General features: G+C 57.3%; 57 protein-coding genes and 1 riboswitch (1 of these 58 only partly in view). Of the genes, 40 read left to right on the plus strand and 17 right to left on the minus strand.

All coding sequences use genetic code 11. The features are described from left to right. Both AC2FH2_RS14850 and ilvA read left to right on the plus strand, forming a co-directional pair. A protein-coding gene (locus AC2FH2_RS14850; RefSeq protein WP_281973390.1) for a hypothetical protein crosses the window boundary here: on the plus strand, window positions 1-394 show its 3' portion. It extends 332 nt beyond the left edge of the window; only the last 394 of its 726 coding nucleotides appear in the window; its start codon lies beyond the left edge, outside the window; the stop codon is at window positions 392-394. A gap of 57 nt (window positions 395-451) precedes the next feature. Then, on the plus strand, window positions 452-1,678 hold the full coding sequence (gene ilvA / locus AC2FH2_RS14855; protein WP_496690213.1) for a threonine ammonia-lyase IlvA: 1,227 nt from the start codon (window positions 452-454) through the stop codon (window positions 1,676-1,678). A gap of 125 nt (window positions 1,679-1,803) precedes the next feature. Here ilvA and AC2FH2_RS14860 read toward each other — a convergent pair whose 3' ends face one another. After that, window positions 1,804-2,133 carry an Hpt domain-containing protein gene (locus AC2FH2_RS14860; protein ID WP_496690214.1) on the minus strand — a complete coding sequence of 110 codons (330 nt, stop codon included), beginning with the start codon at window positions 2,131-2,133 and terminating at the stop codon, window positions 1,804-1,806. Window positions 2,134-2,283: 150 nt separating this feature from the next. Between AC2FH2_RS14860 and AC2FH2_RS14865 the strand changes: the two genes are divergently transcribed. Beyond that, window positions 2,284-3,555, plus strand: coding sequence for a PP2C family protein-serine/threonine phosphatase (locus AC2FH2_RS14865; RefSeq protein ID WP_246097238.1), 1,272 nt, complete (start codon window positions 2,284-2,286; stop codon window positions 3,553-3,555). On the opposite strand, the gene AC2FH2_RS14870 is transcribed toward AC2FH2_RS14865, so the two are convergent. Then, window positions 3,552-3,995, minus strand: a complete 444-nt coding sequence (locus AC2FH2_RS14870; protein ID WP_271950593.1) for an NUDIX hydrolase — start codon at window positions 3,993-3,995, stop codon at window positions 3,552-3,554. The two genes, AC2FH2_RS14865 and AC2FH2_RS14870, sit on opposite strands and share 4 nt — an antisense overlap. 76 nt (window positions 3,996-4,071) lie before the next feature. Between AC2FH2_RS14870 and hslO the strand changes: the two genes are divergently transcribed. The 8 genes from hslO (at window position 4,072) to AC2FH2_RS14910 (ending at window position 13,297) form a co-directional block, all read left to right on the plus strand. Further along, window positions 4,072-5,049, plus strand: a complete 978-nt coding sequence (gene hslO / locus AC2FH2_RS14875; RefSeq protein WP_142637378.1) for an Hsp33 family molecular chaperone HslO — start codon at window positions 4,072-4,074, stop codon at window positions 5,047-5,049. Next, on the plus strand, window positions 5,033-5,638 hold the full coding sequence (locus tag AC2FH2_RS14880; RefSeq protein WP_496824147.1) for a CoA pyrophosphatase: 606 nt from the start codon (window positions 5,033-5,035) through the stop codon (window positions 5,636-5,638). Before hslO ends, AC2FH2_RS14880 begins: the two co-directional genes overlap by 17 nt. Next, window positions 5,635-6,789 carry a CCA tRNA nucleotidyltransferase gene (locus tag AC2FH2_RS14885; protein WP_496824149.1) on the plus strand — a complete coding sequence of 385 codons (1,155 nt, stop codon included), beginning with the start codon at window positions 5,635-5,637 and terminating at the stop codon, window positions 6,787-6,789. Before AC2FH2_RS14880 ends, AC2FH2_RS14885 begins: the two co-directional genes overlap by 4 nt. A gap of 190 nt (window positions 6,790-6,979) precedes the next feature. After that, the gene (locus AC2FH2_RS14890; protein ID WP_496824151.1) at window positions 6,980-8,818 is read left to right on the plus strand and encodes an ABC transporter ATP-binding protein; all 1,839 of its coding nucleotides are present in this window, start codon (window positions 6,980-6,982) and stop codon (window positions 8,816-8,818) included. Beyond that, window positions 8,815-10,647, plus strand: a complete 1,833-nt coding sequence (locus tag AC2FH2_RS14895) for an ABC transporter ATP-binding protein (RefSeq protein WP_496824153.1) — start codon at window positions 8,815-8,817, stop codon at window positions 10,645-10,647. Before AC2FH2_RS14890 ends, AC2FH2_RS14895 begins: the two co-directional genes overlap by 4 nt. Before the next feature lie 38 nt (window positions 10,648-10,685). Then, the gene (locus AC2FH2_RS14900; protein WP_496824155.1) at window positions 10,686-11,915 is read left to right on the plus strand and encodes a class I SAM-dependent RNA methyltransferase; all 1,230 of its coding nucleotides are present in this window, start codon (window positions 10,686-10,688) and stop codon (window positions 11,913-11,915) included. 20 nt (window positions 11,916-11,935) lie between these two features. Further along, a complete protein-coding gene (locus AC2FH2_RS14905; RefSeq protein WP_142637599.1) occupies window positions 11,936-12,721 on the plus strand; it encodes an ion transporter in 786 nt (261 codons plus the stop codon). A 57-nt stretch (window positions 12,722-12,778) separates the two neighbouring features. After that, complete coding sequence (locus AC2FH2_RS14910) at window positions 12,779-13,297, plus strand: L,D-transpeptidase family protein (protein ID WP_142637369.1); 519 nt, start codon at window positions 12,779-12,781, stop codon at window positions 13,295-13,297. Here AC2FH2_RS14910 and AC2FH2_RS14915 read toward each other — a convergent pair. The 7 genes from AC2FH2_RS14915 to cysQ all read right to left on the minus strand — a co-directional run bounded on the left by AC2FH2_RS14915 (window position 13,281) and on the right by cysQ (window position 21,246). Further along, window positions 13,281-14,726, minus strand: coding sequence for a nodulation protein NodH (locus AC2FH2_RS14915; RefSeq protein ID WP_496824157.1), 1,446 nt, complete (start codon window positions 14,724-14,726; stop codon window positions 13,281-13,283). The two genes, AC2FH2_RS14910 and AC2FH2_RS14915, sit on opposite strands and share 17 nt — an antisense overlap. A gap of 6 nt (window positions 14,727-14,732) precedes the next feature. Beyond that, window positions 14,733-16,433, minus strand: coding sequence for a DUF5927 domain-containing protein (locus tag AC2FH2_RS14920; protein WP_496824159.1), 1,701 nt, complete (start codon window positions 16,431-16,433; stop codon window positions 14,733-14,735). After that, the gene (locus AC2FH2_RS14925; protein ID WP_496690221.1) at window positions 16,430-17,416 is read right to left on the minus strand and encodes a glycosyltransferase family 2 protein; all 987 of its coding nucleotides are present in this window, start codon (window positions 17,414-17,416) and stop codon (window positions 16,430-16,432) included. The genes AC2FH2_RS14920 and AC2FH2_RS14925 overlap by 4 nt, the downstream gene beginning before the upstream one ends. Before the next feature lie 146 nt (window positions 17,417-17,562). Next, a complete protein-coding gene (locus AC2FH2_RS14930; protein ID WP_496824161.1) occupies window positions 17,563-18,657 on the minus strand; it encodes a glycosyltransferase family 2 protein in 1,095 nt (364 codons plus the stop codon). Beyond that, the gene (gene galE, locus AC2FH2_RS14935) at window positions 18,617-19,600 is read right to left on the minus strand and encodes a UDP-glucose 4-epimerase GalE (protein WP_496824163.1); all 984 of its coding nucleotides are present in this window, start codon (window positions 19,598-19,600) and stop codon (window positions 18,617-18,619) included. Before galE ends, AC2FH2_RS14930 begins: the two co-directional genes overlap by 41 nt. 48 nt (window positions 19,601-19,648) lie before the next feature. Next, a complete protein-coding gene (locus AC2FH2_RS14940) occupies window positions 19,649-20,449 on the minus strand; it encodes a 3-deoxy-manno-octulosonate cytidylyltransferase family protein (protein ID WP_496824165.1) in 801 nt (266 codons plus the stop codon). Then, the gene (gene cysQ / locus AC2FH2_RS14945; RefSeq protein ID WP_496787216.1) at window positions 20,449-21,246 is read right to left on the minus strand and encodes a 3'(2'),5'-bisphosphate nucleotidase CysQ; all 798 of its coding nucleotides are present in this window, start codon (window positions 21,244-21,246) and stop codon (window positions 20,449-20,451) included. The genes AC2FH2_RS14940 and cysQ overlap by 1 nt, the downstream gene beginning before the upstream one ends. Before the next feature lie 122 nt (window positions 21,247-21,368). Here cysQ and AC2FH2_RS14950 point away from each other — a divergent pair, with 122 nt between their 5' ends. Next, a complete protein-coding gene (locus AC2FH2_RS14950) occupies window positions 21,369-22,190 on the plus strand; it encodes an ABC transporter permease (RefSeq protein ID WP_142637353.1) in 822 nt (273 codons plus the stop codon). Here the strand turns inward: AC2FH2_RS14950 and AC2FH2_RS14955 are convergent. Further along, window positions 22,187-22,789: an alpha-ketoglutarate-dependent dioxygenase AlkB family protein gene (locus AC2FH2_RS14955; protein ID WP_496692622.1), complete on the minus strand. Its 603-nt coding sequence runs from the start codon at window positions 22,787-22,789 to the stop codon at window positions 22,187-22,189. The genes AC2FH2_RS14950 and AC2FH2_RS14955 overlap by 4 nt on opposite strands. Before the next feature lie 211 nt (window positions 22,790-23,000). Between AC2FH2_RS14955 and dnaK the strand changes: the two genes are divergently transcribed. The 13 genes from dnaK (at window position 23,001) to radC (ending at window position 34,601) form a co-directional block, all read left to right on the plus strand. Beyond that, on the plus strand, window positions 23,001-24,908 hold the full coding sequence (gene dnaK / locus AC2FH2_RS14960) for a molecular chaperone DnaK (RefSeq protein ID WP_271950564.1): 1,908 nt from the start codon (window positions 23,001-23,003) through the stop codon (window positions 24,906-24,908). A 74-nt stretch (window positions 24,909-24,982) separates the two neighbouring features. Next, window positions 24,983-26,131, plus strand: coding sequence for a molecular chaperone DnaJ (gene dnaJ, locus AC2FH2_RS14965; protein WP_496824168.1), 1,149 nt, complete (start codon window positions 24,983-24,985; stop codon window positions 26,129-26,131). Window positions 26,132-26,296: 165 nt separating this feature from the next. Beyond that, window positions 26,297-26,403, plus strand: a riboswitch (TPP riboswitch). Window positions 26,404-26,450: 47 nt separating this feature from the next. After that, window positions 26,451-27,254, plus strand: a complete 804-nt coding sequence (thiD, locus tag AC2FH2_RS14970; RefSeq protein WP_496824170.1) for a bifunctional hydroxymethylpyrimidine kinase/phosphomethylpyrimidine kinase — start codon at window positions 26,451-26,453, stop codon at window positions 27,252-27,254. Next, window positions 27,251-28,228, plus strand: coding sequence for an FAD-dependent oxidoreductase (locus tag AC2FH2_RS14975; RefSeq protein ID WP_496824172.1), 978 nt, complete (start codon window positions 27,251-27,253; stop codon window positions 28,226-28,228). The genes thiD and AC2FH2_RS14975 overlap by 4 nt, the downstream gene beginning before the upstream one ends. After that, a complete protein-coding gene (thiS, locus tag AC2FH2_RS14980; RefSeq protein ID WP_142637341.1) occupies window positions 28,212-28,406 on the plus strand; it encodes a sulfur carrier protein ThiS in 195 nt (64 codons plus the stop codon). Before AC2FH2_RS14975 ends, thiS begins: the two co-directional genes overlap by 17 nt. Window positions 28,407-28,408: 2 nt before the next feature. Next, window positions 28,409-29,173 (plus strand): thiazole synthase, encoded by a 765-nt coding sequence (locus AC2FH2_RS14985; protein ID WP_142637339.1) that lies wholly within the window; start codon window positions 28,409-28,411, stop codon window positions 29,171-29,173. Beyond that, on the plus strand, window positions 29,170-29,766 hold the full coding sequence (locus AC2FH2_RS14990; RefSeq protein WP_496713980.1) for a thiamine phosphate synthase: 597 nt from the start codon (window positions 29,170-29,172) through the stop codon (window positions 29,764-29,766). The genes AC2FH2_RS14985 and AC2FH2_RS14990 overlap by 4 nt, the downstream gene beginning before the upstream one ends. Continuing rightward, on the plus strand, window positions 29,763-30,728 hold the full coding sequence (locus AC2FH2_RS14995) for a ThiF family adenylyltransferase (protein WP_496713981.1): 966 nt from the start codon (window positions 29,763-29,765) through the stop codon (window positions 30,726-30,728). Before AC2FH2_RS14990 ends, AC2FH2_RS14995 begins: the two co-directional genes overlap by 4 nt. Window positions 30,729-30,747: 19 nt before the next feature. After that, window positions 30,748-31,683, plus strand: coding sequence for an ABC transporter substrate-binding protein (locus AC2FH2_RS15000; RefSeq protein ID WP_142637333.1), 936 nt, complete (start codon window positions 30,748-30,750; stop codon window positions 31,681-31,683). Continuing rightward, the gene (tenA, locus tag AC2FH2_RS15005) at window positions 31,680-32,354 is read left to right on the plus strand and encodes a thiaminase II (RefSeq protein ID WP_496824175.1); all 675 of its coding nucleotides are present in this window, start codon (window positions 31,680-31,682) and stop codon (window positions 32,352-32,354) included. The genes AC2FH2_RS15000 and tenA overlap by 4 nt, the downstream gene beginning before the upstream one ends. Then, entirely contained in the window at window positions 32,351-33,079 is a 729-nt protein-coding gene (locus AC2FH2_RS15010; RefSeq protein WP_281995836.1) for an ABC transporter ATP-binding protein, read from the plus strand. The genes tenA and AC2FH2_RS15010 overlap by 4 nt, the downstream gene beginning before the upstream one ends. Next, window positions 33,076-33,810 carry an ABC transporter permease gene (locus AC2FH2_RS15015; RefSeq protein WP_271950546.1) on the plus strand — a complete coding sequence of 245 codons (735 nt, stop codon included), beginning with the start codon at window positions 33,076-33,078 and terminating at the stop codon, window positions 33,808-33,810. Before AC2FH2_RS15010 ends, AC2FH2_RS15015 begins: the two co-directional genes overlap by 4 nt. A 35-nt stretch (window positions 33,811-33,845) precedes the next feature. Further along, a complete protein-coding gene (gene radC / locus AC2FH2_RS15020) occupies window positions 33,846-34,601 on the plus strand; it encodes a RadC family protein (protein WP_271950544.1) in 756 nt (251 codons plus the stop codon). 3 nt (window positions 34,602-34,604) lie between these two features. Here radC and AC2FH2_RS15025 read toward each other — a convergent pair whose 3' ends face one another. The 3 genes from AC2FH2_RS15025 to secA all read right to left on the minus strand — a co-directional run bounded on the left by AC2FH2_RS15025 (window position 34,605) and on the right by secA (window position 39,931). Continuing rightward, window positions 34,605-36,161: a phosphate ABC transporter substrate-binding/OmpA family protein gene (locus AC2FH2_RS15025; protein ID WP_496824177.1), complete on the minus strand. Its 1,557-nt coding sequence runs from the start codon at window positions 36,159-36,161 to the stop codon at window positions 34,605-34,607. Window positions 36,162-36,186: 25 nt separating this feature from the next. Further along, window positions 36,187-37,113 carry a hypothetical protein gene (locus AC2FH2_RS15030; protein ID WP_496824179.1) on the minus strand — a complete coding sequence of 309 codons (927 nt, stop codon included), beginning with the start codon at window positions 37,111-37,113 and terminating at the stop codon, window positions 36,187-36,189. Between the two features lie 100 nt (window positions 37,114-37,213). After that, window positions 37,214-39,931, minus strand: coding sequence for a preprotein translocase subunit SecA (secA, locus tag AC2FH2_RS15035; protein WP_496824181.1), 2,718 nt, complete (start codon window positions 39,929-39,931; stop codon window positions 37,214-37,216). 176 nt (window positions 39,932-40,107) lie between these two features. Between secA and AC2FH2_RS15040 the strand changes: the two genes are divergently transcribed. From AC2FH2_RS15040 to AC2FH2_RS15060, 5 genes are all read left to right on the plus strand, one after another. Continuing rightward, window positions 40,108-40,956, plus strand: coding sequence for a peptidylprolyl isomerase (locus AC2FH2_RS15040; protein WP_496824183.1), 849 nt, complete (start codon window positions 40,108-40,110; stop codon window positions 40,954-40,956). A 4-nt stretch (window positions 40,957-40,960) separates the two neighbouring features. Continuing rightward, window positions 40,961-42,187: a bifunctional glutamate N-acetyltransferase/amino-acid acetyltransferase ArgJ gene (gene argJ / locus AC2FH2_RS15045; RefSeq protein WP_496690230.1), complete on the plus strand. Its 1,227-nt coding sequence runs from the start codon at window positions 40,961-40,963 to the stop codon at window positions 42,185-42,187. Then, the gene (locus AC2FH2_RS15050; protein ID WP_496824185.1) at window positions 42,184-42,582 is read left to right on the plus strand and encodes a (deoxy)nucleoside triphosphate pyrophosphohydrolase; all 399 of its coding nucleotides are present in this window, start codon (window positions 42,184-42,186) and stop codon (window positions 42,580-42,582) included. The genes argJ and AC2FH2_RS15050 overlap by 4 nt, the downstream gene beginning before the upstream one ends. A gap of 288 nt (window positions 42,583-42,870) precedes the next feature. After that, entirely contained in the window at window positions 42,871-43,317 is a 447-nt protein-coding gene (locus AC2FH2_RS15055) for an Arm DNA-binding domain-containing protein (RefSeq protein WP_496824187.1), read from the plus strand. Window positions 43,318-43,497: 180 nt separating this feature from the next. Next, window positions 43,498-44,058 (plus strand): tyrosine-type recombinase/integrase, encoded by a 561-nt coding sequence (locus AC2FH2_RS15060; RefSeq protein WP_496824189.1) that lies wholly within the window; start codon window positions 43,498-43,500, stop codon window positions 44,056-44,058. A 196-nt stretch (window positions 44,059-44,254) separates the two neighbouring features. Here AC2FH2_RS15060 and AC2FH2_RS15065 read toward each other — a convergent pair whose 3' ends face one another. Further along, window positions 44,255-44,791: an Lrp/AsnC family transcriptional regulator gene (locus tag AC2FH2_RS15065; RefSeq protein WP_282027507.1), complete on the minus strand. Its 537-nt coding sequence runs from the start codon at window positions 44,789-44,791 to the stop codon at window positions 44,255-44,257. Window positions 44,792-45,225: 434 nt separating this feature from the next. Between AC2FH2_RS15065 and AC2FH2_RS15070 the strand changes: the two genes are divergently transcribed. The 5 genes from AC2FH2_RS15070 (at window position 45,226) to AC2FH2_RS15090 (ending at window position 49,740) form a co-directional block, all read left to right on the plus strand. Then, window positions 45,226-46,317: an aromatic ring-hydroxylating oxygenase subunit alpha gene (locus AC2FH2_RS15070; RefSeq protein WP_142637313.1), complete on the plus strand. Its 1,092-nt coding sequence runs from the start codon at window positions 45,226-45,228 to the stop codon at window positions 46,315-46,317. A gap of 19 nt (window positions 46,318-46,336) precedes the next feature. Next, on the plus strand, window positions 46,337-46,771 hold the full coding sequence (gene gloA, locus AC2FH2_RS15075; RefSeq protein WP_085823161.1) for a lactoylglutathione lyase: 435 nt from the start codon (window positions 46,337-46,339) through the stop codon (window positions 46,769-46,771). Between the two features lie 4 nt (window positions 46,772-46,775). Continuing rightward, window positions 46,776-47,174: an AraC family ligand binding domain-containing protein gene (locus AC2FH2_RS15080; RefSeq protein WP_496824192.1), complete on the plus strand. Its 399-nt coding sequence runs from the start codon at window positions 46,776-46,778 to the stop codon at window positions 47,172-47,174. Between the two features lie 103 nt (window positions 47,175-47,277). After that, window positions 47,278-48,717, plus strand: coding sequence for a glutamine synthetase family protein (locus AC2FH2_RS15085; RefSeq protein ID WP_496690235.1), 1,440 nt, complete (start codon window positions 47,278-47,280; stop codon window positions 48,715-48,717). Window positions 48,718-48,726: 9 nt separating this feature from the next. Next, window positions 48,727-49,740: an alpha/beta fold hydrolase gene (locus AC2FH2_RS15090; RefSeq protein WP_496690236.1), complete on the plus strand. Its 1,014-nt coding sequence runs from the start codon at window positions 48,727-48,729 to the stop codon at window positions 49,738-49,740. Window positions 49,741-50,154: 414 nt separating this feature from the next. Here the strand turns inward: AC2FH2_RS15090 and AC2FH2_RS15095 are convergent, their stop codons facing one another. Further along, window positions 50,155-50,742, minus strand: a complete 588-nt coding sequence (locus tag AC2FH2_RS15095) for a TetR/AcrR family transcriptional regulator (protein ID WP_185956695.1) — start codon at window positions 50,740-50,742, stop codon at window positions 50,155-50,157. 87 nt (window positions 50,743-50,829) lie between these two features. Between AC2FH2_RS15095 and AC2FH2_RS15100 the strand changes: the two genes are divergently transcribed. From AC2FH2_RS15100 to AC2FH2_RS15110, 3 genes are read left to right on the plus strand one after another with little or no spacing between them, the layout of a single operon-like run. Beyond that, window positions 50,830-51,936, plus strand: coding sequence for an NmrA family NAD(P)-binding protein (locus AC2FH2_RS15100; protein WP_496824195.1), 1,107 nt, complete (start codon window positions 50,830-50,832; stop codon window positions 51,934-51,936). Window positions 51,937-51,983: 47 nt separating this feature from the next. Then, window positions 51,984-52,556 (plus strand): carbonic anhydrase, encoded by a 573-nt coding sequence (locus tag AC2FH2_RS15105; RefSeq protein WP_496824197.1) that lies wholly within the window; start codon window positions 51,984-51,986, stop codon window positions 52,554-52,556. Window positions 52,557-52,611: 55 nt separating this feature from the next. Continuing rightward, window positions 52,612-53,100: a DUF8737 domain-containing protein gene (locus AC2FH2_RS15110; RefSeq protein WP_142637299.1), complete on the plus strand. Its 489-nt coding sequence runs from the start codon at window positions 52,612-52,614 to the stop codon at window positions 53,098-53,100. A 198-nt stretch (window positions 53,101-53,298) separates the two neighbouring features. Here the strand turns inward: AC2FH2_RS15110 and AC2FH2_RS15115 are convergent, their stop codons facing one another. Next, complete coding sequence (locus AC2FH2_RS15115) at window positions 53,299-54,216, minus strand: LysR substrate-binding domain-containing protein (protein ID WP_271950534.1); 918 nt, start codon at window positions 54,214-54,216, stop codon at window positions 53,299-53,301. 51 nt (window positions 54,217-54,267) lie between these two features. Between AC2FH2_RS15115 and AC2FH2_RS15120 the strand changes: the two genes are divergently transcribed. Then, window positions 54,268-55,182 carry an NAD(P)-dependent oxidoreductase gene (locus AC2FH2_RS15120; protein WP_496824199.1) on the plus strand — a complete coding sequence of 305 codons (915 nt, stop codon included), beginning with the start codon at window positions 54,268-54,270 and terminating at the stop codon, window positions 55,180-55,182. A 138-nt stretch (window positions 55,183-55,320) separates the two neighbouring features. On the opposite strand, the gene AC2FH2_RS15125 is transcribed toward AC2FH2_RS15120, so the two are convergent. Then, complete coding sequence (locus AC2FH2_RS15125; RefSeq protein WP_496824201.1) at window positions 55,321-55,650, minus strand: arsenate reductase family protein; 330 nt, start codon at window positions 55,648-55,650, stop codon at window positions 55,321-55,323. Between the two features lie 310 nt (window positions 55,651-55,960). Between AC2FH2_RS15125 and AC2FH2_RS15130 the strand changes: the two genes are divergently transcribed. Next, window positions 55,961-56,263 carry an SH3 domain-containing protein gene (locus AC2FH2_RS15130; RefSeq protein ID WP_496824203.1) on the plus strand — a complete coding sequence of 101 codons (303 nt, stop codon included), beginning with the start codon at window positions 55,961-55,963 and terminating at the stop codon, window positions 56,261-56,263. Window positions 56,264-56,427 lie beyond the last annotated feature (164 nt).

Raw genomic sequence — 56,427 nt, forward strand, 5'->3', positions numbered from 1 at the left:
GATGGCCATCGCGTTCCTGCCGGCGGGCGCGGTACTTTCAGCGCTGGGCGGTGGAGCATTGTCAGTTGTGTTTGTCATTGTCCTTGTCGTCTTCCTCATCATCGGCTTCTACCGTTTGTCCATAATCCTGCCTGCAGCAGCGATTGGGCAACCGTTGACACTTGGGCAAGCTTGGAACAACACCGCCGGTGCGGGTGGTGCGATCATCGTTCTTTTGCTTGTAAGCTTTGTGTTCCAGGTCGTGGTCCAGTTGGTCTTTACAGCGCTCGCTTTCATCCCGGTTCTGGGTGTTTTGCTCTCACTGTTCTTTGGGGTTCTGGTTTTGCCGCTGATCAATGTCAGTATCTTGACCACCATGTACGGCGTGTTCGTTGAAAAGCGCCAGCTGACCTGAACTCGTACACATATGTATTCCTTGCTCTTTCAGCGATGATGGGGCAGGGAAACCGGCATGAGTGATTTCATGACCCGCGCCCGCGCTGCCGAACAGGCGATGCGCTCTGTGTTTCCGGTGACGCCTCTGCAGCGCAATGCCCATCTGTCTGATCGTTTCGGGGCCGATATCTGGCTGAAACGTGAGGACCTCAGCCCGGTGCGGTCCTACAAGATCCGCGGTGCGTTCAACGCCATGCGCAAACAGCAGGGGCAGAACCTGTTTGTCTGCGCCAGCGCGGGAAATCATGCGCAGGGCGTGGCCTTTATGTGCAAGCACATGGATGTGAAGGGTGTGATCTTCATGCCCGTGACGACGCCGCAGCAGAAAATCCAGAAAACTCGTATCTTCGGCGGCGACAATATCGAGATTCATCTGACCGGCGACTATTTCGATGACACGTTGGCCGCCGCGCAGGCGTGGTGCACCGAACAGGGCGGCCATTTTCTGTCGCCCTTTGACGATGTTGATGTGATCGAGGGGCAAGCCTCGCTCGCGGTTGAGATCGAAACGCAGTTGGGTGGGTTGCCGGACCACATCCTTTTGCCAGTAGGCGGTGGCGGCATGTCTGCGGGCGTGGCTACGTGGTTTGGCGATCGGACCCATTGCCTGTTTGTGGAACCCAAAGGCGGTGCCTGTCTGCACGCGGCAATGGCAGCAGGACATCCGGTGGCATTGGATCAGGTGGACAATTTCGTTGACGGTGCTGCGGTTGGTCGGATCGGTGAAAAACCGTTCGAATTGCTGAAATCCCGTCATCTGTCGGATGCTCTGGTCCTGTCCGAAGACCGAATCTGCACAACCATGATCGAGATGCTGAATGTCGAGGGCATCGTTCTGGAACCCGCCGGGGCCCTCGCGATTGAGGCGCTGAGCGATATTCAGAGTTTTATCCGAGGGAAAACCGTTGTCTGCGTAACCTCTGGCGGCAACTTCGATTTCGAACGTCTGCCCGAGGTCAAGGAACGCGCGCAGCGCTATCTGGGGGTGAAGAAATACTTCATCCTGCGCCTGCCACAGCGCCCTGGCGCATTGAAAGAGTTCCTGAACATCCTTGGCCCCGAGGATGACATTGCGCGGTTTGAATACATGAAGAAATCGGCACGTAACTTCGGCTCGGTTCTGATTGGTATCGAAACCCGCAAGCCCGAAAACTTTGCCCGTCTGTTCGCGCATCTGGATGAAGCCGGGTTCACTTTTACGGATATCACCGAGGACGAGACCCTCGCCCAGTTTGTGATCTGAGCAAATGACCAGACTGCAACGTTGTCCGTCGCGGCGATGGATCAGCTGTGCCTGAAACAGACAATATACAGGGCCGGGTTGTCACCCATCGCTAGTGTACCTGCTTGCTGCCTGTACGGCGCCGCTCAGAGCTCGTTCATTCCTGCCTGAAACTCCGTTGCAGAGGTCTGAAATGTGCCGACTATTTCGGCGATATCGACGGTTGCGGCCTGTCCCTGTGCCGAATGGCGCTCACCATCCTGGCAGAGCCTGGCCAATGTCCTGAATCCCAGACTAAGCGCGCTGCCCTTCAAGGAGTGTAGATTCTGTTCGAAGTCAGACCGATCATCATCGACCTGCAAATGCTCCAGGCCTTGTTGCACCTCATCGAGAAAGATTTCCACTACCTCGTCAAACTCGTCGGCGCCGACCTCGTCCCGCAGCTGTCTGACCCTGGACCAGTCGATCATGGCCATCCTTTCCTTAAAGATAACGACCCGATTATCACTACAGGCCGTTGGTAAATCCGTGGTTAAGATGGATGCATTTACGACCTTCACAGGATGTTAAACAGCCGTGCGCTAGGGTCGTCCCATTCCGCATTATGTGGCAGAGCTGAGGGTCAGGTGGCAGAGGTCAGTCAGGCAGAAACAAAGGCAGAGCTGGATTTTGGTGCGATTCGCAAGGTGCTGGTCGTTGATGACAGTCGTCTGCAACGTCGCATCCTTGTGGCCTCGCTGAAGAAATGGGGCTTTGAGGTGCTCGAGGCCGATAGCGGAGAGGCCGCCATCGAAATCTGTGCTGCCATGTCCCCCGATCTGGTCCTGAGCGACTGGGTCATGCCGGGAATGAGCGGGCTGGAATTCTGTCAGGCATTTCGGGCGCTGGAGAATGACGAATACAGCTATTTCATCCTTCTGACTTCAAAAAGCGAAAAGCAGGAGGTTGCGCGCGGACTGGATGCCGGGGCGGATGATTTTCTGATCAAACCTCTTGAGGCCGATGAATTGCGGGCGCGCATATCTGCGGGCGCGCGGATATTGGATATGCAGCGTGAGCTGTCTGATAAGAACCGAATGATCGAGACCGCGCTCGAAGAACTGAAAGTGGTCCATGATGCGATCGACAAAGACCTGATTCAGGCGCGTAAGATACAGGAATCTCTGGTCCCCGAACTCACGCGTGATTTCGGTAGGTCGCGTATCAGCATGTTGCTGAAACCTTGTGGGCATATCGGTGGCGATCTGGTGGGAATGTTTTCACCGGGGGTCAACCGTGTGGGGTTTTACAGCATCGATGTGTCCGGCCACGGCATCACCTCGGCGATGATGACAGCACGGCTGGGCGGGTATCTGTCCAGCAAACATTTCGATCAGAACGTGGCGATGGAAAAGCGGTTCGATAAATTTTACGCATTGCTACCACCTGATCAGGTGGCAGAGATGCTCAATTCCCGCCTTATGGCCGATGCTGGCGTCGAAGAGTATTTTACCATGGTCTATGCCATTATCGACCTGCGAAACGGACATCTCAAGATGGTGCAAGCAGGGCATCCGCATCCGCTGTTGTTGCGACAGGATGGTGGGACCGAGTATCTGGGGCAAGGTGGTTTGCCCATCGGACTGTTGCCGGATGTCACGTTTCAGCGAACCGATACCTACATGAAGCCCGGTGACAAGCTGTTGCTATATTCAGACGGGTTCACGGAATGCCGGATGGCGGATGGATCCCTGCTGGAAGAAGAGGGGCTGTGCAGAATGGTGACGGATTGTGCCATCGATCTCAGCGGGCCCGAATTTCTGGACGATATGTTCTGGCGGCTGACACAGGCCATGGATCCGGACCAGGGTATGGATGATGACGTATCTGCGGTTTTCTTTGAATACAGCGGGCCTTAAAGCCCCATCAGGTGTCCCGAAGCGAAATGTCGGTCGCCGCTGTTGCCCAGCATCTGCGCGGCATCCGCACTGTCCAGCCAAAGGGCTTCGTGGAATGGCTCTGAAGGTGGACCTATGCGGCGCACAGGGCGGGCTCGATATATCAAACAGACCTTTTCGGCCCACAGGTCATATTCGGGCATGTATGTGAAACGGCGAAAGGCGCCGACCCGCCGCGGGCTGGCAATCAACCAGCCGGTTTCTTCAAAGACTTCGCGATGCAGGGCGGTGATGGGCGATTCGCCCGGGTCAATACCGCCACCCGGCAACTGCAGATCAGGGCCGGGCTCTGTCTGGCAGGTCAGCAACAGATGTCGTCCTCGAGGCAACAATGCGTATACACCCACACGTCGTGTGTATTTGCGCCCCGCTTGTGGGGTTTCACCGAACCGTCTGATCATGTATGGCCCCTTACAACCCGAAATCTTCGACCTATATGCTGGCGGTATGCCAATCTGTGGCGTTTAAGGAAACCCCATGTCTCTTGGAACAAAAATCGCGTGGGACGACACCGTCCTGCCCTTTCAACTTGATATACCGGATATGCGCGGACGTGTGGCGCGGCTGGACGGAGTGTTGGATGGCATTCTGAAACAGCACGACTATCCCGAAAAGGTCGAGGCTTTGGTGGCCGAGATGGCCTTGCTGACTGCTCTGATCGGCCAGACCGTCTCGCTGCGCTGGAAGCTGTCGCTTCAGGTTCAGTCCAAAGGCGCCGTTCGGATGATCGCAACCGATTACTACGCTCCGCAGGCCGAGGGCGAACTGGCCCGCATCCGCGCCTATGCCAGTTTTGACCCGGACCGCCTGACCGATTCCACACCGTTTGATCAGGTGGGTGAAGGCTATTTCGCCATCATGATTGACCAGGGCGAGGGCACGCAGCCTTACCAGGGGATCACACCGCTGGCTGGCGGCTCTCTCAGCGCATGCGCTGAGGCGTATTTCGCACAGTCCGAACAGTTGCCGACGCGGTTTTCACTGAGTTTCGGCAAATCAACTGAACCTGGCGTCGGTGAGCACTGGCGCGCAGGCGGCATCATGCTGCAGCACATGCCCAAAGCGTCACCATTTGTAGCCAATGCAGAGGGTGACGGTCAGATTCTGTCGGCGGATGATCTGGTTGACGGTGAGGAAGGTGAAAATTGGGGGCGCGTCAATATCCTTCTGGATACTGTTGATGACCTTGAACTGATCGGTCCTTCGATTGCGCCAACCGACCTGTTGATCCGGCTGTTTCACGAAGAACAGCCACGTGTTTATGATGCGCAATCGGTTCAGTTCGGCTGCACCTGCTCGGAAGAGCGCGTGCGCCAAAGCCTGTCGATCTATTCGGCGCGCGACATTGAAAAGATGACAACTCCCGAGGGCCAGGTCACCGCCGATTGTCAGTTCTGTGGTGCCCATTACGTATTGGACCCCGTCACCGTTGGCTTCGATGCCGGTGAGGCCTGATCCAACAGAACTGCTGCGGGCGGCCCTGAGCCGCCCCGGCAACGGGTCCAGTGATTTCGATCTGAACCCTGATGCGGTTTTGCCAGCGGGGCGCAAGCTGCGTCCAGCCGGGGTTCTGGTTCCGATTCTTGTGACGGATGAGGCCCCGCGCCTGCTTTTGACTAAGCGCTCATCGGCGCTTAAACACCATCCTGGCCAGATCGCCTTTCCTGGCGGAAAACAGGATGAGACCGATCCGGATGTAACCGCAACCGCCCTGCGGGAAGCACAGGAAGAGATTGGCCTTTCCTCGGATAGGCCTGAAATTCTCGGGCATTTGCCTACCCATGAAACCGTGACATCTTTTGTCGTAACCCCGGTTGTCGCGATCCTACGAGATAGGTTCGACCCAGTTCCTGAGCCGGGTGAGGTTGATGAAGTTTTTTCAGTCCCACTTGCGCATGTTCTAAACCCTGCGAATTATATCGTTGAGTCGCGTCGCTGGCGGGGCCAGCGGCGGTATTATTTCACCGTGCCCTATGGCCCTTATTACATCTGGGGGGCTACGGCCCGGATGTTGCGGGGCTTGGCTGCGCGGGTGAGTGAATGATTAAGCTATCAGAAAGCTGGGTTACAAACCCGGCAACCCAGACAGTCTGCGCCGTTTTGATCGATGCCGGTTTTCAGGCGCTTTTCGTCGGCGGTTGCGTCCGCAACGCGCTTTTGGGGGCGCCGGTCTCGGATCTGGATATTGCCACGGACGCTCCGCCCCAGCAGGTGCTGGATTTGATGCGGGCGGCGGGGTTGAAGGCCATTCCAACTGGGATCGAGCATGGCACGATAACCGTTGTCAGCCAAAGCATCCCGCATGAGATCACGACCTTCCGGCGAGATGTCGAAACCGATGGCCGCCGGGCTGTTGTGGCGTTCTCGGACAATGTTGATGAAGATGCCAGCCGGCGCGATTTCACCATGAACGCGCTGTATGCCCGCCCGGATGGGACGCTTTTGGACCCGCTGAACGGACTGCCCGATCTAAAGGCCCGAAAGGTCCGGTTCATAGGCAACGCCCAGCACCGCATCCGCGAAGACTATCTGCGCTCTTTGCGCTATTTTCGGTTCCACGCCTGGTATGGGGATGCCGAAGCCGGGTTTGATCCCGAAGCCCTGTCGGCCATCGCAACCAATCTGGACGGATTGGCAGGCCTGTCGCGCGAACGGGTTGGGGCCGAGTTTATGAAATTGCTGACCGCGCCTGACCCTGCGCCTTCGGTCGCTGCCATGCGCAGCACGGGCGTTCTGGCACAGATATTGCCGGGTGTTGAGGATCGATCACTTGCCCCGCTGATCGCCTTGGAACAACAGGCTGGTGCAAAGCCCGAGCCGCTCCGGCGGCTTTCCTCCATCGCCACGCCCGAGATTGCCCAGACCCTGCGTCTGAGCAAGGCCCAGACGCAACGCCTGACACGGATGCGGGATGAGGCCGCGGGAACCGCGGGCACTGCCGAGCTTGGGTTCCGTTATGGCGAAGAGGACGGCCTGCACGAAGTTCTGCTGCGTTGTGCTTTGTTGGAACAGCCCTGGTCCGAGGATAAGCGGCAAGCGCTCCGGGACGGGGCAGCAGCGGATTTTCCCGTGCGGGCCGCTGACCTGATCCCTGACTTTACCGGCCCGGCGCTGGGCAAGAAACTGGCCGAGCTTGAGGCGCGCTGGATCGCCTCGGGTTTCACCCTGACGCGCTCCGAGTTGCTGGTCGAGTAAATTGAAGTCTCAAAAGGGGATGACAAGCCGGATCGTTTGTGTTTTCTTGCGCCTGTAACATGAATGGAGGGATGCGAATGTATTACGGGATCTGGTTCGGCTAAAGCCATAACACTTGACCCGTTGGGGTGGTGTTCTGGCGCCATCTTTTTTCGCATGACTTGTTATCTGCTCAATCGGAGCACTCTCTATGTTTCGCTATTTCGAAAATCTCGTCGACCCTTTTGTCGACTACGAAGAAACCGACACGCCGCCGAAACGACTGTGGCCCTTTATGTTGAACTATTCCCGCCCTTTTATGCGGGTGTTCTTATGGGCCGGATTGATTTCGGTCGTGGTGGCCGCGGTTGAGGTCGGTCTGATCTATTATATGGGTCGCGTTGTTGACTTGCTGTCCGCCCCGCCGGACGAAGTTTGGCAGACCCATAGTACGGAACTGATCCTGGTGGCGCTTTTTGTGCTGCTGCTGCGACCCATGCTGCATGTCGTTGACGTGCTGTTGCTGAACAACACGATCCTGCCGAATTTTGGCACTTTGATCCGTTGGCGCGCGCATAAGCACGTGTTGCGGCAATCGGTGGGCTGGTTCGAGAATGATTTTGCAGGCCGCATTGCCAACCGGATCATGCAGACGCCGCCCGCTGCGGGTGAGGCCGTGTTTCAGGTGTTTGATGCGATTTCCTTCTCGCTGGCATACCTGATCGGCGCAGCCATTTTGTTGATGACGGCTGATGCCCGGCTGCTGTTGCCGTTGCTGATCTGGCTCGTGCTGTATGGGTTTCTGGTGCATTGGACGGTGCAGCGGGTGGGACCGGCTTCGAAGGCGGCCTCAGACGCGCGCTCGGCCGTAACGGGCCGGGTTGTGGACAGCTATACCAATATCCATTCCGTAAAGATGTTTGCCCATGGGGCACAGGAACTGGATTATGCGCGCGAAGCGATCGAGGAAACCCGCCGTACCTTTCAGGCTGAGATGCGGATTTTCACCATCATGGATGCGGTTCTGGTTGCATTGAACGGGTTGCTGATCGTTGGTGTGGTGGGCTGGGCGATTGCTCTGTGGATGCAGGGCAGTGCTACGGTCGGTGTGGTCGCGGCGGCCACAGCCCTGACCCTGCGCCTGAACGCGATGACCGGATGGATCATGTGGGCGCTGACCAGTTTTTTCCGCCAGCTTGGTGTCGTTGCCGAAGGTATGGAGACGATCGCTCAGCCGATCGACCTGTTGGATGCGCCGCAGGCCAAACTCCTGCATCTGTCCAACGGCAAGATCGAGGTTCGTGATCTGTCGCATCATTACGGTCGCAAGACCGGCGGGCTGGACCATATCAACCTGACCATCGAGCCGGGCGAAAAGATCGGACTGATCGGACGGTCGGGAGCTGGTAAGTCGACCCTAGTTAAGCTCCTACTTCGGTTCTACGATGTGGAGCAGGGGGCCATTTTGATCGACGATCAGGACATTGCCCGGGTCACTCAGGACAGCTTGCGCATCCATATCGGTATGGTGCAACAGGACAGCGCGTTGCTGCACCGCTCGGTGCGCGACAATATCCTCTATGGCCGCCCCGAGGCTTCCGAAGAGCAGATGATTGCCGCGGCCAAACAGGCCGAGGCGCATGAGTTCATCCTTGACCTGCAGGACCCGAAGGGGCGTACCGGCTATGATGCGCATGTGGGCGAGCGGGGCGTGAAGTTGTCAGGTGGTCAGCGGCAGCGGGTGACGCTGGCGCGGGTGATCCTGAAGGACGCGCCGATCCTGTTGCTGGATGAGGCGACCTCGGCGCTGGATTCCGAGGTCGAAGCATCGATTCAGGAAACGCTCTATGGCATGATGCAGGGCAAATCCGTGATCGCGATTGCCCACCGCCTCAGCACCATTGCCCAAATGGATCGCATCCTGGTGATGGATGGCGGCCGGATCGTCGAGCAGGGCACCCATTCCGAATTGCTGTCACACGGCGGGCTTTACGCCCAGTTCTGGGCACGGCAATCTGGAGGCTTCCTGAACACGGAGGCAGCTGAGTGAAACTTGCCGATCTCATAGATCCGTTCAAACCCACCGAAACGCCCCCGCCGCAAAGGCTGGGGGCGTTCATTCGCTGGTGCCTGTCCGGAGCTTGGCCGATGATCCTTGTCGCCTCCGTGTTTTCGGCCTCTGCCGGGGCGATGGAGGCCGGAACCGCCTGGATGCTGGGTCTGGTGATCGACATGGCAAACGAAAGCGGGCCGGATGGGGTTCTGACGGCGGGCAATCTTTGGATAATTGGAGGGGTCGCCGCATTTTTCATGCTGCTGCGACCGGCGCTGTTTGGTCTTTCGGCCTTTTCCAACAACTATATTGTCATGCCCAATATCCCGCCCCTGGTTCTGGCCAAGCTGAACCGGTGGACTTTGGGTCAGTCTGTGACCTATTTCGACGACGATTTTGCCGGGCGGATCGCTCAGAAACAGATGCAAACTTCGAACGCGATGGCCTCGGTCGTGTCCGAGACGATAAGCGCAATGGTTTTTGCGCTGGCGTCTCTGGCAGGGACTTTGCTTTTGTTAGGATCTATTCATCTGCTGGTCATGCTGCCCTTCGCCGCCTGGTTGGCGGTGTATTTCCTGCTGATCCGCTGGTATTTGCCACGCATCCGGGCACGCTCAGCGGCGCGGGCCGGGGCGCGGGCGATGGTGTCGGGGCAGGTGGTCGACACGATCACCAATATCAAAACCGTCAAGCTGTTCGCCCATTCCGAGTTCGAGGATCAGGCGGCCCGAAACTCGATGGTCGATCTGCGCCACAAGATGCTGGCCTTTGGCAAGCTCTCCGCCAGTTTTAGGTTCATACTGATGGTTCTGGCCGGGGTGTTGCCCGTGCTGCTGCTGGGGGTGACCTTGCTGCTGTGGCGGTCCGGGATGGCCAGCGCTGGTGATATCGTTGCGGCGGGCGCGATGTCCGTGCGAATTTCGCAGATGACAGGCTGGGTCAGTTTCACGCTGATGGGGCTTTATGCCAATGTCGGCGAGATCGAGAATGGCATGAAGACGCTAGCCAAGCGTGACCGGGTCGAGGATGCGGCAGGGGCAGCTAGGCTGAGCGTGCCAGAAGGTCAGATCGAGTTTAACCATGTCAGCTTTGCTTATGGCGGTGACATCGGCGGCGTGACCGACGTGCACATGACCGTACATCCTGGCGAAAAGCTGGGTATCGTCGGGGCATCGGGTGCGGGGAAATCTACGCTCGTTTCGCTTCTACTCAGGCTCTATGAAGGGGAAAACGGCGCAATTCGGATTGATGGGCAGGATGTGTCACAGGTGACGCAGGACAGTCTGCGCAGTCAAATCGGAATGGTCACGCAGGAAACTGCGATGTTCAACCGCTCGGCGCGCGAGAATATCCTATATGGCCGCCCTGATGCCTTGGAAGACGATATGATCGCCGCGGCGCAAAAGGCCGAGGCGCATGAATTTATCCTTGGCCTGCGGGATGCCCATGGTCGCAAGGGCTATGATGCGCATCTGGGCGAGCGCGGCGTCAAACTGAGCGGCGGTCAGCGGCAGCGGATTGCGCTTGCACGCGCCATCCTGAAAAACGCGCCGATTCTGGTGCTGGATGAGGCGACCTCGGCCTTGGATTCCGAGGTCGAAGCCTCGATCCAGACCGCGTTGCATCGGGTGATGCAGGGCAAAACGGTATTGGCGATTGCACATCGGCTGTCGACGCTAAGCGAGATGGACCGGATTGTCGTTCTGGATCAAGGGCAGATCGTTGAAATGGGAAGCCATGACGACTTGCTGGAGCAGGGCGGGCTTTATGCCCGGTTCTGGGATCGCCAATCGGGCGGGTTTATTCAGGCCGCCGCCGCCGAATAAGGGTTTTGTTGTGGGTAAAGCCCAGCTATCAGGCCCTCATGACGCAGCATTACAGCATTTTACGCCTTGGTCATCAGGGCGACGGCATCGCCGCTGGACCGATCTACGCCCCCCGCACCTTGCCGGGGGAGGTGGTCAGCGGGATATTGGTTGGTCAAGTGCTGAGCGACATTCGGGTCGAGACCCCCTCGGACCAGCGGGTCAAAGCACCGTGCCGGCACTACAAAGCCTGCGGCGGATGTCAGCTACAGCATGCCGCGGATAATTTCGTTGCTGATTGGAAGGTTGAGGTCGTGCGCAACGCGCTGGCCGCGCAGGGGCTCGATGCCCCGATGCGGCCGATCCATACCTCGCCGGAACGATCACGGCGACGGGCTACGATTGCGGTTCGACGGACCAAAAAAGGCACTATGGCCGGGTTTCATGGCCGTGCCTCAGACACGATTACCGAAATCTCTGATTGTCATCTGCTTGATCCGGCCCTGATTGCAGCCGTCCCCGTGGCCGAGGCGCTTGCCGTTTTGGGTGGTAGCCGCAAAGGGGCGCTGGCGGTCACGCTGACCCTTTCTGATGGCGGTTTGGATGTCGCCGTCAAAGGCGGCAAACCGCTGGACGGTCCATTGGAACTGGCCCTGGCACAGGCGACCGAGGCACATGGGCTTGCGCGGCTCAGCTGGGATGGCGAGGTGATCGCCTCGCGTCACGCCCCGATTCAACGGTTTGGCGTGGCGGCTGTCGTGCCGCCGCCAGGGGCATTCCTGCAGGCCACGAAGGACGGAGAACAGGCTCTATTACAGGCAGTTCTGCAGGCAACCAAGGGCGCCAAGCGGGTTGTGGACCTGTTTGCGGGTTGCGGGACATTCTCATTGCCACTGGCCGAGGACGCCGAAGTACACGCGGTTGAGGATGAGGCCCTGATGACCACCGCTCTGGATCAAGGCTGGCGTCGCGCGCAAGGTCTGAAACGGGTCACGACCGAGGCGCGCGACCTGTACCGCCGCCCATTGATGCCTGATGAGCTGAAGAACTTTGACGCGGTTGTCCTGGACCCGCCCCGCGCCGGGGCCGAGGCGCAGGTGGCCGAGCTGGCGCAAGCGCTGCCCCCGGTCATCGCCTATGTCTCATGCAACCCCGTGACCTTTGCGCGGGATGCAAAAAACCTGATTAACGCAGGCTATACCCTTGAATGGGTACAGGTGGTGGACCAATTTCGATGGTCGTCACACACGGAACTTGCCGCGCGGTTTGCACTGAACCCCGCATCATGACCAAACAGGAGAGTTTCAGAATGGGGCTTGCCCAGCGCCTGCATGATATCACTGAAAACCCGACCTTCGGTCGGTTCATCACAGGTGTCATCATCTTCAACGCCATCCTGCTCGGCATGGAAACCTCACCGACGCTGATGGAGGCCGCGGGTCCCTTGATCGTGGTGTTGGACAGCCTTTGCCTAACGATTTTCGTGGCCGAGATTGCGATGAAACTGGTCGCCACAGGGCGCCGGTTCTTTACCAATGGTTGGAACCTGTTTGACTTCATCGTTGTTGGCATCGCTCTGATCCCAAGCGCCGGCGGTCTGTCGGTGCTGCGGGCGCTGCGGATCCTACGGGTGTTGCGGGTAATTTCAGTCGCGCCACGGCTGCGTCGGGTGGTCGAGGGTTTCATCTCAGCTTTGCCGGGTATGGCCAGCGTTTTCCTGCTGATGGCGATTCTGTTTTACATCGGCGCGGTAATCTCGACCAAGCTGTTCTCGGGCACATTCCCGGACTGGTTTGGCGATTTGGGCCTGTCGGCCTATACGTTGTTCCAGATCATGACGCTGGAAAGCTGGTCCATGGGCATCGTGCGCCCGGTGATGGAGGTTTATCCCTATGCGTGGGTATTCTTTGTGCCTTTCATCATGGTTACGACATTTGCCGTGGTGAACCTGTTGGTTGGTCTGATTGTGAATTCAATGCAGGATGCCCATCACGCCGAGGATGAGGTGAAAACCGATGCCTATCGTGATGAGGTGCTGGAAAGGCTGGAATCCATCGAACGCCGCTTGCTTGAGCAGTCGAACAGCAAAAAGTGATTTCAGTTTTCTGGATTTCTGGCATAATCACAAAAAAAGCAGAAGCAGGCATTAAACATGGATCGTCGAGCATTTGGAATGGGTGCTGTGGCTACGCTGGGTCTTTCGGCCTGCGCCTCGGCCAACCCCAGATTTTTGGCCTATGATGGCCCCGAGGTGACCTCTATGGTCATCAACAAAAGCGCGCGGAAGCTTTATCTTCTGCACAATGAACATGTCCTCAAGGAATATAAGGTCGATCTTGGCTTTGCCCCCAATGGCACCAAAACAAAACGCGGCGACGGCCGCACGCCAGAGGGCACCTATCTGATCGACCGGCGCAATCCCAAAAGCCGCTATCACCTGTCGCTGGGGATTTCCTATCCGGATTCGAAGGATATCGCAGAGGCCAAGGCTGCGGGCGTTGATCCGGGCGGTGACATTTTCATCCACGGCGAGCCGAAAACCCGGTCCGAGAAAAAGCGTGCCAAGAAGCAATCGGATTGGACGGCAGGGTGCATCGCTGTCAAGAATGAAGAGATCGAAGAGATCTATGCGATGGTGAATCGCGGCACAGTGATTACGCTGCGCCCGTAGCCGGCTTCCAGACGTCAAACCCGAATTGCATATAGTCGCGCTGGTAGGTTTCGGCCGCCAGCGCCTCAAGTTTGGTGTCATAGATATCGCTCAGTGAAAACGGGATATCTGGTCTGGTATTGCCGGGCGCGGGCGGGCTGTCATGACCCAGCCGCCGCGCCAGATCCGGCAGGGCAGTTGCAATTTCTTCCTCGCGCAGGATTAGATCCGGCAGGGCAAAACCGACTACGCCCTCCAACACCTGCGCCTGACTGCACCAAACGCCGTCAACGCGCACAGGGGTTTGTCCCGCCAGGTTTTGCCGCAGGAAGGTCAGAAAAGCCGAGAATGCCTCATAATGCTGCTCGATGGGGTAGTTTTCAGCGCGTAACTGTCCGGGGATCGGAAGCTTGAACCGGTTGCGCAGCATATTGCGGATTTTCAGATAGGCGCCGGGCTCGGTGCTGAGGATATAGGAACAAAAGGCCGAATGTGCGCGTACCAGCGGGTGCCGCACCACGGTGAATTTGCGATGCCCCGGATGATCCTGTAACCACTGGCGGGTCTTTTTGCGGTTTTGATCAGTGATCAGGTCATCCGCACTGATTGAATCAAGCGCAGCCATCCATTGCTTCACAACCCCTTCAATGCCGCTCCGCACGGGCAGATACATTAACGGGGTTTTCGGCGTGGCGACATAGGTCGCAACGGCCGCGCCACGCCGGGGTTCAAAATTCGGAGTTCTGTGCAGGCTGAAACTGTCGATGCGCGACAAGGCCTGTTCGGTCTCATCAGGGTTTGTCACCTTGGACAAGGCCGGCTCAGGGTTTTGGGGTTTGAGCGTGTCGTCGATCGTGGTCAACCGGCCCGATACCCCAAGCCAGGCCGCCAGGCCGTTCAGGCTGTCGATCCGGTTCAGATCGTCGTAAGCGATGAAAAAGGCGGTTTGCCCGCTGGCCTGAAGATGATGCAGCAAAGTCAGTTGAAAGGCCTGTTGCTGGTCCAGATAGGTTTCGAATTCACGAGGGTTGAAGGCGATCTGCTCGGCGCGCCGCCGTTTGACGTTTTTCAGCTGCCATTGCTTGGTCTCGCGCGCAATCTTCAATGAGATATAGCTGTCCAGAGGGTTGCGCGTCAGAATGATCTTGGCGCAACTCGGGTCATCTAAAACAGGCTCTAACACACGCGGATCATGGCCCTGGAAAAAGCGAAACCCGTTCATTTCACCCTCAGCTGATCGGATGGCGTTCAGCAGGCTTTTAGGGTCATTGTCGCGTTCTTCGAGAGTGACGCCCAGCAGGCTGTCCCCCTTTAGCCTTCCAATGAAATGAGGATTGAAGGCCTCACCATGGCTGGAGACACCTTCCAATGCGTTCAGATTTGCCTCAAGCAGGTTCGATCCGGTCCGCATGGCGGCAAGTATTACGAAATAGTCGAATTTGGATGACATGAAACGCTATTGCACCAGATATGGTTTTCGATAAGGCCTGAGTTGCCGGCCAAAAATGTCATCGGCTGGAAAATCTCCCATAAGATAAGGGTGCATACCCTGGTTCTTTAGGTTTTGCAGGAACTTCCCGAACCCGGACAGGTCGACCATCGTTGGGGCTTGGGTCAGGTGGCTGGGGTTCTGGCATCCGGTTTCTTCCAGAATGGATTGCAGAGGCTCCATCGGAGATTCCACAAACTCGGCCAGCGACCAGGTCCGCACTTTGGCCTTGGTCCAGACCGAAGTTAAAACCTCAAGCTGTTTGGTCTCGATTTGTTGCAGGCGGGCGGCTTCGTTACGGATATCCGCGAAATTTCCATTCGAACGGAACAGGGGTATGGCCCAGGCGCCTGTGACAACGGAAATCTGCGCATTTCTGTCGCGCGCCAGAAACCAGTTGATATCCTGCGTATCCGTGGGGCCAAATTGAAAGCACTGCCTCTCGCCCCGAGTATTCCAGATCAGGTTCGACAAAAACGCCGTAGGATTATAGTCCCGAAGGCTGGCACAATCGCTTAGTGCGCCGTTGACCAGAGGCGCCCCGCCGGCGAATTCCGCACGTTCGGGACCGAAGAGGTGACCGTGGACCTTTGTTCCGGTGGCTTCCGACAGCCAGGGCTCGAAATCTGCGAACAGTTCGGTAAACCCCTGGAATACCGAATAGGGGAACGACGTCAGTCCGTTTTCGCTGCCGTGGCGGGGAAAGCGGCTTTGCATATACAGGCCATCCCGGCCTCGGGTCCTGCGCTCGACCGCTTTCGAGAACAACCGGTCGATCTTGCCCGGGTTGGGTTCTGTAGGCTTCATCGCCTGTGCCTGGTTAGTCAGAAACGCCTGATAAAGCCGATTGGCCTGGGGCCAGATCTTGCGTGCTACAAAACAGTCCGACCGTCGCAATAGCTGTAGATGATCGTCATAAAAGATATGCGGGCGACCTTGATAATCAAATTTGGACAGCGTCAGGGAGCGACTTTCGATATGTGTTGAATAAAGCCGGGTTAGGGTCTGAAAATAGCTTTCGTCGGGAATCCAGACGCGCCGGAAATAGCGGTCATATGTTTTGCGTTTGGGATCTTGCAGAATGGCCGACAGCGTTTGACGGGTCAGGCACCACCATTGACTGCCCATATGCGGCACCAGACCTTCGGGTATCGACCGTCGGATTCCGATGGTCCGCTGTAGCTTTACGTAAGCGTCGAACAATTTGCGCTGTTTACGCCACGAGAACGGAAATCTCAGCGTAAATCGTTCCTGATCCAGTCCGCCAATCGTCCAGCTTACATCAGCTGTTGTCGCGCTTTCGATAAAGTCGACACGGGGCCGTTCCGCTAGATATGTGACCAGCTCATCGACGGGCCGTAGCGGCAGGCAGGCGCCCGAGGCCAGAAAGATATGGTGTACATCGGGAAAGGCCTCCAGCATCAGTTCAGCCGCTGATTGCGAGGCTGCAACAATGCCCCAACCGCCCCAGTTGCAGGTGTGGCGCTCCGAGAACCGGATCAGAGGTTCGTCCGCACAGGAGGCTACAAAGTCATCAAAAACAGTGTCCGCAACCTTGCGGTCGACATGGATCACCACCGGGCAGCCGGATGCCGCCCAATGGCGCGCGACCTGTTGCGCCCTTGGAAGCGCGGCGTGCACCAGCATGATGACGCCAAGGCTGCTCATGCCCAGTTCCCTTTCGACATGAGGCCAAGAATCTCAAGCTGTCGCCAGTTGATATATGCCTCGGACCAGTCGCACCAAAACACCGGACGGTCGTTCAGCCCTTCGGCATAGGCGCGATATTCGCCGGACCCGCGATAGTGCTGACGCCGCTCCATCTCTTCATGTGCCTTGTCGCCCAAGGTGTTGATCAGCTTGGCATGCAGCAAGGCCCCGCTGGTTTTTTCGCCACCCCAATCGTCATAGACCTGGTTCAGCCCGCGTGGCAGCAGCGAATGGGTCGAGCTGACATAGACATACCGACGATCCCACTTGACCAGCGGTATCTTGTTCAACGCAGGCGCCTTTTCCGGAGCCTGGCGGAAAAAGACACGGGCGCGCGGTCCACCCTGTATCCAGAGATTCCCGTATTCAGGGTTTTTGCTGATCACATAATTCCCGGCATCGAACCAACGGGCAATTTCGAAGGGGTCTTGCCCTTCACGATAGGGTTCGGCATCTACCGGGCCCTGCGGGTACATGTCGATCAGCATGGTGCCGAAACTGCGGACGGCACAGCCATCAAGCCAGTCGGTCAGGGCACGAATGGGCCGCGTGTCGCAGAACGGATAGATGAAGAACTCATCCGGATCGACCGTCAGAACCCAGTGCCCATCGGCGTATTTGCGCAGCAGATAGTTCGACCAATCAGTGCCATATGTGGCCCGCTTATAGCTGCCGTTGGACTGCCAGACCGATACGTCCGGCTGACTACTCAGAAACTCGCGTGTGCCGTCGTCGCTGTTGTTGTCCACAAACAAAAAGCGATCAACGCCAAGTTTTCGGTAATATTCCAGAAAATAGGGCAGGCGGATTTTTTCGTTTCGCACCACGCTCATCAACAGGATGTCACCGGGTTGAATGGCGTTGGTTTTGTCGGAAACCGCTTCTAATTCGCGCCGTTTGCGAACGCAACGCAACAGGCGGCGCTTGCGCCGCAATCTCATTCGGTATGAATCCAACAGGCTCACGCGACTGCCCAACCTTTGTTTATACGCGAGCATACCCGGGGCCTGAACAAGCCAGAGTGGAGCCGGGCGAATGCCATTTTATGCCACTTTACCATCTAATGAAGCAACGCATTTGAAAGTAGTTAGTCCGAAACGTTGTTTTTCCAGTCAGTTTTGCCCATCAAGCCAAGCTCACACAGTTGGCGCCATCCGATATATTCCACCGATTTTGGATCCCACATGATCGGGCGGTTAATTATGCCGTCATAATAGCTATCGAACTCCGCCGGGTCGTGAAAATGCTGCGCTCGGGTTTTCTCGATTCTTGATTTGATGACCACCTCGGGCAGGAACTTTGTGTGCAGTAACGCGCCTGAAGGGTCGTTGCTCCCCGGTCCGTCATATGTGGCGTTCAAACCTCGGGGCAGGGCGGAATGGCAGGAGTTCACGTAAGCATAGTGCCGCGACCAGCGTACCAGCGGAATTTTGTTTAAAGTTGGTGACCGCTCGGGCCGGTCAGCAAAAAACACGCGTTCCCGTGCGCCGCCTTGAACCCAGAGGTTACCCAGCGGCGTTTGCCGTTTGGCGCGCAACGGGCCTGGATCAAACCAGCCCAAAACTTCGGTCGGGTCGGTCCCGGGGTCATAGAGCTGTGCACCGAGCTGATCTTTGGGGTAGAGGTCCAACATCAGCGCCCCAAAAGCGTCGCGCCCCTGCACCTCTAGCTGTTGGGTCAAATCCTGCAGCGGATGGCTGTCCCATTCGGGATAGATAAGCAACTCATCCGCATCCACCATCAAAGTCCAATGGCCGTGACCAAATCGCATCTGTAGCCAGGTCAGCCAATCCAGCCCGTATCGTGAGGCGCGATAGCTGGCATCGGTTTGCCACAAGGATACATCCGGTTGATCTTTAAGATATGCGACCGAGCCATCATCGCTGCCGTTGTCCACGATCAGAAAATGATCAACGCCCAGCGACCGGTAGTGATGGAAGTACCAGGGCAGGCGCGTGATTTCATTTCGCAGGGTGGTAAAGACCAGTATCGCACCTGGGCGTATCTGGTCGGTTCGGTCGACCAGTTGGGTTAACTGATGGCGGCTGCGAAAGGATCGCCACAACAGCCGCCTGCGTTTCAGGCGCAAGCGATAGCGTTGCACCCATCCGATTGGCGGCAGGGTATCGCTCACGCGGCCCTCATCTGTCGTAATGCCCGTTCTGATGCCAGCGCCAGGCATCGGCAATCATCGTCTCTAACACGGACCTTTTGGGGGACCAGCCCAGTTCTTGCCCGGCCCGGTCCGAGCCCGAAACCAGCTTGGTGCAATCTCCGGTGCGGCGCGGGCCGATGGTATAGGGCACCGCGCGATTGGTGACGGATTTCGACTGGTCGATCACTTCCATCACCGAAAAGCCAGAGCCCGTGCCCAGGTTGAAAACGCGGCTGTCCTTTCCCTGTTCCAGCCATCGCAGCCCCAGAACATGCGCGTCAACCAGATCGCAGACATGCACGTAATCGCGGATACAGGTGCCATCGGGCGTGTCATAGTCGGTTCCGAACACAGTCAGCCCGTCGCGCTTGCCGTCAATCGCATCCAACATCAGCGGAACCAGATGGGTCTCGGGGCGGTGGAATTCGCCTACCTCTCCGTCCGGATCGGCGCCAGCCACGTTGAAATAGCGAAAAATCACATGGTTCATCCCGTGAGCGGCCTGGAAATCACGCAGGATATCCTCGATCGCGCGTTTGGAGGCGCCGTAAGCGTTCAGCGGCTGCTGTGGCGTGTTCTCGTCCAGCACCACATTGTCATGTTCGCCATAGGTGGCGCAGGTCGATGAGAACACGAAATCCAGACATCCAGCCGCCACCGCGGCCTCGATCAGGGTCAGCGAACCAGTGACATTGTTCGACCAGTATCTTCCGGGTTCGGACATCGCCTCACCCACCTGGCTGAGCGCGGCGAAATGCATCACGGCAGCGGGCTGATACTTGGCAAAAACCTCATCCAACCGCGCCCGGTCCAGCAGATCACCCTGTGCGAACGGGCCAAATTTGACCGCGTCCTGCCAACCGGTGATCAGGTTGTCATAGGTGACAGGTGTGTACCCGGCCAGCGCCAGCGCCTTGCAGGCATGGGATCCGATATATCCGGCACCGCCGGTTACAAGGATATGTGTCATATCAGATCCCGTTATTCCGGTTTTTCAGGGTGCGACAGCCTGCGGCACTCAGTCCAGCCCCATCGCGGCCATCATCTCTTCAAGTTTGGGAACGTCCTGCGGATTGTTTAGTTCCCAGAACTGGCGGCCTTTGGATTCGACTTCAACACACAGAACCTTACGCCCGTTTTCCATGAAACGCAGCTGTTCCAGCCCTTCCAGTTGCTCTAATGGACCGACAGGCCAGGACGGATAAGCCGCCAGCGCGTCAGGGCGGTAGGCATAGACGCCGACATGGTGAAACACCGGCGTTTCCTCCCCGCCCGCATAAGCCTGTGAAGTAAAGGGCACGACCTCTTTCGAGAAATACATCGCGCCGTGATCAGCGGCGAAAACGGCGGTTGTTCCACCGACGCGCCCGTGTTTGCGGTCATTCAGCAGGCTGTTGAGCGCATCGCCGTCGCAGCGCAGAACCGGAGTGGCCACCCCAGCCTTGGGTGCGGCACGCAGACCGGTGATCAGATCTTCGACGAACCAATGCGGGGTCAGCGGTGCATCGCCCTGCAGGTTCACCACGATGTCATAGCTTGCGCCCAGCACATCATGCGCTTCGGCGCAGCGTTCGGTGCCATTGCCACAGGTTTCCGAGGTCATCACAACCTCGGCCCCGAACCCTTCGGCCATCTCGCGAATGCGGTCGTCATCGGTGGCAACCACAACGCGGTCCACGCCCGAGACCGAACTGGCCGCGCGCCATGACCGCTCGATCAGAGTCATTGTATTGCCACTGGCTCCGGTGAGCGGCACCAGAGGTTTGCCCGGATAGCGGGTCGAGGCATAGCGGGCGGGAATGGCGATCAGAACGGACATCAGGCCTCCTTCAGGTCTACACCCGGAGCGTAGGCGATAAAGAACGGGTTTGCATAGCCGTCCTTGCCATAGGTCAGCGGCGCATGATTGTCGAACCGGACAACTTTGCCGCCCGCACCTGTCAGCACGGCGTGACCTGCTGCCGTATCCCATTCCATCGTGCGGCCAACGCGGGGATAGATATCTGCCTCGCCCGTCGCAATCAGGCAGAACTTCAGCGACGAGCCCGCGCTTTTGCTGTCCTGCACTTGATATTTGTTGATGTAATCGTCGGTCGCCTGGTCACGATGTGACTTCGAGGCCACGACCAAAAGCGCGGAATTGTCTGGATCAGAGACCGAAATCGGAGTCACGGCACCGGGTTGATCCTTGTCCAGCGCGCCGGTTTCCTCGACCGATTGCCCGTCGGCCAAAGTATAGAACATCCGGCCGCGGGCTGGCGCATAAACCACGCCACGCGTTGGGGTGCCGTTTTCGACCAACGCGATATTAACGGTGAAATCGCCGCGCCGGTTGATGAACTCTTTGGTGCCATCCAGCGGATCAACGATCAGGAACGTATCGCCTTTTTCAGAATGCGAGGCGGCCTGTTCCTCGGTCACCAGCAGGATATTGGGGAACGCTGCGCGCAGACCGGCCGAGATCAGCGCATCGGCGGCCTCATCTGCTTCGGTCACGGGGCTGGCATCGGATTTGACCTTCACGTCAAACTCATCCGAGTTATAGATGTCCATGATCGTATCGCCCGCTTCCAGGGCCAGACGTCGGATGACGGGGATGAGGGCATCATAGGTCACAAAAAAGCTCCGTTCCTGTGATTTGTTGATCGAATAACCTGACGGCCTTATGCTGTGCTGGTTACGGAACGGCAAGAATTTCGTGCCAGATTGCAGGCAATAATACAGGAAAGACGCTTCGGGTGTTTTATTACAAGCGAAACCGGTCGCTTATAGGCGGTGCGTTTACGACGGCGGAACTGGTGTTTCACGCCGTGGTCCGGAATGTCCGATCTCAACACAGCAATGCTGTGCTTTCGGTGCTTATCAATATTTTCCAGGTTCTGGTGCTGGTGAGTGTGTTTTACGTGATCATGTCCCTTCTTGGCGCGCGCGTTGCCAAAATCCGGGGTGAGTTCATTCTGTATCTGCTGTCTGGGGTTTTCCTGTTTCTGACGCACATTAAAGCCGTCGGTTCGGTTTCCGGATTGGACACAGGTAATAACCCGATGATGCTGCATTCGCCGATGAACATGATGGTCGTGCTTATGGCTGCCGCTTTCGGGTCGCTGTATACTCAGGTTTTGACAATCGTCATCATCCTGTTTGTCTACAGCGTATCGGTTGCTCCGCTGGAAATTCAGGAGCCCGGTGGCGCCTTTGCCATGCTGATGCTGGCCTGGTTCACGGGCTGTGCGGTCGGCGTGGTGTTCATGGCGATCAAGCCCTGGTTTCCGACCACTGCCACGATCATGAGCACAATTTACCGGCGCCTGAATATGGTGTTCTCGGGGAAAATGTTCGTCGGCAATGCGCTGGGCGGGTTCATGTTGACCATGTTCGCCTGGAATCCGTTGTTTCACATTATCGACCAGTGTCGGGGTTTCGTTTTTCGGAATTACTATCCGCGCAATACTAACTGGGAATATCCTGTCTGGGTCGGGTTGGCTCTGTTGTTGATCGGCTTGCTTGGAATTTTCTTTACCCGCCAGCATGTGTCGCAAAGCTGGAGCGCACGCCGTTAACCCGCCACGCGCAAGGTCAGGTTGATCCGCCCGCCCTTTGGCAACAGTTTTGAAGACCCGAAACGAATGCGATCTACCCCGTGATAGGTTAGGCGCGCGGGTCCACCCATCACGACAACATCGCCCGAGCCAAGCCAGATCGATTCCGTTTTGCCCCCTCGGGTCGTGTTGCCAATGCGGAACAACGCGTCGTCACCTAATGAGATCGAAAGGACCGGCCAGGAAAAATCGGCCTCGTCCTTATCCTGATGCAGGCCCATTCGCGCCCCTTCGCCATAGTAGTTGACCAAGCAACAGTCGGGGTCGCGTTCGGGGCTGGCAAGATCGCGCCAGATATCCAGAATGCAGTCTGGAATGGTGGGCCATTCCATGCCCTTTGGATGGTGCGGCTGGTACCTGTACCCGTTCTTGTCAGTGACCCAACCCAGCGCCCCGGCCGAGGTCATGCGAACAGACATTTCCTTGCCGGAAGGGGTGGTCGGGCGGAACAAAGGTGCTGATTTCAGAATCGGACGCAACAGCGTGATCAGCTGTGCCTGGGCAGCTCCGTCAAGGTAAGCTTTCCTGATTTCAAAACCGCGTAAAAGCAGCCGCGCCATTCCAGATTCCTCAATCCTTGCCAAAACCTTGCTAAAAAGGCTGCAGATTCCTGAAAACCTGCATTTGTGAATGCTTGCAGGCCCCTGTTCCCGTCCTTATATACGCCGGGACGCGCGATGGTGTAGGACCATTGCGCAAATCAGATCGGGGCCAGATGCCATAACGGGTCGGGCCTCGGGACATCGCCTTGAAGAGAAAGGGATTGAACATATGGGAAAAGTAATCGGGATTGACCTCGGCACCACCAACTCGTGCGTTGCCATCATGGACGGTTCGCAGCCGAAGGTCATCGAAAACGCCGAAGGGGCGCGGACCACGCCCTCGATCGTCGCCTTCACCGAAGATGAGCGACTGGTCGGTCAGCCTGCGAAACGCCAGGCGGTCACCAACCCCGACAACACGGTTTTTGGCGTCAAACGCCTGATCGGTCGTCGTGTGGATGATGCCGAAGTCGAAAAAGACAAGAAAATGGTACCATACGCCATCGTTGATGGCGGCAATGGCGACGCGTGGGTCGAAGCCCGCGGTGAAAAGTACTCCCCAAGCCAGATTTCGGCCTTCACTCTGGGCAAGATGAAGGAAACCGCTGAAAGCTACTTGGGTGAGGAAGTCACACAAGCCGTCATCACCGTTCCGGCCTATTTCAACGACGCACAGCGTCAGGCGACCAAAGATGCCGGTAAAATCGCCGGCCTGGAAGTGCTGCGGATCATCAACGAACCGACAGCTGCCGCTCTGGCCTATGGTCTGGACAAGGAAGAAACCCAAACCATCGCGGTTTATGACCTTGGTGGCGGTACCTTCGACGTAACCATTCTGGAAATCGACGACGGGTTGTTCGAGGTTAAATCGACCAATGGCGACACCTTCCTGGGTGGTGAAGACTTTGACATGCGCATCGTCAACTACCTGGCGGATGAGTTCAAAAAGGAACACGGTGTCGATCTGTCCCAGGACAAGATGGCGCTGCAGCGTCTGAAAGAAGCTGCGGAAAAAGCCAAGATCGAACTGTCCTCGACCTCACAAACCGAGATCAACCAGCCGTTCATCTCGATGGGCGCCAACGGCCAGCCGCTGCACATGGTCATGAAACTGACCCGTGCCAAGCTGGAATCGCTGGTTGGTGATCTGATCAAGAAGTCGATGAAGCCCTGCCAGGCTGCTCTGAAAGACGCAGGCCTGTCGGCTGGCGACGTGGATGAGGTTGTTCTGGTCGGTGGTATGACCCGGATGCCGAAAGTAATCGAAGAGGTCACTAAGTTCTTCGGTAAAGAGCCGCACAAAGGTGTGAACCCGGACGAAGTGGTTGCCATGGGTGCCGCTATTCAGGCCGGTGTTCTGCAGGGTGACGTCAAAGACGTTGTTCTGCTGGACGTGACACCGCTGTCGTTGGGGATCGAGACGCTGGGTGGTGTGTTCACCCGACTGATCGACCGCAACACCACGATCCCGACGAAAAAGTCTCAGGTCTTCTCGACCGCCGAAGACAACCAGAACGCCGTGACCATTCGCTGTTTCCAAGGGGAACGTGAAATGGCTGCGGACAACAAGATCCTGGGTCAGTTCAACCTCGAAGATATCCCGCCAGCACCGCGCGGCATGCCGCAGATCGAGGTGACTTTTGACATTGACGCCAACGGCATCGTCTCGGTTTCGGCCAAGGACAAAGGCACTGGCAAAGAGCAGAAGATCACCATCCAGGCATCGGGCGGCCTGTCCGACGAGGACATCGAAAAGATGGTCAAGGACGCCGAAGAGAACGCGGAGGCCGACAAGGAACGCCGCGAGCTGGTCGACGCAAAGAACCAGGCGGAAAGCCTGATCCACTCGACAGAAAAGTCGATGGAAGAACATGCCGACAAGGTTGATCCAACAACCATCGAAGCCATCGAGCTGGCGATTGCCGCGCTGAAAGACGAGCTGGAAACCGAGAATGCCGACAAGATCAAGTCGGGCATCCAGAACGTTACCGAAGCGGCCATGAAGCTGGGCGAAGCCATCTACAAAGCGCAAGCTGAAGACGGCGAAGATGAACCTGCCGCTGCGGATGCTGCACCGGGCGAGGATGACATCGTCGATGCCGAGTTTGAAGATCTGGACAACGACAAGCGTAGCTAACGGGTAACCGGGCCAATTCGGGCCGGTCCGGTCACCGGGCCGGCCCGATTACGTTGAGGCAGAAGGAAATACTGATGTCAAAACGCGACTATTACGATGTGCTCGGCGTATCCAAGGGTGCATCAGCGGACGAGATCAAGAAAGGCTTTCGCAAGAAGGCCAAAGAATTGCATCCCGACCGCAACAAGGACAATCCGGAGTCAGAGGCACAGTTCAAAGAAGCGAACGAGGCCTATGACGTCCTGAAAGATGCTGAACGCAAGGCGGCTTATGACAGGTTCGGTCATGCTGCATTCGAAAATGGCATGGGCGGCGGTGGCCGACCTGGCGCTGGCTTTGGTCAGGGCGACTTTTCCAGTGCATTTTCGGATGTGTTCGACGACCTGTTCGGCGATTTCATGGGCGGCCAACGGGGCGGGGGCGGTGGACGTCGTGCCGCACGCGGTTCGGATCTGCGCTATAACCTGCGCGTCTCGCTGGAAGAGGCGTATTCAGGTCAGCAGAAAACCATCAATGTCCCGGCAGCGGTTGTCTGTTCGTCCTGCGACGGATCTGGGGCTGAAGGCGGTGTTGAGCCCACAACCTGTCCGACCTGTTCGGGTATGGGCAAGGTGCGTGCGCAACAAGGCTTTTTCACAGTAGAACGCAGCTGTCCAACCTGTTCGGGCCTGGGTCAAATCGTCAAGAACCCCTGCAAATCCTGTCAGGGTGCGGGCCGTGTTGAAAAAGAACGCGCCTTGTCCGTTAATATTCCAGCCGGTGTCGAAACCGGCACGCGCATTCGTCTGGCCGGTGAAGGCGAGGCTGGAATGCGAGGTGGTCCTCCGGGTGATCTATACATCTTTGTAGAGGTCTCAGATCACAGGCTGTTCGAGCGTGACAGCGTGAACCTTTATTGCCGTGTGCCGGTCAGCATGGCCAAAGCCGCTCTTGGTGGTTCGATCGAAGTTCCGACCATCGACGGTGGCCGCGGGCGTGTGCAGATTCCAGCGGGCAGCCAATCGGGTCGCCAGATGCGCCTGCGCGGCAAGGGCATGCCAGCCCTGCGCGGCGGCGGTGTTGGCGACATGTTCATCGAGCTGGCCGTGGAAACTCCGGTAAACCTCACCAGCCGCCAGAAAGAGCTGCTGCGCGAGTTCGACGACCTGGGTGAAGACAATCACCCGGAATCCAACAGCTTTTTCTCCTCCGTCAAATCCTTCTGGGACGGGATGAAGGGCTGAAGTCTTTTCCCAAAAAAGGGGGCGCTGCCCCCGCGACTCCCCCGAGGTATTTAGGGCCAGATGAAGCAGGTGATCCGCTCTTCATCGGGCTAAAAATACCTCGGAGCGCGAGGCAGAGCCTCGCAAATCTCCGCTTGATTATTGTCGCCGCTCCTGAGATGGTCCGCGCAACCGTTGGGGTGCCTTGTTCGCAAGGCTGAGAGGTGCAGCTGCATCAACCCATCGAACCTGATCCGGGCAATTCCGGCGGAGGGAACGGTCTTATGAATACAGACGTTTTCCATCCTCCGTTGTTGCCCCTAGAAGATGGAGCAACGACATGGCAGCTATTGCCTTGACCATTGCAGGGTCCGACAGCGGAGGCGGGGCCGGAATTCAGGCGGACCTCAAGGCGATGTCTGCGCTGGGCGTTTATGGGGCCAGCGTTGTTACGGCGGTGACTGCGCAAAACACCCTGGCCGTGACAGCCGTTCATGGCATTCCTCTGAGTGTGATCCGCGCGCAAATCGACGCCGTGCTGAACGATCTGGATGTCGGGGCGATCAAGATCGGCATGCTGGCAACCCCCGAGATTATCGAGACCGTTGCAGATGCCCTGTCGGGCTATGCCGGGCCCATAGTTTTGGACCCTGTCATGATAGCGAAATCCGGGGATGCTTTGCTGGCCGGTGACGCGATCCAGACCCTGACGGACCTTCTGATACCACGCGCGACCGTCCTGACACCCAATTTGCCCGAAGCTGGGCGGCTGCTTGAGCAGAACGAAGCGCAGTCTCCGGATGAAATGGTGGCTCAGGGGCTGGCCCTTTGCGCAAAGGGTGCCGCGTCGGTTTTGATGAAAGGCGGGCACGGTAAGGGCGAGATATGTCATGATCTGTTGGTTGACGGCTCGGGTTTGGTGGATGAATTCACGGCGCAGCGCCGGAATACAAAGAACACCCATGGGACCGGATGCACCTTGTCCTCGTCCATATCCGCCGGGCTGGCCAAAGGTCTGAGCTTGCGGGATTCCGTGGCAGAGGCACATGCTTATTTGCAAGGCGCTATCGCCCAGGCTGATGGGCTGTGCGTGGGCCGGGGCCATGGTCCGGTGCATCATTTCCATCGGGTCTGGCCAGCGTGAGGATCTGGTCTGTCATAGGGGCAGGCGTGGCCGGTTTGGCTGTTGCGTCCGAATTGGCCCATCGCGGCGCACGGGTGCAGGTCTTTGACCCCGCCGGCCTGCCGGGTCCGCATGGCTGTTCTTGGTGGGCCGGGGGAATGCTGGCCCCGTGGTGCGAGTTCGAAAATGCCGAAGAGCCGGTCTTGCGCCTGGGGCAGGGTGCTTTTGACTGGTGGGCGACCCGGACCAAGGTTCATCAGCGCGGTACTTTGGTCGTTTGCGGTGCGCGCGACTTGCCGGATTTGCGTCGGTTTGGTCGTCGAACGCAGGGGTATCATGAGGTAAATCAGCAGGAACTAGCCACATTAGAGCCTGATCTACATGGTTTAGGCAACGGTCTGTATTTCAAGGACGAAGCCCATATAGACCCACGCAAGGCGCTGCAGGATGTGTTCGACGATCTTATCGCGCGGGGCGTTGCCTTTCATCGCGAACCCGCCCCTGCTGGGTTGGAGAACGCGATTGACTGCCGTGGTCTTCAGGCGCGGGACGCCTTGTCTGATCTTCGGGGCGTAAAGGGTGAGATGCTGGTGATCCGCTGCCCTGATGTGACGCTGACCCGGCCCGTGCGCCTGTTGCATCCCCGGATGCCGCTTTACATCGTGCCGCGTGGCGATGGCATCTACATGCTGGGCGCGACGATGATTGAATCCGAGGATAAAACCCGCATCACCGCGCGCTCGATGTTGGAACTGCTCAGCGCGGCCTATGCGTTGAACCCCGCTTTTGGCGAGGCCGAGGTGCTAGAGATCGGCGTCGATCTGCGCCCGGCCTTTCCCGACAATCTGCCTCGGATCCGGCGTCGGGGCGGGACGATTTACGCCAACGGGCTGTACCGCCACGGGTACCTGCTGGCACCGGCGATGGCCCAAGGCGTTGCCGATCTGGCACTTGAACACAAACATTCGGAGATGGTCGATGAAGATCGTGCTTAATGGCGAGCCGCGCGAGGTGCGGGCCGAGACCTTATCGGAATTGCTGATGGAATGCGGCTACTCGGGCCGTGTCGCCACTGCGGTGAACGAAGATTTCGTGCCCTCGGGGCTGCGTGTTGCCCATGCTTTGGTTGAAGGGGATCGGATCGAAATCGTCGCGCCGATGCAGGGGGGCTGAGGATGAAATCCTTTTACGGAACCACATTGGCCAACCCGCTGATGCTGGGCACGGCGCAATATCCCAGCCCAGCTATTCTGGAGCAGGCCTTTCGCGAAAGCGGGGCGGGTGTTGCCACGGTCTCGCTTCGCCGTGAATCCGGGGCGGGGCAAGCATTCTGGCAGATGATCCGCGATCTGGGCGTGTTGGTGCTGCCCAACACCGCCGGATGCCACACGGTCAAAGAGGCGGTGACCACCGCCCATATGGCGCGTGAGGTCTTTGATACCAAGTGGATCAAGCTGGAACTGATCGGCCATACCGACAGCCTGCAGCCGGATGTGTTCCAGCTGGTCGAAGCCGCGCGCATTCTGACCAGCGACGGGTTTCAGGTCTTTCCCTATACGACCGACGATCTGATTGTTGGCGAACGGCTGCTTGCCGCCGGGTGTGAGGTGCTGATGCCATGGGGCGCGCCGATCGGGTCAGGGCGGGGGCTGAACAATGAATATGCCCTGCGGGCGATGCGGGCAGAGTTCCCGGATGTGCCCTTGGTGATTGACGCGGGCATCGGCCTGCCCAGCCACGCCGCCCACGCGATGGAGCTGGGTTATGACGCTGTACTGCTGAACACTGCTGTGGCCCGCGCCGGGGACCCCGTTTTGATGGCCCGCGCAATGGCCCGCGCGATCGAGGCCGGGCAACTGGCCCATCAGGCCGACCCGATTGAGGCGCGCGATATGGCGGAACCTTCGACCCCGGTTATCGGAAAGGCGTTTCTGTCATGACACTCGACCGGTTTTATCCGATCTTCGATCATTCGGACTGGCTGCGCCGGATGCTGCCGCTGGGCATCAAGTTGGTACAGCTGAGGGTCAAGGACCAGCCCATGGATGTGGTGCGTGACCAGATTGCCAAGTCGCGTGACCTGTGCCGCGCAAATGGGACAGTTCTGGTGGTCAATGACTATTGGCAGGCGGCCATCGACGCCGGCTGTGACTGGGTGCATTTGGGGCAAGAGGATCTGGACGAGGCCGATCTGACTGCCATCCGCAAGGCGGGTTTGAAACTGGGCGTGTCCACCCATGATGATGATGAGTTAGAGCGCGTGCTGGCCATGGACCCCGACTATGTGGCGCTTGGCCCGGTCTATCCCACCATCCTGAAAAAGATGAAATGGCAGCAGCAGGGTCTGCCCCGCGTCACAGAATGGAAAGCGCGCGTTGGTGATACTCCACTGGTTGGCATCGGCGGGATGAGCGTCGAGCGTGCACCAGGTGTCCTGCAGGCTGGGGCGGATATCGTCTCGGTCGTGACCGATATTACCCTGAATACCAACCCCGAGGCGCGTTTGAGTCAATGGATCGAGGTCACCAGATGAGCCGATATGCTCGTCAGACGCTGTTGCCAGAGGTTGGGGCCGAAGGGCAGGCGCGCCTGTCCTCGGCCCGTGTTCTGGTGGTGGGTGCGGGCGGTTTGGCCGCCCCGGTCCTGCCGTTGCTGGCCGGGGCTGGGATCGGGCAGATCACGATCCTGGATAGGGATCAGGTTGAGCTGTCCAACCTGCATCGGCAGACCTTGTTTTCTGAGACGGATTGCGGACACCCCAAGGCCGAGCGTGCGGCGGCACGGTGCAAGGCGATCAATGGGGACATAGACGTCAGCGGCAAAAAACAGGCTCTAACAAGCGAAAATGCTGGCAACTTGGTTGCTCAGGCGGATGTGATCTTGGATTGCGCAGACAGCTATGCGGCCAGCTATATCCTCTCGGACACTTGCTTGGCGCAGGGCAAGCCGCTGATCAGCGCCTCGGTGCTTGGGCTGTCGGGCTATGTCGGAGGTTTCTGCGGCGGCGCGCCGTCATTGCGCGCGCTGTTTCCCGACGCGCCGGACAGCGGGGCAAGCTGCGCCACCGCTGGTGTTCTGGGCCCGGTCGTCGGGACGATTGGCGCGATGCAGGCACAGATGGCGCTGAACCTGATCCTTGGGCTGACGCCCTCGGTGCTGGGTCAGATGGTTCAGTACGATGGTCGGACACTCCGCAGCACGGCCTTCCGCTTTGATAATGCGCCCGAACCGAACAGCTGTTTCCGGTTTCTCTCGGCCGGGCAGCTGACGACAGATGACCATATCATCGAGCTGCGCAGCGCCGAGGAATCCCCGCGCCCGGTACATCCTGACGCGCAACGGATATCGCCGGATGATCTGAGCGATATCGACCCTAATAAGGGCAAAAGACTGGCATTGTGCTGTGCTACCGGATTGCGCGCCTGGCGCGCTGCCGAACGAATTCAACCGAATTGGCCGGGCGAGATTGTTCTTGTCGCAGCCTCAACTTCGTGAACAGAAGGAACCGCGAAACATGAAGAAACTGATCGCTGCAATCGCCCTGCTGGCTGCCGCGCCGGCCTGGGCCGAGGATAAGATGACCGTCTTGTTGGATTGGTTTGTAAACCCTGACCATGGTCCAATTATCGTCGCACAGGAAAACGGCTATTTCGCCGACCAGGGGCTTGAGGTTGAAATCATTCCGCCCGCGGACCCCTCCGCGCCGCCGCGTCTGGTGGCCGCTGGTCAGGCCGATCTGGCAGTGTCCTACCAGCCTCAGCTGCATCTGCAAATCCATGAGGGCTTGCCGCTGAAACGGGTCGGCACGCTGGTTGCCACCCCGCTGAACTGCCTGCTGGTGCTGGATGATGGCCCGATCAAGTCGCTGGCCGATCTGCGGGGCAAGAAAATCGGTTTCTCGGTCGCCGGTGTCGAAGAGGCGATCCTGACAACCCTGCTGGGGCAGCATGATATCGGTCTGGATGAGATTGAGATGGTCAACGTCAACTTCTCGCTGTCGCCGTCGCTGATGACCGGTCAGGTGGATGCAGTTATCGGGGCGTTCCGGAATTTTGAGCTGAACCAGATGGATATCGAAGGTGTCGCGGGTCGCTGTTTCTATATCGAAGAGGAAGGCATCCCACCCTATGACGAGCTGATTTATGTCGCCAATCCCGATACGATGGATGCCGACAAAATCGCCCGTTTCTTGGCCGCGACCGAGAAAGCGACCCAGTATATCGTCAACAACCCGGAAAAAAGCTGGGAAATCTTCGCGGCCACCTCGACCGAGCTGAAGGATGAGCTGAATGCCCGTGCCTGGGTCGACACGCTTCCCCGGTTCGCGCTGCGTCCGGCGGCGTTTGATGCGGGTCGCTATGCGCGGTTCGAGGAGTTCCTGAAGAACAGCGGCATGATCGACAGCCTGAACCCGGTCAGCGACATTGCCATCGATGTGACCGCGCAATGAGCAATTACGGCAAAGCTTTCGCATTGATGCGGGATGCCGCGCAGGGGCCGTGGCGGGATTACACTCGCCACACCTTTGTGGAAGGGATGAAAGACGGAACGCTGCCGCGCACGGCGTTCCTGCATTACCTGCGACAGGACTATGTGTTCCTGATCCATTTTTCCCGTGCTTGGGCACTGGCGGTTGTTAAGTCCGAGTCTCATTCGGAAATGCTGACCGCCGTGGCCACGGTAAATGCTCTGGTTGCCGAGGAAATGCAGCTGCATATCGGTATCTGTGAGGCGGCTGGGATTTCCCATGAGGAGCTGTTCGCAACCCCTGAACGCGCCGAAAACCTGGCCTATACGCGCTTTGTGCTTGAGGCCGGGTATAGTGGCGATTTGCTGGACCTGCTGGCGGCTCTGGCCCCATGTGTGATGGGCTATGGCGAAATCGGGACGCGGTTGGCCTCCGAGGCAACTTCCGAGGTCTATCGTGACTGGATCAATACCTATGCCAGTGACGACTACCAAGGCGCGTGCGAAGCGGTCGGAGAACTGTTCGATCAGGCTCTAACACGGCGTATTGGTGAGGACTTTGCAGCCTCGCCGCGCTGGGATCGCCTGTGCCAGACCTTCCGCACGGCAACCGAGCTAGAAGTCAACTTCTGGCAAATGGGCCTGACCCCATGACCCCGGCGCCCGATCTGAGCATCAAAGGTACGGCCACGATTGACGGAGCGACCCTGTTCGCGCCGCTCACCCTGACCCTTGGGGCCGGGCAGTGGACTTGCCTGCTGGGCGGATCGGGCGTCGGTAAAACCACAATTCTACGTCTGATTGCCGGGCTTGATACAGGTGCCGTGTTCACCGGGCAGATCACCGCCGGCGATGGTGCTCCGATGCAGGACCGCGTGGCCTATATGGCGCAGGATGATCTGCTGCTGCCCTGGGCAACGGTCGCACAGAATGTCTCGTTAGGTGCGCGGCTTCGGGGCAAGTCGGTCGATCTGGAGCGGCGCAACCGTCTGATTCAGCGCATGCGATTGCAGGATCATATGACCAAGAAACCCGCCGAACTGTCGGGCGGCCAACGCCAACGCGTCGCTTTAGCCCGCACGCTCATGGAGGATCGCCCGATTGTTCTGCTGGATGAGCCGTTCTCGGCGCTGGATGCCCGCACTCGGGCCGATATGCAGGACTTGGCGGTCGAGGCGTTGCAGGGCCGGACCGTTTTGCTGGTGACACATGACCCGGGTGAGGCCGCCCGGCTGGGCCAGTCCATCATGGTGATGACACAGCAGGGCCTGACCCCCTGTGAGCCGCCGCATGCACCTGCCCCGCGCCATGTGGACGACCTTGAGACGCTTGAGACGCAAGGTGCGCTGTTGCGCTTGCTGCGCGAGGCGGTCGCATGAAATATCTCTCAGCCCTTGCAGCCACCGTGTTCGCGATTGCCATCTGGCAGGGGATTGTCTGGACGACCGGCTTGCCTAAGTTCATCCTGCCAAGCCCCGCCGTGGTGGCCGAGACTTGGTGGCAGAACCGTTGGCTGATCGCCGAACACACTTGGATCACTGCGGTCGAAGTGGTGATTGGATTGGCCTTTGGGACGGTTCTGGGTGTGGTCACTGCGCTGCAACTGGCCAATTCGCGGGCGGCGCGCGTGCTGGTACAGCCGATGCTGGTGTTCACGCAGGCTCTGCCGGTTTTTGCGCTGGCCCCGTTGCTGACGCTTTGGCTGGGCTATGGCCTCTGGTCCAAGGTCGCGATGGCGGTGCTGATCATCTATTTCCCGATCACCTCGTCTTTCTTCGATGGGCTGATGCGGACGCCGCAGGGCTATCTGGACCTTGCGCGCACGATGCAGGCCAGTCCGCGTGCAGTGCTGTGGTATATCCGCATTCCGGCGGCGATGCCCTCGCTGGCGTCGGGGATGAGGCTGGCCGCCGTCTATGCGCCGATCGGGGCGGTGATTGGTGAATGGGTCGGCTCGTCGCAAGGGTTGGGATATTTGATGCTGTTGGCCAATGGCCGTGCAAAGACCGATCTGATGTTCGCCGCGATGCTGACCTTGGGAGTGTTTTCCATCGTGTTGCATATGGTTGTCCGCCGCGCCACTGCCCGCATGGCAGGTGAGGTGCGTTAACCATCTGGAAACCGATTCTGCGTCAGGCTGAGAGCATGACACAGGACGCCTTTTCCGAAGCCCCAATGCTATTCGATACAGACGAAGCCCCCGCGCAGCCGCTGCCGACGGGTCGGTTACCCTCCTACATCAAAGATCATCGCAAGCGGCTGCGCGAACGGTTCCTGTCTGGCGGGTCCGCCGCCATGCCGGATTATGAGCTGTTGGAACTGGTCCTGTTCCGTTCAATCCCCCGGCAGGATGTGAAACCGCTGGCGCGTGCGCTGATGGAAACGTTCGGCGATTTCAATCGGGTGCTGACCGCGCCCGAGGAACGGCTGCGCCAAATCAAAGGCGTCGGGGATAGCGTGATCACCGATCTGAAAATCCTTGAGGCCTGCGCCCATCGCATGGCCCGCGCACGGGTGATGAGGCGACATGTGATTTCCGGATGGGACGCATTGCTGGACTATTGCCACACCACCATGGCCCATCGTGAGACCGAACAATTCCGTGTGTTCTATCTGGATCGCAAAAACGTGCTGATCGCTGATGAGGAACAGGCCAAGGGCACGGTGGATCATGTCCCTGTCTATCCGCGTGAGGTTGCCAAACGGGCGCTGGAGCTGAATGCCTCGGCGTTGATACTTGTGCATAACCATCCGTCAGGTGACCCGACCCCGTCGCAATCGGATATCGACATGACCAACCGAATTCAGGATGCCTGCCTGGCACTGGGCCTGACGCTGCATGACCATCTGATCATTGGAAAGTCGAACGAGCTGAGCTTTAGGTCCGAGGGTTATCTGTAGCTGCTATTGAACCCAGACCTCGACCCGGCGGTTGACCTTTCGGCCCCATTCCGTGTCGTCGCAGGCCATTGGCATGGCCTCGCCAAAGGCGTCGACCGTGATTTCGATGCTGTCCCCGATAGCGGTTTCAATCTCGGCCAATACGGCATTGCGAACGGTTTTTGCCCGCAACAATGCGATCCGCGCATTGGTTGACGCTGCCCCTTCGCCATCGCTGAAGCCGACAAACCTAAGCTTTCGGGCATCGAGGGTCCCGGATTCCAAAAGAAGGGCAAGATGTCGGATATTGGACCGTGACTGCGCATCCGGGCGCGAGGAACCGGGCTCGAACCGGAAGGACAGTGACAGGCGGGACATGGGTCTGAAAATCTCGACCAGCCGCTGAAGTTCCTCCAAACCAACTTCTGATCCGCCCGACGCGATAGCATTGGCAAGTCGATCCCCTTGCACCCCAAGACCCATAGTCTCGGGGGTTTGATCGACAAAGCCAGCTTCGCGTATTGCCATCTGCGCCTCGGTTCCTTGAGTGTAGGCCAGGAATTGACGTGCAAAACGCGGCAATCGCCGGTCCGGCAGGTATAGAAACATAGGTGAGGTCAGCGGATAATCTTCGGTCTTGATTGACTGCCGAGTAGCCGCCAGCGCATGACCGCACCCGCCGGTCAAAGGCAGGGCACGCGCGGTGCTGGCTTCGGCTTGGCTTGCGACACCTATTGAAAAGGGATCCGCAGCAACGGTACGCACCAGATCAGTACTGCGGTCATGCCGAATGGCCGCCTCGGAAAGGGCTGTGCCGGAGGGTGCCAGAAGCCTGTCTTCGACATTCTGGGCCAGACCCGAACCGGCTTCCGGAAGGTGCAGTGAAATTGGCGCATCGGGTCCGCCCAACTCGGCCCAACTCGTAATCTCGCCCGAAAACACCCGGGTTAATTCCGCAAGCGAGATTTGCTGTAACGGGTTCGAGTTGGCAACGATTGGTACCAAAGCGTCAAGCGCGATGACGCGGGCCCGGCGGGTGCGGGTCAGATCGCCAAGGCCTACCGCTTGTGCGGCTTGCTCCTCTTCGGGTCGGATTTCGCGCAACGCCAGAACAATATCAGCTTGGTTTTCTGCCTGCGCCCTAAATCCGCGCTCAGTGTTCCCTGCGTCAAAGAAGAACCGACCCAGCGGTGCTGCCCGCCCGGGTTGGTGCAGTTCGTAAGAAAATGTGTTGGCGGTCAGCCTGTTTGGGGTCGCCGACAACCCTTGTTGCTGTGCGAAGCCAACAATCAGCGCTGGTAGAACCTTTTCCGCCATGACCGAAGATCCGGCAAATCGGATTTCAGCCACAAAATCGGTCAGGCTTGGGCAGGCGGGTCCGGTACAGGTCACACCGGACCCATCAACTGTCAGCGTGCCGAATTGCGTCGTCACGCGATAGAACTCGCCGTCAAATCCCTGCAAGTCACCGGTGACTTCGACCTTGCCGTCATGCGATCTAAGCGAGATGTCTTGCGCCTGTGCGCCCGACGCGATTGTAACGGAAGCCAGTGCAGCCGCTGCCACACGAAAGAATGTCATAAGATGCCCGAGCCTGCCTGCGGATTTAGTTTGCGGCGATTGTCAGGTCTTGGAAGAGATTATTCAACACCAGAAACTCTCCGGTGCGGGAGCATTCAGGAAAACTCAGCGTCCTGTCTTTTGATCTCAACCGATCATCCCGCAATTCAAGCGACTGGATGTTCAGGTCGCGCCCGCAATTTTCTGAAGTCACCTCGGTTTCGACAGTGATTTCTATCGATCCGTTTTGGTTGGAAAGACCGGCAGGGAACGAATAGATTTCGATGTTTTTCATGTCCCCGGTTCCGGTATTGCCCAGACGCACTACCTGTCCGGCGCCTTCGGTCGGGGTCTCAGCCGAGACATGGCCATTGCCGCCATAGCTGGCTCCGAATTCTAGCGCATGAATTTGCAGGTCAGTTTCACCCTGCCATTGCAGGGCAATGCGTTCGTAATTGGCAATGTCGGCGATATGGGTAGTTGCTACTGTTCCATGCTGGTCTTCAAACGAGATCAGAAAGATCGCATATTCTGACAGGGCCGGGATTGTCATGTCCATGCGCCCTACTGCGTCGGTGCGCTGTGTGACTGTCATACCGCTATGGTGAATTTCCACGGATTCATTACTGTGGCAGGGGGCGTTGACGACCAGCCGGGCGGCAGCACCGGGAACGGCAGTAGCCCGCGCACTGAGGGTGCAGTCAACGGGATTGACAGGTTCTGATCGACTGGATTCGATAAAACGGCTGTCGGACCCGGTCTCTTCGCTTGTTCCGTGAACCGGCGCAGATGAGGTCAGAACGACTTCGCTTAACCCGGGGATGATTGAAGCCTGATCCGTAACTGATGCCACATCAACAGAAGCCCGCTCCCCTCGCGGTTGCGCAGGGGTTCCGTTCTGCATGAGGTAGCCAATGGCCAATGCACAAGCAACGGTGCCGCCAGTGGTTACGTAGTTCTTAATTACAAACAAGACACCCTCCCCAGTTGAAGGAGCGATTCGCACCCTGCAGTTGAATCACGGCTAATATGTGGCCGTGAGGCGGACTCATTGTGTCTCGATTGTGGTGACGTTAGGTCAACCGGCCATGGCAATGCTTAAACTTCTTGCCTGAACCGCAGGGGCACTTGTCGTTGCGCGACGGGTTTCCCCAAGTTGCCGGGTCGTCTTCGACAAATCCAGGCCGCGCATCACCCGAGGCTTCGGCCTCGGCCACCGCTTCGGCGTGACCAGTGGCCTGATCTACCGCCTGCTGCGCCCGTGCCTGCTGCGCTTGCATCTGGGTCAGCATTTCGCGCTGTTCCTCTTCGGTCAGCGGTCGCACGCGGGACAGTTGCCGGGTCACGGTTTCGCGCAACGAATCCAGCATGGATTCGAACAGCTGGAAGCTTTCGTTCTTGTATTCGTTCAGCGGGTCGCGCTGGGCATAGCCGCGGAAGCCCACGACCGAGCGCAGATGTTCCAGCGTCAGCAGATGTTCGCGCCATTTGCTGTCGATCGTGTTCAGCAAGACCTGCTTTTCGATGTTGCGCATGTTCTCGGGGCCGAACGCGGCCACTTTTTGCGCCATCATCTCGTCGGCGGCGTTGATCAGGCGCTCGCGCACCTGCTCGTCATCCACGCCTTCTTCGGCGGCCCAGTCCTGAACCGGGGCGTCAATGGTCAGCTTGTCCTTAACCGCCTCGTGCAGACCCTCGGTATCCCACTGATCAGCATAGGATTTCGGCGGCATATATTCGTCGATCAGATCGTCGATCACCTGTTCACGCATGTCTGATACGATTTCGGACAGATCGTCAGCGGACATGATTTCGCGCCGTTGGCTGAATACCACCTTACGCTGGTCGTTCATCACATCGTCGAATTTCAGGACGTTCTTGCGCATGTCAAAGTTGCGACCTTCGACCTTGGATTGCGCCCGCTCCAGCGATTTATTCACCCAGGGGTGGACGATGGCCTCACCTTCTTTCATGCCCAGCGTGGTCAGAACCTTGTCCAACCGTTCCGAGCCGAAGATGCGCATTAGGTCGTCTTCGAGGCTGAGGTAAAACACGGTGCGGCCCGGATCACCCTGACGGCCGGACCGGCCCCGCAGCTGGTTGTCGATACGGCGGCTCTCGTGCCGTTCGGACGCCATGACATACAGCCCACCGGCAGCCAGGACCTTTTCTTTTTCTTCAGCATGGCGGGCTTCTTCCGCGGCACGCAGCTCGGCCGGGTCGGCATCGGGGTTTTCTTCCAGCGCCTGCAGAACCTTCATTTCCACATTGCCGCCCAGCTGAATATCAGTACCGCGACCGGCCATGTTGGTGGCGATGGTTACTGCGCCATATCGGCCCGCATCGGCAACGATCTGCGCCTCTTGCTCGTGTTGGCGGGCATTCAGAACATTGTGCTGGATACCCTCTTTGGTGAGCATCTGGCTGAGCAATTCGGACTTTTCGATGGACGTGGTGCCCAGAAGGACCGGTTGTCCGTTTTTCTGGGCTTCCTTTGTCTCGTCGATCATGGCGCCGTATTTTTCGGCTGCGGTACGAAAGACCTGATCGTCCTCATCCAGACGCGCGATCGGTTTGTTGGTTGGTACTTCGACAACGCCCAGACCGTAGATTTCGGTAAATTCCTCAGCCTCGGTCAGCGCGGTGCCGGTCATGCCGCCCAGCTTGTCATACAGGCGGAAATAGTTTTGGAACGTCACGCTGGCCAATGTTACGTTTTCGGGCTGGATCTGCACGTTTTCCTTGGCTTCGATGGCCTGATGAAGACCTTCCGACAGGCGACGACCTGGCATCATGCGACCGGTGAACTCATCAATCAGAACGACATTGCCGTCCCGCACGATGTAATCTTTGTCACGTGTAAACAGCTTATGCGCGCGCAAGCCCTGGTTCACGTGGTGAACGACCGTGGTGCTTTCAGGATCATACAGCGAATGGCCTTCTGGGATCAGGCCGTTGGCAATCAACTGTTGCTCCAGAAACTCGTTACCCTCATCCGTGAAGGTCACGTTCCGGGACTTTTCGTCCAGCGTGAAGTGATCTTCTCCCAATGACGGGATTAGCGCATCAATCGCGGTATACAGGTCCGACCGGTCCTCGGAGGGCCCGGAAATGACCAGCGGCGTCCGCGCCTCGTCAATCAGGATCGAGTCGACCTCATCCACGATCGCGAAATTGTGGTGTTTCTGGTAAATTTGATCCAGTTCCGCCTTCATATTATCGCGCAGGTAATCAAAACCCAGCTCATTGTTGGTGGCATAGGTCACGTCACAGGCATAAGCAGCCTTTTTCTCGGCATCGGGCTGCCCTGACCAGATGACACCGGTGGTCATGCCCACGGCGGCAAACACCTTGCCCATCCATTCCGAGTCGCGCTTGGCCAGGTATTCGTTCACCGTGACCACGTGCACGCCCTTACCGGTCAGCGCGTTCAGATAGGCGGGGAGGGTCGCAACCAATGTCTTGCCTTCACCCGTTTTCATCTCGGAAATATTGCCTTGATGCAGGAAGGCGCCGCCCATCAACTGCACATCAAAGGCACGCAGGCCCAGCGCGCGTTTTGCACCTTCGCGTACGTTGGCAAACGCCTCGGGCAGCAGATCATCCAGGCTATCGCCTTCCAGCGCACGTTTGCGCAGCTCGGCGGTCTTTGCGATCAGGCCGTCATCCGACAGATTCTCGAACTCGGGTTCCAGCGCGTTGATCTGTTCGATCAGGGGGCGGGTCGCCTTGATCTTGCGGTCGTTCGGTGTTCCGAACACCTTTTTGGCGAGCGTTCCGAGTCCCAGCATGTTCACTCCAGCGGATCTGTTCTTGTCTTGGTTTTGACAGGCTTGCCCACCTTGCGCGCAACCCATAGATACGGGGGGTGAAAGGCGGCCCTGTCCAAGGCTTCAAAGCGATGTAAGCGGCAGGTTCCAGAGTGTCAACGCTGCGCCCTGCCGTGGCAAAGAAATAGGATGATTCCATGCCCAAAGGCCTCACTTTTCTGCCATCGCTGGCCCTTGCAACGGTGATGGCGCTGCCATTGGCCGCCGAAACCAAGCCCGATGCCAGCACGGTGGTCGCCCGCGTAAACGGTGAAGAAATCACTCTGGCGCATGTGATCGCAACAGTTGCGACACTGCCCCCCAACTACCAGCAGGTCGAAGATGATGTTCTGTATGATTTCATCATCGAGCAGCTGATTCAGCAGCAGTTGCTGGGCCAGGAGCAAGAAGGGCTGAGCAATCTGAACGCCTTGGCCATCGAGAACGAGACGCGGTCTTTGCTGGCGGTTCAGACCGTAAATGCCCTGATCGACGAAGTTGTAACGGCAGAAACCATTCAGACCGCCTATGATGCGCGCTTTGCCGAGTTTGAAGGCGAAGATGAGTTTAATGCCAGCCATATTCTGGTCGAGACCGAGGATGAGGCAAAAGACCTTAAGGCTCAGTTGGATGATGGCGCCGACTTTGCCGAGCTGGCCAAAGAAAAATCAACCGGTCCTTCCGGCCCGAATGGCGGGGTGCTGGGTTGGTTCGGCAAGGGGCAGATGGTTCCCGAGTTTGAAACCGCCGTTGTCGCGCTTGAGAGGGATCAGGTGTCGGACCCGGTGCAGACACAGTTCGGCTGGCACGTGATCATTCTGAATGACAAGCGCAAATCCGAAGCGCCCGCACTTGATGCGGTGCGCGACGAGCTGGCACAGGATCTGCAAAGTGAAGCTATTCAGGCCCGTATCGGCGAGTTGACCCAGGCTGCACAGATCGAACGTCCTGCGCTCGAAGATGTGACCCCGGGCATCGTGCGTCAGTTGGACCTGATTCAGGAGTAACCCCGTGGCCTCGATCACCAAAGTCTCTCCGCTGGCCCCGGCGGCGTTTCCCGAATTGCCCGCGATTGACGGTGTGCGCTTTGCGACCGTCGAAGCCGGCGTACGCTATCAAGGCCGCACTGATGTGATGCTGGCGGTCCTTGATCCAGGCACTTCAGTGGCTGGGGTCTTTACCCGCTCGGCCACACGCGCGGCACCCGTGCTGGATTGTCAGGACAAGATCGGCGGGCCAAGTGACGGGCCGGCGGCGATCCTTGTGAATTCGGGCAATGCCAATGCATTTACCGGGCATTATGGCCAAAGCTCGGTCGCCGAGGTGACGCAAGCAGTGTCCGAGACCACAGGCGTGCCGGTCGAACGGGTTTTTACCTCGTCAACTGGTGTGATCGGTGAACCCTTGCCGCATGGCCGCATCGTGGCGCAGCTTGAGGCCCTGAAATCCGGCCTCAGTCGCCACGCAATCGAAGATGCAGCGCGGGCTATCATGACCACGGATACCTTTCCGAAAGGAGCTTCGGCGCAGGTCGAGATTGATGGAAGAACAGTCTCTATTGCGGGGATTTCCAAGGGTTCTGGCATGATCGCGCCTGATATGGCGACGATGCTGGTTTATATCTTCACCGACGCCCAGGTCGAGCAATCCGCGTTGCAGCAGATGCTGGGTACGCAGACTGACCGCACTTTCAACTGCATCACTGTCGACAGCGACACTTCGACCTCGGACAGCCTGCTGCTGTGTGCTACTGGGGCTTCGGGGGTGGATGCGACAGACAATGCCGCCTTTGCCGAGGCTTTGGAAACCGTGATGCTGGACCTTGCCCAACAAGTGGTACGCGATGGCGAGGGCGCCACGAAATTCGTAGAAATTCGTGTGACCGGGGCCGTCACCGATGCCGACGCCAAGGTGCATGGATTGGCGATTGCCAATTCACCACTGATAAAAACCGCCATTGCGGGCGAAGATCCGAATTGGGGCCGCGTCGTCATGGCCATCGGAAAATCGGGTGCAGCTGCCGACCGTGACCTGCTGAGCATTTCTTTCGGAGACATCCTTGTGGCCGAAAAAGGCTGGGTCAGCCCCGATTACCGCGAGGAAGATGCCGCCGAATACATGAAAGCTCAGGACCTTGTAATCGGCGTCGATCTGGGGCTGGGCGCCGGTAAATCCACAGTTTGGACCTGCGACCTGACCCATGGCTATATCGAGATCAACGCGGATTACCGGTCGTGAAAACAGTTCTGGTTTCTGCGGTCGCCCTGATAGACATTGAGGGCCGGGTGCTGCTGGCGCAGCGCCCCGAAGGCAAATCCATGGCTGGACTTTGGGAGTTTCCCGGCGGCAAGATCGAACTCGGCGAAACGCCCGAGGTCGCCCTGATCCGCGAACTGTACGAAGAACTGGGCATCAACACATGGTCCTCCTGCCTTGCGCCGCTGACCTTCGCCAGCCACAGCTATGATGATTTTCACCTGCTGATGCCGCTGTTTGCCTGCCGGAAATGGGAGGGCATTCCACAATCGAAGGAAGGACAGGCGCTGAAATGGGTGCGTGCGAATGATCTGCGCAGTTACCCGATGCCTGCGGCAGATGTGCCGTTGATCCCGATTTTGCGGGATTGGCTTTAGGGTCCCGGTTCGATCTTGTCTGGACGCTGGAATTCAGCGCGCGATTTAAACCTATTGCAGCGCTTAGGCGCAGGCAAGAAACGGAAAAACGCACGAGTGCAATCGCTTGAAAAGTAGGGAGATGTTTGGAGTTTGGTGCCCAGGAGATGCATTTAGACATTACACCACCATACCCCACGACATTCCACTTTCTTATAAAAACCAACACCCTAAGACTTTAGCTATTCCGTTATGTGTCAGGATATAGCAGGATACCGCAGACAATAAGGTGGATAGAAGGGTGGACGGATGGCGCGGCCTATCCGTAAACTTTCGGCCGCAGCGGTGAAGGCAGCAGGCCCCGGTAAGCACAACGATGGTGCCGGATTGTGGTTACACAAGCGCCAAGATGACGGCGGGCAATGGTTCCTCAGGATCACGGTACACGGTCGCAGGCGTGAAATGGGCCTTGGGTCCATTGCAGATGTATCGCTCAAAGAACCAAGAGAACACGCGGAACAGTGGCGCGCCTTTGCCCGGAAGGGTCTTGATCCAATCAAAGAACGCGAAAAACAACGGCGTGAGGCTGAACGCAATTTACATTGTTTGGCGGATGTCGCATTGGACGCGTTCGAAAGTCGGAAGGCCGAACTCAAAGGCGACGGTAAAGCTGGGCGCTGGTTTTCTCCTCTAGAACTACATGTCTTACCCAAACTGGGTAGATCCCCGGCTCAGATATCGATCAGATCGACATAAGAGACGCTCTGAGGCCCATTTGGCACTCCAAAGGGGGAAACTGCCCGGAAAGCCATTAATCGCCTCAGCATCGCTCTAAGGCACGCTGCGGCGCTAGGGTTGGACGTAGATTTGCAAGCCACCGAAAAAGCCAAAGCGCTTCTTGGTAAATCTAGGCATACGCCACAACACATTGCTGCCATGCCGTGGATTGACGTTCCAGAATTCTACAGAACCCTAGAAGTGCCCACGACAACCAATCTGGCCCTGCGGATGCTGATCCTGACGGCAGCCCGCTCAGGTCCACTCCGCTTTATGAGATACGATCAAATTGAAGATGACATTTGGACAATCCCTGCGCATCAGATGAAGGGCCGGTTAGGCCAAACGGCGAATTTTCGCGTGCCTTTGTCCGGCGAAGCCCAGCGCGTGGTTGACCTCACCAAACCCTTCTACCGTGATGGTTTTCTCTTCCCCGGCCTTCGCAAAGGAGTGATTTCGGATATGACGATGGGGCAACATATGCGCAAGGCAGGTTTGCCATATAGGCCTCATGGGTTCAGATCCAGCTTTCGGGATTGGGTGGCGGACCGAACCAATGCGCCAAGGGAAGTCGCAGAAACCAGCCTTGGCCATGTTGCAGGAAGTCAGGTCGAAAGGGCGTATCGCAGGACGGATTATCTGGAGCAACGTCGACTAATCATGAACGAATGGGCTCGTTATGTAACCGGCGAGGAAGAAAGCATCCATGATGATTTCTGAACCGTCCGCCCGAAGCCCAAGCGGTAACTCGCTGCAGGATCTGATATTCAAAGCGAAATATTAGACAACATCGTTCGCGCAGTTCGGAAGACGGATGGCTGTCGGGGTCGGCATTAAGATCGGCGCTGAACATCTCCCCAAAAACCCTGTTGAAACCCTTTCGCATTAGAAACGTCAGCGATCGGCTTCTTCCTCTTCACTCCTTCACATCCTGCTTTAGCAGAAACTGATTCTTGAAATTCTTCAGCCCCGGCATAACATCGGCATTGGCGATATCGTCACTCGCATGGATTTCATGCTCTAGAAATTCCTTCAATGCGTCACCGTCGTCACTGACCAGTTCAATGATCAGGTCGTAACGTCCCGCGACCCACAGGATGAAAACAACCCTTGGGTTCTTTTCAAGGCGCTTCGCCACCTGGCGTGGGGTCACGCCAGCGGCCACATTCAACCCGATCATCGCGTCGGTTGTGTATTCTGTGGCCACCGGATCCGACATCGCAACGATCCGCAACATGTTGTTGTCTCGCAGACCGCTCACCCTGTTGCGGATGGTTCCTTCGGACACATTCAACTGCTGTGCAATTTCCGAAAAAGCCATCCGACCATCTTGCTGCAATAGCCGGATGATCTGCTGGTTCAAGTCATCCTTTGGGGACCTAATGCTCTGTGCGGAGGCGCGCACGTTTGATTGCTTTTTGACTGCCATATACCCGATGCTCGATTGCTGCATTCGTAGCTGAGACTAGGTGAGGGCATCGAAATTCGCAATTCTCTCCTAAGAATTCTGTGGCAGGAAGTGCAGAAAACGACATCTTTTGCCCTCGACACCGCAGCTTCCAAGGACCGTGACGCGGGCCTATTGCCAAATTTTCTGTAAAATCCCGCTGAAATTGCGGCTCTCGCAATCCACACGACCTGGTTATTCGAAATTCGCACTTCAATGCCGTTTTTTGACCAGATTATTTCTGATTCGTGCCCCAAAATCCCAAAATATTCGCGAAAATCGAAAGAATGTTAGGCGGCTAATGCGATATTCGCAGTCGAAACTTCAATTCCCGGCGCGGCGGGACAGAGTCCGCAAGTAGGAAGACCGCGAGAAACGGTAAAACCATGCGCCTGTCGTTGGACCGACGGGTACAGGTGGCAGTGTCGAAGGGAGGACAAATGACAATTGCCGAGGATAGAACTCAGGCCATTGGAGGGCCTCAGCACGGGCTGACCGCCGGGGCGTATCGCAGCGAAGAGTTCTGGCAGCGGGAATGCCAGACTGTCCTGGCCAAGAACTGGGTGTTCATCGGGTTTGCCCATCAGATGGCTAACCCCGGTGATGCTCATCCGGTTACCTGCGCAGACTTACCACTGCTGGCGGTGCGCGGTCGTGACGGCGACATCCAGGTGTTTCACAATGTTTGCTTGCACCGGTGTATGACATTGGTCGACAAGCCCAAGAATGTCGGCAAGCTGATCCGCTGCCCCTATCATGCCTGGGCTTATGACCTGGATGGCCGCCTGCGGGCTGCACCTCATTTTGCCGGAACCGGCAAGCAGGAGTTCGACGGCTTTGACATCAAAAATCATCGCCTCAAGCCTGTACGCACCCATGTCTGGCATGACTGGATCTTCGTCAATCTGGATGGGAACGCGCCTGATTTCGAAGACTATGCCGCGCCTTTGATCAGCCGGCTGGAGGGGATGGATTTCACCAGAGTGGAACCAATTGGCCTGCTCGACTTTGGTGAGATTAGCACCAACTGGAAGCTGATCATGGAGAACTTTATCGAGCCCTACCACGTTCAGTTTGTCCATGCCTCAACCACTGATCAACCATTGGAAAACCACTATACAATCACCGATGGCACCTGCATCGGCAGCGCGGTGGATCTGAACGAAGAGTTGGGCACATCCGGCAGTCTGGGGGTCAGCTCTCGCTATCTGACCCTGTACCCCAATTTCATTCTGGGCCGCTATTTTCCGGATCAGCTGGGCGTATATCTGAACGTGCCCATTGGTCCCGGAAAGATGCGCCAGTACCGAGCACTTTACACGACAGAAGGCCAGGAACTGAGCGCCGAGGAAGTACAAGCCCTCAGAAACCTTTGGTGGGATGTCCACAAGGAAGATCACGAGATGGTTGAACGCATGTTTGAGGGCCGCAAATCCCCGGTCGCCGAGGATGGGGGCCTGTTGTCGCCCGCTTGGGAGGACAGCGTCCGCGCCTTTCAGGATCTGATCGAGCGCGACGTGGCCGGTACTTAAGCAAGAAGGAACAATATCGATGAACAAGTCCATATCCAAAGGGTTTCGTCTGGCCCATACGATGATGCGGGTCACCGACATGGAGAAGTCACTGGATTTCTATTGCGGAATTCTGGGTATGGAAGTGCAGCGGCGCACGGACTACCCCGAAGGCAAATTCACCAATACCTTTATCGGCTATGGGCCCGAGGCCGAGTTTCCCACGCTGGAGCTGACCGCCAATTGGGATCAGGGCACGCCTTATGACAAAGGCGACGGCTGGGGTCACATCTGCATCGAAACGCCAGATGTTTATGCCGCGTGCGAACAGCTGGCTGCGGCCGGCGTAAACATCACCCGCCCACCGGGGCCAATGAAAAACGGCACAAGGGTCATCGCCTTTTGCGAGGACCCTGACGGTTACAAGGTCGAATTGAACGAATCCATACTGAAACACCTGGCACAGGAAGGCTGACCAAATGGGTGACACACCTCAACTTTTCAAATTCGATCTGGTTCAAAATCGCTACGACTCGATGGGCGACAGCGACACTTACATCAAACCGATGGTGACCAGCGAATTCAGCAAGTCCATGTGCGGCGGTATCAACGTCCTGAACAACATCAAGGTGCCGTGGGATCTGACCTGCGACGAGATCATTTATTGCCTTGAGGGCACGTTCCGACTGGTTTGCGGCGGCAAAAGCTATGTTTGCAATCGTGGTGATGTGCTGTTTGTCCCGAAGGACAACCACATCTCCTACGAGTCGGACGGCAAATGCGTGATCTTCTATGCCGCCTACCCTCACAACTGGAAACAGCTTGCCGGGATCACGCAGGTTCCGGGCATCGACCCTGACGATTTTGTCCCCGGCTGAACATCTTAACCGCTGAGCGACAGAACAACCGAAACCAGCACCAACACTGAGGGATCACCCTCGGTGAACCAAATCTGATTGCCATTCGATGGGAGAACGCCGAATGCCCAAGGACAATGCCAGCACCCGCATCTACTACGAGACTATCCATGACGCTGTCGAGCGTAACCGCCCGCGTATCGCAGAGGTACGGCAACGTCTGGAGGAGGCTGGCGTCAAATACGTGATGGCCGCCTGGATTGACCTGCACGGTATTCCAAAAACCAAACCCGTACCGATGAGTGATTTTGAACCGCTATGCCTCGGGAAAGGACCGCAATTTGCGGTGCATTCGATTTCTTACGTGCCCGAACTCAGCCCTGCCGACAGCGATCAGGTCGTGGTGCCGGATCTCGATGCCGTCTATGTCTGCCCGTGGGATACTTCGATGGCGATCATCTTCTCGGACCTCTACTGGGAAGATGCGCCCTATAATGTCTGCCCGCGTCAGGCCCTGAAACGTGCCATGCACGAGGCTGCGCAGGAAGGGTACACAGGTTATGCTGGGGTCGAGCCCGAATTCATTGTGATGAAATACGACGACGCCGGTCAGCCGGTGAAGGCGTTTGACGACGACCCTGCAAGCGGCCTTCGGCCCCGCCGTCAGGCGTTTGGCTATGACGTTGAATACTCGATCGACTCGATGGCGTTTCTGAAAGACATGATCGACATCATCGAGGGTCTGGGTTGGAACCTGCATGACGTGGTGGCCGAGGGTGCGTATTCGCAGTTCGAGCTGGATTTCCACTACACCAACATGCTGGAAATGTCTGATCGGCTGGCATTCCTGCGCATCACCCTGAAAGAAGTCGCAAAAAAGCACGGGATGTTCATCACTTTCATGCCGAAACCGACAGTGGGCGATTGGCGGTCTGGCGCGCATATCAACATGTCGATGCAGCATGAAAGCCGTCCGGGCGAGAACATTTTCGAAACGCCGGATGGCGATTGGAGTGACGAAAGCCGCTGGGCAGTTGGCGGACTGATGCAGCATGCAGAAGCAATCACCGCGATCACCTGTCCGACGGTGAATTCCTATAACGGTCTGGTGCCACGTGTTGGCGGCTTTGAAGGCGGCACGGTCACATGGGCCCCGACAAATATCACCTATGGCTTCAACAACCGATCCGCCCAGTTCCGCCTTCCGCAAAGCCGCCACTGCATCGAAAATCGCGCCTGTGACATGACAATGAATGTCTATCTCGCGATGGCGATGCACTTGAGCTGCGGAATAAAAGGCATCAAAAACAAGATCGATCCGGGCAAACCAACAGATTTTGATTTGTACTCAAAGACTGAATCCGAGCTTGCCGAGCTCGGTATACGCAGGCTTCCGCGAACTTTGTTCAACGCTATTGAGGCTCTGCGTCATGACGAGATGGCCGAACATGTGATGGGGCGCGTGATGCGCAACTCCTATATCGAGTACAAAAACGACGAATGGGAGCGCTATCACCAATCGGTCACTGATTGGGAAGTGCAAGAGTATCTGAGGCTGTACTGAAAGATGGTCGTGGATGAGTTTAGGACATTCGACCTTGGAGACTTCCCGCTTCTATCGGGTCAGGTTTTGCACGACGCCAAACTTGCCTATCAAACTTACGGCACGTTGTCGGCCACCCGCGACAATGTCATCGTCCTACCGACCTTCTACACGGGGACAAATACTCGGAACGAAGGGTTCTTCGGCCCCGGTCGCGCTATTGACCCAAGCCGCCACTTCATCGTCAGTCCAAATTTGTTCGGCAATGGCCGTTCGTCTTCGCCCTCGAATACGCCCTCCCCTCAAGACGGCCCGCGATTTCCGTTGGTGCAGATGTGGGATAATATCGCGGCGCAGCATCGGTTGATCCAAGATCACCTCGGCATCGAAAAGATCGCGCTGGTCGCCGGCTGGTCAATGGCGGGCTGTCAATCCTATCAATGGGCGGCGCAATACCCGGATATGGTACAAGCGATCTTGCCTTTCTGCGCCTCGGCCAAAACCTCAACGCATAATTTTGTCTTCCTCGAAGGGGTCAAGGCCGCCCTTTGCGCGGACCAGAATTGGAACGGCGGCAATTATGACAGCCCGCCCGAGGCCGGGCTCAAAGCCTTCGGTCGGGTTTACGCAGGCTGGGCTTTCTCTCAGACCTTTTACCGTGAGAGGCTTTATGAGCAGCTTGGATTCCAATCCATTGAAGAGCTGATGCAAGATTGGGAACAGGACCATGTACAGAGCTGGGATGCCAACAATCTACTGGCCAAGCTTGCCACCTGGCAGGCTGGCGACATCTCTGCCGGGCCACTTTACAATGGGGATTACAAACTGGCGCTGGGTGCCATCAAGGCGCGTGCCATCCTGATGCCCTGCACTCAGGACCTCTATTTCCCTCCTGAAGACAATGAAATTGAGGCCCACCACATGCCTAACGCCATCTTCCGTCCTTACGACTCGCCATGGGGTCATTGCGCCGCCAATCCTGGTAACGACAAAGGCTTTGCGGCACAGTTGGACGTTAATATCCGCGAGCTCTTAGAAGAATAAGACCTTGTAAATAAATGAGAGATTGTACTCCTTCATTAGCGACTGGTACATTCCTTCAAGTGAAGGGCAGCAATTCGGCAACAGAACTGCAACCGCAGTGGATTAGCTATAGTTACGCTCTGGGTAATTCGTTCGATGTTGCCAAGTCCGCATTACTGCGCATAACAGACGTCGATGCCAGTCGCGGCATTCGAAACATTGGACTCACTGCTACCGTCGGATGCGGCGCAGAATGACTCGCCTAGCCAAGATAAACCCTGTCCTGTACGGCCCAAACCAGCCGTTTGCCTCACCACTCGACGCTGCAGCGCAGCCTGCGCATTGCTGCCGTTCGTGCACCTTGCAGCATTGTCGAACAGCGGGTGACGGCAAACCACAACATAGCCGTCAAATTCTCGGGATACTCTGCCACAGTTAGGATCTTTCTTTCGGCCAATAATCCTGAAGCAAACCTATGGCTGTGCGCCCTGCTTCCAGCGCTCGGTCTGCCTCTTCTTCGGATTCCGTCAGACGAGCCAGGGTAATCGTGCCCATCAAGAGCGCCATCGCAGCTAAGCCCTGACCCGAACGGGTTTCCGACGTGTCCTGCAAAAGGGCCGCCATGCGATCTAACGCCTGTGCGCCCACTTGATGGGGCGCGCCCGTTGTGCGGGCAAGCTCTGTTCCCATCGCCGCCAACGGGCATCCGTTCCGACTATCTTGAGCGTGAGCTTGGGAAAGATACTTAGCTATGTAGCCTTGGCGCTCCTTCTTTCGCCCTTCGCTGGTTTCTTCGCGCTCCATGTCGGAAACCACATCGTCGACTGCGTGCCAGAAGGCTGTCGCGATCAAATCCTCTTTCGACTCGAAGTGCCGGTAGAAACCGCCATGTGTCATTCCGGCTGCCTTCATGACGTCAGCGACGCTGGTCGCTTCGACCCCGCGTTCGCGGAACAACTGCGCTGCAGCATCCAGTATCCTGTTGTGACTGCGCTGTTTTTCCGCTTCCGACATCCTCGGCATTTTCGCGCTCCCAGACGGGGTTGACATTTAAGATTACATGTATCATCTAAATTATAGATTGCAAGTATCATCTAAAGGAGTGTGCCCGTGCCTGCCAAACCCAAGATCCTTGTCACAAGCGCAAGCGGTAAGACCGGGCTGCAAGTCGCGCTTCAGCTCAAAGCAAAAGCTTACCCTGTCCGTGCGTTCATACGGCGGAGAGATCATCGCTCTGACCTACTTGAGCGCGCTGGTGCTGAATTGTTCGTGGGTGACCAGTATTCCTTGAGCGACATGCGCAAGGCCATGAATGGCGTGCAGCGGGCTTATCAATGCGCCCCGACGGCACCCAACGGGCTGCACTTCAACGCAGTCTTCACAGCCGCGGCTTACCAAGCAAAGGTCGAACATGTCGTTACGCTTAGCCAGTGGCTGTCCAGCGTGGATCACCCATCCCTGTTTACACGCGAAGTCTATCTGGGCGACATCCTGATCGGCATGCGCCCCGAGATGTCTGTGACCACGGTGAATGTCGGCTGGTTTGCCGAAAACTACCTGATGGTACTGGGCATGGCGGCCCATCTTGGGCAGTTCACGATGCCGCTCGGCGACGGCGACGTGAAGAAGAATGCCGCCCCCTCAAACGAAGACATTGCCCGCGTGGTTGTCGGTGCCTTGACGGATCCGGCACACCATGCGGGCAAGACCTACCGCCCCACGGGCCCAACGCTGTTGTCACCCAACGAGATCCCTGAAGCAATGGGCCGTGCGCTGGGGCGGCGTGTTCGCTACGCAGACATTTCCGAGCGTATGATGGTCAAGGCGCTGAAAGCCCTTCGCCCAGCAAACTATTCGGAAGCGGCAGTCACCCAGCTTGCAATCTATTCAGAAGAGTACCGGCGAGGCGCCTTCGCGGTGAACGCCCCAACCGAAGACGTGTTCCAAGTCAGCGGGCACGAACCTGAAGCCTTCGAAAGCATTGTACGGCGCAAGGTCGCTGATCAACCGGGCCTGGCGCGCAGCCTACCAGGCAGCATTGGCGCGATCGGCAGCTTTCTAAAGATCCTCACGACGCGCCCCTTCGATCTTGATCGCGCCCAGATGCAGCGAGACTATGTACAGCTTTCTTCCCCGTCGTATTGCCAAGACGACGCCGCGTGGGCGGAAAGTCACCAGCCCACCGCCAGAAGGACCGCACCGATGCGTGTCGCCTGACACTACGCAAGACGAAGGATTGTCCCCCAAGACGAAAGGACCTCTGAATGAACATTCAGGACGAACTTATCACTCGAAACCAAGAATTCGCGGCGGGCTTTGACAGTGCTAACCTGCCGATCCTGCCAAAGTTGCGAACGGTTGTGCTGACTTGCGGCGATGCCCGGGTCGATCCCGCGCACATCCTCGGACTGGAGCTTGGTGATGCGGTTGTAATCCGAAACAACGGCGGACGGGTTACACGCGTTGCAATCGAAGAAATCGCCACCCTCGCCTTTCTGGTGAGCGTCATGACGGAGGGCCGCGAACAGGCGTTCAACGTAATCCTGATGCAGCACACACAATGTGGAGCCCAGCGGCTGTCCAATCCAGACCTTCAGGACGCGCTGCTGAAAAAGCTTGGGATAGATGTGTCCGAGTACGCGATCACGGATCAGGAAAGCGACCTTTTCGCAGACATCAAGCGCCTAGCGGTAGCACCGGAGGTACCGGACGCGATCACCGTCTCAGCCTTGCTTTATGATGTCGCCACTGGAACAGCCCACGAGATTGCTCCGGCCGCATCATTGGGGGCGATCCGGGCCGAGGTGAGCGTATCGCAAACTGCGGTTCGAGGGTGAAGGTCTGCCTACCTCCAATTCACGTAAACAAACGCATATCGAAAGGACCGATCAGATGACGCCCACAGTGATATTCCTTCTTCAGTTCGCGATGAGTCTCTTTGTCTTTGCTCTGATCGCGGCGTGGTACGTTGCACCCTGGCTTGCACGGCTGTCGGCGGCGGCAGCGCTCTCAATCCTGCTGTTGCCGCATGCTTTCCGACACATCGGAATGAGCTTCTTGGTACCAAATCTCAACAACGGAGGGTTGCCCGAGGCGTTCGCAACCAGCGCCAGCTATGGCGATTTACTCTCGGCGTTTCTGGCAATCGCCGCGCTTATCGCTTTGCGATGGGGATCAGTGGCCGCCCTTCCGTTGGTGTGGGGTTTCAACATCCTAGGTACTGTAGATCTGGTGAACGCCTTGCGCCAAGCCGAGGCAATTAACTACTTTGGCCCCACTTGGTTCATTCCAACATTCTTTGTCCCGGTACTTTTGGTCACGCATGTGATGATCTTTGCACGGCTGTTGAAGGCAGAATGGCCCAAGGCGGCGTCGGCATGACAGAACAAATGTGCTTCTCAGGCAGGCAGTGCTGCTGCCTGCCCCACTGAGTCTCACGGCCCACACCGGACCTTCGCCCCTGCCATTAACGCAGCGGTGCGGCATCCACAGAGCGGACCTTCAGTCGTAGCGCAGCATTGTCGGGTCGTTACCTTGTAAGCCAGACCCTATTTGACTCTAACCGGTGCTCTTTATCGTCTACAACAGGTGAGCGGGCGGCCATCGGAACAGGCTTTTCTCATATTCGGTAATTGATTTTGAAAGCCACTGTATGAACAGTTTTGCCACTGGCCGAACCGGACCAGACAGCGTGACAAGGTAATAGCCGATCCGTGGTATTGGATCATCAAACAGCGCCACGAGTTGTCCTGACTTCAACTCGTCAGAGACAAAGGCCGGTACTGTCGCCCCGATACCGTCACCTCGGCGGATGCCATCCAACAGCATGTTGCCCGGCATGCGGATCACTTTCCGTTCCGCTTCGGGCGGGATGCCAGCCTTTTCCAGCCACAGATCAAACTCGACCGACGCCTGTTCCTGAAGAAGTGTGAAATCAAGCAATTCTACAGGGTTTTTGAGCACCCTGTTTCCGATCAGTTCGCGGGACGCGACGACCGTCAGACAACCAGGTAGCAGCATCTGCGAGACAAGCCCTGACCAGCGACCTGTTCCGTATCGGACGGCCATATCAATTCCGCCCGGCTTGAGATCGACAGCCTGGATCGTTGAATCGATCCTCAATTCGATATTGGGGAATTCATCAATGAACGTCGACAGCCGCGCCATGAGGAACGCGCTTGAAAACATCGGAGTCGCGCTGACCACCAACGGTCGAACCGACTCTGCACTCGTCACCCTCTCGGTCACAGAGGCCATTTCAGCGAAGGCTTCAAGCAAACCAGCCGACAGGAATTCGCCTTGCGATGTCAGAGAAATACCGTGCCGGGTACGAGTGATAAGCCGGGTGCCGAGTTGTTGTTCTAGCCCGCGGATTTGCTGGCTGACTGCGGAATGGGTCACGTTCAGTGCCTCTGCCGCCCGGGTCAGATTTTGAAACTCGGCGGCGGCGGCGAAAGCTCTGAGAGATGTCAACGAGGGAAGCGTGCGCCAATCCATAAGTTAGACCATCTAACAATATAGAAAAATTTACAACTATGTCATCTCCCCTTGCCGGCGCATGCTGGTGCTGGAACTCATTGGCGGACACAGGAGGCTAAGATCATGAAACTTGCTGTATTGGGACTGGGCAACATGGGGTCAGCGCTGGCGCATTGCCTGCTCAAGTCAGGTCACGATGTCAGCGTTTGGAACCGCACGCCGGAAAAGGCAGAGGTTTTCGCTGAGGTTGGCGCCACCATCTGCTCCTCACCGAATGATGCCATCGCGGCGTCTGATTTTGTCATCATTTGTATCAAGAGCCACACGGAAACAGTTGAACTAGTCAACGGGCTGAGTCTTTCGCTAGAGGGTAAGACTATCTGCGACATGAGCACAGGCGATACCTCGGATGCCGATAGACTGGTCGCCATCCTGGAGAAACAGGGGGCTGGCTACATGCTTGGCATGATCAATGCCTACCCTTCTGGCATTGGCGGTGACGAAACCACAATCCTGACGGTCGGCAGTGCCGGTACCTGGGACCGTTATGGCAGCGTCATCGGAAACTTGGGTGGAAAGTCCGCCCATGTTGGAGAGAAGCCAGCGGCGCTTGCCGCGCTCTTCGCCGGCCTCTTCACGGTTCGGCAGGGGTTTATGTTCGGAATGATATACGGTGCACTTGTTTGTCAGAAAGCGGGCATCCCGATGCAAGTTTATGCCGACCAACTTCCTGCCACGATCAAATTGGTCAAGGACTACCATGATCTCTTTGCCAGAACCGTTCCGACCGAGAACTACGACAATGCAGAAGCCTCTCTGAAGGTTTACGCGATGGCGCAAGAGGATGCGTTGAAGACCTATCTCTCACTTAATGCTCCCGCTGATTTCATCCGGTTGATGCATGACCGAACCAAGACGGCTTGGGACGATGGCCATGGCGACAGACAGCTGACCTCACTGGTCCAGCATATGACCGATGCCTGATGCAAAAAGGCTCTCCGCCCATTGCAGACTTTCTGCAGCTACCACGATCTACCGAACGGCACTCCGAGAGCGTGCATTCGGCCCTGTGCAGCATTTCAGCGGGTTTCGTTAAGCTAATTATGCATTTTTTTTAAAAACTCAGCTCTGTAGCAAAGCGACTTGAATCGTCTCATCCCAGCCAAGATACAACACATCCCGATCGCGTATTACCGGGCGCGCCATCACCTTGGGTTGGGCCGAAATCTGTGCCTCTACTTCCGAATTTTTTAGCCAGTCATTAAGCGCTCGGTAATCGTTCGATTTTCGGTCCACCAGCAAGTCCCCGAATTCTGCAATCAGCTCAGCCAGCTCCGCTTCGGTCAGAGGTTCCGCCCAGACATCGCGGAAAGTGACTTCCTTGCCTTCTGCCTCCAACGCCTTTCGGGCCTTCTGGCAAATCGCGCAGGTGTTCAATCCATAGATCATCATGTCGCGGTCTCTTTTGCAGCCATCTCGCAACCTCACGCATCAACCCCTCCAACGCAACCATTTGATCTGGCATAGCTGCCCACATGTATCCCACGCTACGAACATTTTTCGTCGTTCCTTGAGGTTTCTGGATCAACCCATTCCAGTAAATCGCCTGACAATCGAGATACTGCGTTGCGGCCCTTCGAACCGGGCGTGGCAGTCATAGCCACCAGACTTTGGCCAATTTGCACATTCCTGTCTTAGGGTTATTCCTCTTGGTGAGCTGAATCGCTACGATTGTAGATGAGGCAACAAGCAGGATAACGCGATGCGCAGTGCAATCTTCTTACCCGTAGCGGCAATGTTCCTGGTGGCCACAATATACGCTGCACCAGCAACGGCCGCCTCACTCGGACGATACGAGGTTTTTGGCGTCGAAGACGGTGACATGCTGAAAATGCGTGGTGGACCCGGAACAGGCTACAATGTGATTGTTGGTCTGCCAAATGGAACCGCCTTACGAGTTCACAGTTGCGAGCAAACCGGTGGCACTCGTTGGTGCCGCGTTTCTTTGGTGCGTGCGCGTGGGCTCAAAGGGTATGTCTCCTGGGCATATTTGCGAAAAATTTGATACAATGGAGACCAGCATTGCCATGTTAACAGCGACCATGAAATGTCGATGGAAATTGCCCTTTCTGTTCAATTGGCATCGTTCAACATGGGCTTAGGTTCTGGACCTATTAATTTGGTTGCCGTCATCCCGCCTGCGTGATTCATACCCGTGAGTTTCAGGGG

Source organism: Ruegeria sp. YTSA105, from assembly GCF_059610225.1.

Excerpts from the sequence above, each read along its gene's own strand:
- AC2FH2_RS14925 (WP_496690221.1), bottom strand. The coding sequence starts at position 17,416 with ATGAGATTGCGGCGCAAGCGCCGCCTGTTGCGTTGCGTTCGCAAACGG.
- gloA (WP_085823161.1), top strand. The coding sequence starts at position 46,337 with ATGAACAAGTCCATATCCAAAGGGTTTCGTCTGGCCCATACGATGATG.
- AC2FH2_RS15055 (WP_496824187.1), top strand. The coding sequence starts at position 42,871 with ATGGCGCGGCCTATCCGTAAACTTTCGGCCGCAGCGGTGAAGGCAGCA.
- AC2FH2_RS14870 (WP_271950593.1), bottom strand. The coding sequence starts at position 3,995 with ATGATCAGACGGTTCGGTGAAACCCCACAAGCGGGGCGCAAATACACA.
- galE (WP_496824163.1), bottom strand. The coding sequence starts at position 19,600 with ATGACACATATCCTTGTAACCGGCGGTGCCGGATATATCGGATCCCAT.
- AC2FH2_RS14995 (WP_496713981.1), top strand. The coding sequence starts at position 29,763 with ATGAGCCGATATGCTCGTCAGACGCTGTTGCCAGAGGTTGGGGCCGAA.
- AC2FH2_RS15065 (WP_282027507.1), bottom strand. The coding sequence starts at position 44,791 with ATGCAGCAATCGAGCATCGGGTATATGGCAGTCAAAAAGCAATCAAAC.
- AC2FH2_RS15000 (WP_142637333.1), top strand. The coding sequence starts at position 30,748 with ATGAAGAAACTGATCGCTGCAATCGCCCTGCTGGCTGCCGCGCCGGCC.
- AC2FH2_RS15015 (WP_271950546.1), top strand. The coding sequence starts at position 33,076 with ATGAAATATCTCTCAGCCCTTGCAGCCACCGTGTTCGCGATTGCCATC.
- AC2FH2_RS15115 (WP_271950534.1), bottom strand. The coding sequence starts at position 54,216 with ATGGATTGGCGCACGCTTCCCTCGTTGACATCTCTCAGAGCTTTCGCC.
- AC2FH2_RS15105 (WP_496824197.1), top strand. The coding sequence starts at position 51,984 with ATGAACATTCAGGACGAACTTATCACTCGAAACCAAGAATTCGCGGCG.
- AC2FH2_RS14920 (WP_496824159.1), bottom strand. The coding sequence starts at position 16,433 with ATGAGCAGCCTTGGCGTCATCATGCTGGTGCACGCCGCGCTTCCAAGG.
- tenA (WP_496824175.1), top strand. The coding sequence starts at position 31,680 with ATGAGCAATTACGGCAAAGCTTTCGCATTGATGCGGGATGCCGCGCAG.
- AC2FH2_RS14910 (WP_142637369.1), top strand. The coding sequence starts at position 12,779 with ATGGATCGTCGAGCATTTGGAATGGGTGCTGTGGCTACGCTGGGTCTT.
- AC2FH2_RS15110 (WP_142637299.1), top strand. The coding sequence starts at position 52,612 with ATGACGCCCACAGTGATATTCCTTCTTCAGTTCGCGATGAGTCTCTTT.
- radC (WP_271950544.1), top strand. The coding sequence starts at position 33,846 with ATGACACAGGACGCCTTTTCCGAAGCCCCAATGCTATTCGATACAGAC.
- AC2FH2_RS15130 (WP_496824203.1), top strand. The coding sequence starts at position 55,961 with ATGCGCAGTGCAATCTTCTTACCCGTAGCGGCAATGTTCCTGGTGGCC.
- AC2FH2_RS15070 (WP_142637313.1), top strand. The coding sequence starts at position 45,226 with ATGACAATTGCCGAGGATAGAACTCAGGCCATTGGAGGGCCTCAGCAC.
- AC2FH2_RS14990 (WP_496713980.1), top strand. The coding sequence starts at position 29,170 with ATGACACTCGACCGGTTTTATCCGATCTTCGATCATTCGGACTGGCTG.
- AC2FH2_RS14930 (WP_496824161.1), bottom strand. The coding sequence starts at position 18,657 with ATGCCTGGCGCTGGCATCAGAACGGGCATTACGACAGATGAGGGCCGC.
- AC2FH2_RS15010 (WP_281995836.1), top strand. The coding sequence starts at position 32,351 with ATGACCCCGGCGCCCGATCTGAGCATCAAAGGTACGGCCACGATTGAC.
- AC2FH2_RS14955 (WP_496692622.1), bottom strand. The coding sequence starts at position 22,789 with ATGGCGCGGCTGCTTTTACGCGGTTTTGAAATCAGGAAAGCTTACCTT.
- AC2FH2_RS14940 (WP_496824165.1), bottom strand. The coding sequence starts at position 20,449 with ATGTCCGTTCTGATCGCCATTCCCGCCCGCTATGCCTCGACCCGCTAT.
- AC2FH2_RS14900 (WP_496824155.1), top strand. The coding sequence starts at position 10,686 with ATGACGCAGCATTACAGCATTTTACGCCTTGGTCATCAGGGCGACGGC.
- thiS (WP_142637341.1), top strand. The coding sequence starts at position 28,212 with ATGAAGATCGTGCTTAATGGCGAGCCGCGCGAGGTGCGGGCCGAGACC.
- thiD (WP_496824170.1), top strand. The coding sequence starts at position 26,451 with ATGGCAGCTATTGCCTTGACCATTGCAGGGTCCGACAGCGGAGGCGGG.
- AC2FH2_RS15060 (WP_496824189.1), top strand. The coding sequence starts at position 43,498 with ATGCCGTGGATTGACGTTCCAGAATTCTACAGAACCCTAGAAGTGCCC.
- AC2FH2_RS15125 (WP_496824201.1), bottom strand. The coding sequence starts at position 55,650 with ATGATGATCTATGGATTGAACACCTGCGCGATTTGCCAGAAGGCCCGA.
- AC2FH2_RS14890 (WP_496824151.1), top strand. The coding sequence starts at position 6,980 with ATGTTTCGCTATTTCGAAAATCTCGTCGACCCTTTTGTCGACTACGAA.
- AC2FH2_RS14985 (WP_142637339.1), top strand. The coding sequence starts at position 28,409 with ATGAAATCCTTTTACGGAACCACATTGGCCAACCCGCTGATGCTGGGC.
- AC2FH2_RS14905 (WP_142637599.1), top strand. The coding sequence starts at position 11,936 with ATGGGGCTTGCCCAGCGCCTGCATGATATCACTGAAAACCCGACCTTC.
- AC2FH2_RS15025 (WP_496824177.1), bottom strand. The coding sequence starts at position 36,161 with ATGACATTCTTTCGTGTGGCAGCGGCTGCACTGGCTTCCGTTACAATC.
- dnaJ (WP_496824168.1), top strand. The coding sequence starts at position 24,983 with ATGTCAAAACGCGACTATTACGATGTGCTCGGCGTATCCAAGGGTGCA.
- AC2FH2_RS15080 (WP_496824192.1), top strand. The coding sequence starts at position 46,776 with ATGGGTGACACACCTCAACTTTTCAAATTCGATCTGGTTCAAAATCGC.
- AC2FH2_RS15095 (WP_185956695.1), bottom strand. The coding sequence starts at position 50,742 with ATGCCGAGGATGTCGGAAGCGGAAAAACAGCGCAGTCACAACAGGATA.
- AC2FH2_RS14915 (WP_496824157.1), bottom strand. The coding sequence starts at position 14,726 with ATGTCATCCAAATTCGACTATTTCGTAATACTTGCCGCCATGCGGACC.
- hslO (WP_142637378.1), top strand. The coding sequence starts at position 4,072 with ATGTCTCTTGGAACAAAAATCGCGTGGGACGACACCGTCCTGCCCTTT.
- ilvA (WP_496690213.1), top strand. The coding sequence starts at position 452 with ATGAGTGATTTCATGACCCGCGCCCGCGCTGCCGAACAGGCGATGCGC.
- AC2FH2_RS14880 (WP_496824147.1), top strand. The coding sequence starts at position 5,033 with ATGCCGGTGAGGCCTGATCCAACAGAACTGCTGCGGGCGGCCCTGAGC.
- AC2FH2_RS15040 (WP_496824183.1), top strand. The coding sequence starts at position 40,108 with ATGCCCAAAGGCCTCACTTTTCTGCCATCGCTGGCCCTTGCAACGGTG.
- AC2FH2_RS15085 (WP_496690235.1), top strand. The coding sequence starts at position 47,278 with ATGCCCAAGGACAATGCCAGCACCCGCATCTACTACGAGACTATCCAT.
- AC2FH2_RS14885 (WP_496824149.1), top strand. The coding sequence starts at position 5,635 with ATGATTAAGCTATCAGAAAGCTGGGTTACAAACCCGGCAACCCAGACA.
- secA (WP_496824181.1), bottom strand. The coding sequence starts at position 39,931 with ATGCTGGGACTCGGAACGCTCGCCAAAAAGGTGTTCGGAACACCGAAC.
- AC2FH2_RS14860 (WP_496690214.1), bottom strand. The coding sequence starts at position 2,133 with ATGGCCATGATCGACTGGTCCAGGGTCAGACAGCTGCGGGACGAGGTC.
- dnaK (WP_271950564.1), top strand. The coding sequence starts at position 23,001 with ATGGGAAAAGTAATCGGGATTGACCTCGGCACCACCAACTCGTGCGTT.